The 57,671-nt window shown below is 42.1% G+C and carries 44 protein-coding genes (1 of these 44 running past the window's edge); 21 read left to right on the top strand and 23 right to left on the bottom strand.

Annotated elements, in window-relative coordinates:
- From DWX23_RS18830 to DWX23_RS18820, 3 genes are all read right to left on the bottom strand, one after another.
- Positions 1-221: the 5' portion of an HIT family protein gene (locus DWX23_RS18830; protein WP_122375583.1), read on the bottom strand. It extends 175 nt beyond the left edge of the window; only the first 221 of its 396 coding nucleotides appear in the window; its start codon is at positions 219-221; the stop codon falls past the left edge of the window.
- Between the two features lie 11 nt (positions 222-232).
- Positions 233-703 (bottom strand): transcription elongation factor GreA, encoded by a 471-nt coding sequence (gene greA, locus DWX23_RS18825; protein WP_122356045.1) that lies wholly within the window; start codon positions 701-703, stop codon positions 233-235.
- A 194-nt stretch (positions 704-897) separates the two neighbouring features.
- Complete coding sequence (locus tag DWX23_RS18820) at positions 898-2,055, bottom strand: TlpA disulfide reductase family protein (protein ID WP_122356122.1); 1,158 nt, start codon at positions 2,053-2,055, stop codon at positions 898-900.
- A gap of 204 nt (positions 2,056-2,259) precedes the next feature.
- Between DWX23_RS18820 and pnp the strand changes: the two genes are divergently transcribed.
- Positions 2,260-4,506, top strand: coding sequence for a polyribonucleotide nucleotidyltransferase (gene pnp, locus DWX23_RS18815; protein ID WP_122375582.1), 2,247 nt, complete (start codon positions 2,260-2,262; stop codon positions 4,504-4,506).
- A 97-nt stretch (positions 4,507-4,603) separates the two neighbouring features.
- Here pnp and DWX23_RS18810 read toward each other — a convergent pair whose 3' ends face one another.
- The 3 genes from DWX23_RS18810 to DWX23_RS18800 all read right to left on the bottom strand — a co-directional run bounded on the left by DWX23_RS18810 (position 4,604) and on the right by DWX23_RS18800 (position 10,770).
- Positions 4,604-6,157 (bottom strand): sulfatase, encoded by a 1,554-nt coding sequence (locus DWX23_RS18810; RefSeq protein ID WP_122375581.1) that lies wholly within the window; start codon positions 6,155-6,157, stop codon positions 4,604-4,606.
- Between the two features lie 63 nt (positions 6,158-6,220).
- Positions 6,221-7,714, bottom strand: coding sequence for a RagB/SusD family nutrient uptake outer membrane protein (locus DWX23_RS18805; RefSeq protein WP_122375580.1), 1,494 nt, complete (start codon positions 7,712-7,714; stop codon positions 6,221-6,223).
- A gap of 14 nt (positions 7,715-7,728) precedes the next feature.
- A complete protein-coding gene (locus DWX23_RS18800; RefSeq protein ID WP_122375579.1) occupies positions 7,729-10,770 on the bottom strand; it encodes a TonB-dependent receptor in 3,042 nt (1,013 codons plus the stop codon).
- Between the two features lie 177 nt (positions 10,771-10,947).
- On the opposite strand from DWX23_RS18800, the gene DWX23_RS18795 reads away from it, so the two are divergent.
- A complete protein-coding gene (locus DWX23_RS18795) occupies positions 10,948-15,048 on the top strand; it encodes a two-component regulator propeller domain-containing protein (protein ID WP_122375578.1) in 4,101 nt (1,366 codons plus the stop codon).
- A gap of 154 nt (positions 15,049-15,202) precedes the next feature.
- Here the strand turns inward: DWX23_RS18795 and DWX23_RS18790 are convergent, their stop codons facing one another.
- Positions 15,203-16,843: a fumarate hydratase gene (locus DWX23_RS18790; protein WP_122375577.1), complete on the bottom strand. Its 1,641-nt coding sequence runs from the start codon at positions 16,841-16,843 to the stop codon at positions 15,203-15,205.
- A gap of 162 nt (positions 16,844-17,005) precedes the next feature.
- Here DWX23_RS18790 and DWX23_RS18785 point away from each other — a divergent pair, with 162 nt between their 5' ends.
- From DWX23_RS18785 to DWX23_RS18715, 15 genes are all read left to right on the top strand, one after another.
- Positions 17,006-19,237 carry a trypsin-like peptidase domain-containing protein gene (locus tag DWX23_RS18785; RefSeq protein ID WP_122375576.1) on the top strand — a complete coding sequence of 744 codons (2,232 nt, stop codon included), beginning with the start codon at positions 17,006-17,008 and terminating at the stop codon, positions 19,235-19,237.
- A 304-nt stretch (positions 19,238-19,541) separates the two neighbouring features.
- Positions 19,542-21,233 carry a hypothetical protein gene (locus DWX23_RS18780; RefSeq protein WP_122356037.1) on the top strand — a complete coding sequence of 564 codons (1,692 nt, stop codon included), beginning with the start codon at positions 19,542-19,544 and terminating at the stop codon, positions 21,231-21,233.
- Between the two features lie 198 nt (positions 21,234-21,431).
- Positions 21,432-21,833 (top strand): hypothetical protein, encoded by a 402-nt coding sequence (locus DWX23_RS18775; protein ID WP_147382553.1) that lies wholly within the window; start codon positions 21,432-21,434, stop codon positions 21,831-21,833.
- A gap of 123 nt (positions 21,834-21,956) precedes the next feature.
- The gene (locus DWX23_RS18770) at positions 21,957-22,307 is read left to right on the top strand and encodes an NADH-quinone oxidoreductase subunit A (protein WP_122375574.1); all 351 of its coding nucleotides are present in this window, start codon (positions 21,957-21,959) and stop codon (positions 22,305-22,307) included.
- The gene (locus tag DWX23_RS18765) at positions 22,298-22,843 is read left to right on the top strand and encodes an NADH-quinone oxidoreductase subunit B (RefSeq protein WP_122375573.1); all 546 of its coding nucleotides are present in this window, start codon (positions 22,298-22,300) and stop codon (positions 22,841-22,843) included. The genes DWX23_RS18770 and DWX23_RS18765 overlap by 10 nt, the downstream gene beginning before the upstream one ends.
- Entirely contained in the window at positions 22,840-23,289 is a 450-nt protein-coding gene (locus DWX23_RS18760) for an NADH-quinone oxidoreductase subunit C (protein ID WP_122375572.1), read from the top strand. Before DWX23_RS18765 ends, DWX23_RS18760 begins: the two co-directional genes overlap by 4 nt.
- A gap of 26 nt (positions 23,290-23,315) precedes the next feature.
- The gene (locus tag DWX23_RS18755) at positions 23,316-24,437 is read left to right on the top strand and encodes an NADH-quinone oxidoreductase subunit D (RefSeq protein ID WP_122375571.1); all 1,122 of its coding nucleotides are present in this window, start codon (positions 23,316-23,318) and stop codon (positions 24,435-24,437) included.
- Positions 24,438-24,449: 12 nt separating this feature from the next.
- Entirely contained in the window at positions 24,450-25,538 is a 1,089-nt protein-coding gene (nuoH, locus tag DWX23_RS18750; protein ID WP_122375570.1) for an NADH-quinone oxidoreductase subunit NuoH, read from the top strand.
- A 20-nt stretch (positions 25,539-25,558) separates the two neighbouring features.
- Positions 25,559-26,047 carry a 4Fe-4S dicluster domain-containing protein gene (locus DWX23_RS18745; protein ID WP_075560243.1) on the top strand — a complete coding sequence of 163 codons (489 nt, stop codon included), beginning with the start codon at positions 25,559-25,561 and terminating at the stop codon, positions 26,045-26,047.
- Positions 26,044-26,556, top strand: coding sequence for an NADH-quinone oxidoreductase subunit J (locus DWX23_RS18740; protein WP_122375569.1), 513 nt, complete (start codon positions 26,044-26,046; stop codon positions 26,554-26,556). The genes DWX23_RS18745 and DWX23_RS18740 overlap by 4 nt, the downstream gene beginning before the upstream one ends.
- A 4-nt stretch (positions 26,557-26,560) precedes the next feature.
- The gene (nuoK, locus tag DWX23_RS18735) at positions 26,561-26,875 is read left to right on the top strand and encodes an NADH-quinone oxidoreductase subunit NuoK (protein WP_046150801.1); all 315 of its coding nucleotides are present in this window, start codon (positions 26,561-26,563) and stop codon (positions 26,873-26,875) included.
- Positions 26,876-26,880: 5 nt separating this feature from the next.
- Positions 26,881-28,809 carry an NADH-quinone oxidoreductase subunit L gene (gene nuoL, locus DWX23_RS18730; RefSeq protein WP_122375568.1) on the top strand — a complete coding sequence of 643 codons (1,929 nt, stop codon included), beginning with the start codon at positions 26,881-26,883 and terminating at the stop codon, positions 28,807-28,809.
- A 4-nt stretch (positions 28,810-28,813) separates the two neighbouring features.
- Positions 28,814-30,325: a NuoM family protein gene (locus DWX23_RS18725; protein ID WP_122375567.1), complete on the top strand. Its 1,512-nt coding sequence runs from the start codon at positions 28,814-28,816 to the stop codon at positions 30,323-30,325.
- 18 nt (positions 30,326-30,343) lie between these two features.
- Positions 30,344-31,759, top strand: a complete 1,416-nt coding sequence (locus DWX23_RS18720) for an NADH-quinone oxidoreductase subunit N (protein ID WP_122375566.1) — start codon at positions 30,344-30,346, stop codon at positions 31,757-31,759.
- Between the two features lie 157 nt (positions 31,760-31,916).
- Positions 31,917-32,564 carry a hypothetical protein gene (locus DWX23_RS18715; protein WP_122375565.1) on the top strand — a complete coding sequence of 216 codons (648 nt, stop codon included), beginning with the start codon at positions 31,917-31,919 and terminating at the stop codon, positions 32,562-32,564.
- A 66-nt stretch (positions 32,565-32,630) separates the two neighbouring features.
- On the opposite strand, the gene typA is transcribed toward DWX23_RS18715, so the two are convergent.
- Entirely contained in the window at positions 32,631-34,427 is a 1,797-nt protein-coding gene (typA, locus tag DWX23_RS18710) for a translational GTPase TypA (protein WP_122356033.1), read from the bottom strand.
- A 170-nt stretch (positions 34,428-34,597) separates the two neighbouring features.
- Here typA and rpsO point away from each other — a divergent pair, with 170 nt between their 5' ends.
- The 4 genes from rpsO (at position 34,598) to ahcY (ending at position 39,079) form a co-directional block, all read left to right on the top strand.
- Positions 34,598-34,867 (top strand): 30S ribosomal protein S15, encoded by a 270-nt coding sequence (gene rpsO, locus DWX23_RS18705; RefSeq protein WP_122356031.1) that lies wholly within the window; start codon positions 34,598-34,600, stop codon positions 34,865-34,867.
- A 149-nt stretch (positions 34,868-35,016) separates the two neighbouring features.
- The gene (locus DWX23_RS18700) at positions 35,017-35,601 is read left to right on the top strand and encodes a helix-turn-helix domain-containing protein (RefSeq protein ID WP_122356029.1); all 585 of its coding nucleotides are present in this window, start codon (positions 35,017-35,019) and stop codon (positions 35,599-35,601) included.
- A 13-nt stretch (positions 35,602-35,614) separates the two neighbouring features.
- Positions 35,615-37,270 (top strand): AMP-binding protein, encoded by a 1,656-nt coding sequence (locus tag DWX23_RS18695; protein WP_122356027.1) that lies wholly within the window; start codon positions 35,615-35,617, stop codon positions 37,268-37,270.
- Positions 37,271-37,660: 390 nt separating this feature from the next.
- Positions 37,661-39,079: an adenosylhomocysteinase gene (ahcY, locus tag DWX23_RS18690; protein ID WP_122356024.1), complete on the top strand. Its 1,419-nt coding sequence runs from the start codon at positions 37,661-37,663 to the stop codon at positions 39,077-39,079.
- Positions 39,080-39,145: 66 nt separating this feature from the next.
- On the opposite strand, the gene DWX23_RS18685 is transcribed toward ahcY, so the two are convergent.
- From DWX23_RS18685 to DWX23_RS18615, 15 genes are all read right to left on the bottom strand, one after another.
- Positions 39,146-40,147, bottom strand: a complete 1,002-nt coding sequence (locus DWX23_RS18685) for a glycosyltransferase (RefSeq protein ID WP_122375564.1) — start codon at positions 40,145-40,147, stop codon at positions 39,146-39,148.
- A 2-nt stretch (positions 40,148-40,149) separates the two neighbouring features.
- Positions 40,150-42,675, bottom strand: coding sequence for a YfhO family protein (locus DWX23_RS18680; protein ID WP_122375563.1), 2,526 nt, complete (start codon positions 42,673-42,675; stop codon positions 40,150-40,152).
- A gap of 16 nt (positions 42,676-42,691) precedes the next feature.
- Complete coding sequence (locus DWX23_RS18675; protein ID WP_122375562.1) at positions 42,692-45,208, bottom strand: YfhO family protein; 2,517 nt, start codon at positions 45,206-45,208, stop codon at positions 42,692-42,694.
- 28 nt (positions 45,209-45,236) lie between these two features.
- Entirely contained in the window at positions 45,237-45,995 is a 759-nt protein-coding gene (locus DWX23_RS18670; protein WP_122375561.1) for a glycosyltransferase family 2 protein, read from the bottom strand.
- A 38-nt stretch (positions 45,996-46,033) separates the two neighbouring features.
- Positions 46,034-46,972 carry a hypothetical protein gene (locus DWX23_RS18665; RefSeq protein WP_122375560.1) on the bottom strand — a complete coding sequence of 313 codons (939 nt, stop codon included), beginning with the start codon at positions 46,970-46,972 and terminating at the stop codon, positions 46,034-46,036.
- 5 nt (positions 46,973-46,977) lie between these two features.
- Positions 46,978-48,066 carry a DegT/DnrJ/EryC1/StrS aminotransferase family protein gene (locus DWX23_RS18660; protein ID WP_233587675.1) on the bottom strand — a complete coding sequence of 363 codons (1,089 nt, stop codon included), beginning with the start codon at positions 48,064-48,066 and terminating at the stop codon, positions 46,978-46,980.
- A complete protein-coding gene (locus DWX23_RS18655; protein ID WP_122375559.1) occupies positions 48,050-48,415 on the bottom strand; it encodes an FdtA/QdtA family cupin domain-containing protein in 366 nt (121 codons plus the stop codon). Before DWX23_RS18655 ends, DWX23_RS18660 begins: the two co-directional genes overlap by 17 nt.
- A 3-nt stretch (positions 48,416-48,418) precedes the next feature.
- Positions 48,419-49,339 carry a glycosyl transferase gene (locus DWX23_RS18650; protein ID WP_233587674.1) on the bottom strand — a complete coding sequence of 307 codons (921 nt, stop codon included), beginning with the start codon at positions 49,337-49,339 and terminating at the stop codon, positions 48,419-48,421.
- 46 nt (positions 49,340-49,385) lie between these two features.
- Positions 49,386-50,186 (bottom strand): methyltransferase, TIGR04325 family, encoded by an 801-nt coding sequence (locus tag DWX23_RS18645; RefSeq protein ID WP_122375557.1) that lies wholly within the window; start codon positions 50,184-50,186, stop codon positions 49,386-49,388.
- Complete coding sequence (locus DWX23_RS18640) at positions 50,183-51,070, bottom strand: glycosyltransferase (protein ID WP_122375556.1); 888 nt, start codon at positions 51,068-51,070, stop codon at positions 50,183-50,185. Before DWX23_RS18640 ends, DWX23_RS18645 begins: the two co-directional genes overlap by 4 nt.
- 1 nt (position 51,071) lies before the next feature.
- Entirely contained in the window at positions 51,072-52,085 is a 1,014-nt protein-coding gene (locus tag DWX23_RS18635; protein WP_122375555.1) for a glycosyltransferase family 1 protein, read from the bottom strand.
- A gap of 14 nt (positions 52,086-52,099) precedes the next feature.
- The gene (locus DWX23_RS18630; RefSeq protein WP_122375554.1) at positions 52,100-53,047 is read right to left on the bottom strand and encodes a glycosyltransferase; all 948 of its coding nucleotides are present in this window, start codon (positions 53,045-53,047) and stop codon (positions 52,100-52,102) included.
- A gap of 45 nt (positions 53,048-53,092) precedes the next feature.
- Positions 53,093-54,547 carry a lipopolysaccharide biosynthesis protein gene (locus DWX23_RS18625; protein WP_122375553.1) on the bottom strand — a complete coding sequence of 485 codons (1,455 nt, stop codon included), beginning with the start codon at positions 54,545-54,547 and terminating at the stop codon, positions 53,093-53,095.
- A gap of 565 nt (positions 54,548-55,112) precedes the next feature.
- Positions 55,113-56,426, bottom strand: coding sequence for a UDP-glucose/GDP-mannose dehydrogenase family protein (locus DWX23_RS18620; protein WP_122375552.1), 1,314 nt, complete (start codon positions 56,424-56,426; stop codon positions 55,113-55,115).
- Between the two features lie 22 nt (positions 56,427-56,448).
- The gene (locus tag DWX23_RS18615) at positions 56,449-57,378 is read right to left on the bottom strand and encodes a UDP-glucuronic acid decarboxylase family protein (RefSeq protein ID WP_122355992.1); all 930 of its coding nucleotides are present in this window, start codon (positions 57,376-57,378) and stop codon (positions 56,449-56,451) included.
- Positions 57,379-57,671 lie beyond the last annotated feature (293 nt).

The raw sequence follows: 57,671 nt of genomic DNA, 5'->3' as shown, positions 1-57,671 counted from the left end.
ACTGCTTCCTGAGCACGCGCCACACGTTTGGCAAAGACCATCATTCGCCCTAGCAATGGGTCTTCCAAGTCAAAAATATAGTCTGTTTCCTGCTTCGGAATAACCAATGTATGACCTTTTGCGACTGGATTTATATCCAAGAAGGCAAAGAATTCTTCGTCTTCCGCAACCTTATGGCAAGGTATTTCACCTGCCACTATTCTACTGAATATTGTTGCCATATCTTATTGTATTAAATTGAAATTTCCATAACTTCAAAGGTCATCAATCCGGATGGGACTTTGATTTCCACCACGTCACCGACCTTCTTTCCCATCAGCCCTTTGGCGATCGGAGTACTGACAGCGATCTTACCTTCTTTCAGGTTCGCTTCAGAGTCAGAAACCAATGTATATGTCATTACAGCATTATTTTTCGTATTCTTGATCTTTACCTTGTTCAGAATCTGAATTTCATTTGTCTGAACACGTGATTCATCAATCAGACGTGCATTAGAAATCAGACCTTTCAACTGGGCCAGCTTCGCTTCCATGATACCTTGAGCCTCCTTTGCTGCATCATATTCTGCATTTTCAGACAAGTCACCCTTATCTCTGGCTTCAGCAATCTGGGCAGAAATTTCGGGACGCTTCACGGTTTCCAAATAGTTGATTTCAGCTAAAATCTTGTTGTAGCCGTCTTCTGTCATATAACTAACAGCCATATTAATTCCTCCTAATTATTGATTTTTAAATTAATGTTTATTACTACATAATAAAAAAAGAATCCCGACCAGAACATGGCCGGAACTCCTCTTTCTCTTTATTTAAGACAATGCAAAGATAAGACATCTTTTCAAGATGCACAAACCAGCGCAAGTGCTTTACAACATATAAATCTGATTGTTAGCGTACTACACTAAAGTACTGCTTTTACATCCGCTTCCAGGTTTTTCACATCATCCACCCGTTTCACCAGATTACCTTTACGGTCAAGGATAAAGATAGCAGGTAATTGCTTTACATTATACAGCCCTGCGATCTGGGAATAAACCGACTGCGGATCCCGCACAGCCACCCAGGGAAGATTGGATGCGGCATTCTTCCAGAAATGGACATCAGAGTCAAGCGATACCTGATAGACATCCAATCCCTGACCATGATATTTCGTATATAATTCACCTAAGGCCATATTCAGTGCCGGAGACCACTCAGCCTGGTAAGCCGTAAAATTAATGATCACAGGTTTCCCTTCCGCTACAGAAGATAGTTTTACTACTTCCCCTTTCAGATTCGGCAATTCGATATCCAAGAAACTCACCTCGGTCGTTTTCACGTCATCCAAATTTACCGGACGTTGTGCACGAAGAACCTTCATAGACTGTAATGTCAGGTTATAAAGATGTTTCGAACGCGGACTTCCGGGATAAAAATGATCGTAGCTGGTAGCTACCGCTCCATAAGCCTTCACATCGTCTCTGTCGTACAGATCAAAGAACAGCAATCCGTCAATCTGCTGGAACAACGCATAATAAGCTGCTGTCGACATCGGAGCCGAATAGATGTACTTACGGGCCACATCCTTGTAAGCTTCAGCCGTTTCTATTAATCTTGCACGGTAAGTCGTATCTGCGATATGTTTATCTTCATATTCTTTGCGCAAACGTCCGATCGCCTGGTTAGCATCAAGCTGAGCCAGTGTAATCGCTTTGATCGCCTTGCAGTTCTCCGATCCTTCCACCGAATAAGAAGTGGCGAATGTTCCCGCATCGGCAGCAAAAGTGATCGTCTCGACCGAATCGATCGCAAAATTGATCTTCTGATTATTCAGTCGCAAACGATAGAAATCCGGAAAGTCCGGACGTTTATGAGTGAATTTGAACTTACCTGCAGCTGTGAGCTTGACAGAATCCAACAATTCAACATTCGATATACCGACATTTTCCAAATACATGGTCTGGCCGTCAGCGCCGGATACAACCCCTTTCACAGTAAAATCAGAAGTGTTGTTGCATGCCGTAAACAACAGCATACTTATTCCGAAAAGAACCAGTAGTCGTGCAGATATTTGTTTCATCCTAATTTCCTTTACAATGTTCGTAATTCCGATGCAAATATACATTATTTTACAATTGTGGCACTATTATTCGTAAAATCTTCCCTTTATTTTTATAAAAAAGGGCTTTTCTGATGTTTTTTATTTTCATTTTCATGTGTTTACAGGTAAACTTTCATTACATTTGCACCAATTTTTACAGATAGAAAAATAAGAAAGAAGATTATGCTTAATCCAATTAACAAGACGATCGAGTTGGCTGATGGAAGAACCATCACCATCGAGACCGGGAAATTGGCTAAACAGGCGGACGGTGCGGTTACCGTTCGTATGGGCAACACTGTGTTGCTGGCTACTGTTTGTGCCGCTAAAGATGCAAATCCCGGTGTTGACTTCATGCCGCTGCAAGTTGAATACAAAGAAAAGTACTCCGCATTTGGCCGTTTTCCCGGAGGTTTTACAAAAAGAGAAGGAAAGGCTTCAGATTATGAAATCCTGACATCGCGCCTCGTTGACCGCGCGTTGCGTCCGTTATTTCCGGACAATTACCACGCAGAAGTATATGTAAACGTTATATTATTCTCTGCTGACGGCGAAGATATGCCGGATGCTTTGGCTGGTTTAGCAGCATCAGCTGCTTTAGCTGTTTCCGATATACCTTTCAACGGACCGATCTCTGAAGTTCGCGTAGCACGTGTCGACGGTAAATTTATTATTAACCCGACATTCTCTGAATTGGAAAAAGCAGATATCGACATGATGGTTGCTGCGACGATCGACAATATCATGATGGTTGAAGGCGAAATGTCTGAAGTACAGGAAGCAGACATGCTGGAAGCAATCAAAGTCGCTCACGAAGCGATTAAAGCACAGTGCCAGGCTCAGCTCGAGCTGTCGGAAGCTTGCGGCAAACTCGTTAAACGTGAATATTGCCACGAAGAAAACGACGAAGAACTGCGCAAAGACGTACACGATAAATGTTTCGCAAAAGCATACGCTGTTGCCACATCAGGCACAGACAAACACCAGCGCTTCGATGCTTTCCAGGCAATCGTCGACGAATATAAAGCTAACTTCTCTGAAGAAGAGTTGGAAGCCAAAGCTGAAATGATCGGCCGTTACTACCACGATGTAGAAAAAGAAGCCATGCGCCGTGCTATCCTTGACGAAGGAAAGCGTCTGGACGGTCGTAAGACTACTGAAATCCGTCCGATCTGGATCGAAACGGATTATCTTCCGGGACCTCACGGATCTGCAGTCTTCACACGCGGCGAAACTCAGTCACTGACAACTGTTACACTCGGAACCAAAGCCGACGAAAAGATGGTTGACGACGTACTGAACCACAGCAAAGAACGTTTCCTATTACATTATAATTTTCCTCCGTTCTCTACAGGTGAAGCTAAAGCATCACGTGGCGTAGGACGTCGCGAAGTAGGTCATGGTAACCTGGCTCACCGCGCTTTGAAGCGCATGATCCCGGATAATTATCCTTATGTTATACGCGTGATCTCTGATATTCTGGAATCAAACGGTTCTTCTTCTATGGCTACTGTTTGTGCCGGTACACTGGCATTGAGAGATGCCGGCGTTCCGATGAAAAAACCGGTATCAGGTATCGCAATGGGTCTTATCTCTGAGAACAAAGGTCAGAACTATGCTATCCTGTCGGATATCTTAGGAGACGAAGACCACCTAGGAGATATGGACTTCAAGGTAACAGGTACAGCAGACGGTATCACTGCCACTCAGATGGATATCAAGGTAGACGGTTTATCATACGAAATCCTTGAAAACGCACTGGCTCAGGCAAGAGAAGGCCGTATGCATATCTTAGGAAAGATCATGGAAGCTCAGCCGGAAACACGTGCTGAACTGAAACCGCATGCTCCGCGTATCGAATCGATGACGATCGGTAAAGAGTTCATCGGTGCAGTGATCGGCCCGGGTGGAAAGATCATCCAGGGTATTCAGGAAAAGACTGGTGCTGTTATCACGATCGAAGAAGTTGACGGTGTAGGTAAGATCGAAATCTCCGGAACAAACAAAGATACGATTGATGCTGCTATCAGAGCGATCAAGGGTATCGTTGCCGTTCCTGAAATCGGCGAAGTATACGAAGGAAAGATATCTTCTATCATGCCTTACGGTGCATTCGTTGAATTTATGCCGGGCAAAGACGGTCTGTTGCACATCTCTGAAATCGACTGGGCTCGTCTGGAAACAGTAGAACAGGCAGGTTTGAAAGAAGGCGACACTATTCAGGTGAAACTGGTAGACATCGATGCAAAGACCGGTAAGTTCAAACTTTCTCGCAAAGTGTTACTACCGAAGCCGGAAGGTTACGAAGAACGTCCGCCGAGACCCGAAAGAGGTCCGAGACCGGAACGTGGTGATCGCGGAGACCGTGGTCCTCGTCAGGATCGTGGTGACCGTGGAGATCGCGGAGACCGTCGTAACGATCGTTATTAATAAACGACTTTCTTATACATTATATATAAAAAGGGTGTGCCAAATATGGCACACCCTTTTCAATTTTTATCAGACGACAGGTTGTTCCTAAAACACTTTATATTTCATCCGGCCATGGGCAGGGTTTGCCAGTATTTTTAAAAATCGGACGTTGTGCATCTGTGCTACGCAGGTAAGCACCTAGCTCTTTAGACAACCTTTTAACGATGTCAGGATATTGAACAGCAACATCGTTCTTCTCACCAATATCAGCCGGAACATTAAACAGTTCTTTTTCACCCGTTTCATAGTAATACACTAATTTCCAATCATCTTTGCGGATAGAACAGTCTAAGTTGATACCAGGACCGTCGTTGCCCCAGATATTAGGAAAATTCCAAACTAAAGCACGGTTTCGTGAGGGATCGCCTGTACCAGTGAGCAACGGCACAAAACTTATACCATCCAGCGGCTGTGTCGTCTTGTATTCCTTTACCTCCGCTATTTCAAGTAACGTGGGGTAAAAGTCTTCAATCATCAAGTATTTGTCACATTTACTTCCTTGCTTGACCACACCTGGCCAACTGATAATCATGGGTTCACGAATCCCTCCCTCATAAAGAGAACCCTTACCACTATTCAGTGGAAAGTTTTGTGTATGTAGTTCTCCATCGCGCCAGGCAGGTTCAGAGGCTAAACCTCCATTATCGCTCATAAAAATAACCACAGTGTTGTCTGCCTCGCCATTCTGCTCCAGCCAATCCATCAAGTCACCTAAACTTTTATCCATACCTTCGATCAATGAAGCATAAGCCGCTTCCTTGTCAGTCAGCCCTTTACGAACATATTTACCAAAAAAGCGGTCATCTTTGTCGACAGGAATATGGATGGCATAGTGAGACATATAGAGATAGAAAGGCTGATTATACTTTTTAGCTTTATCGAGAGCCTTGATGGCTTCGAGAGTAAGCGCTTCAGTGGCGAATATACCCGTTCCCCAATAATTCTCCAATCCGGGAATAGCCATTAGCGAGAAAGGCTTTCCGTCACGTGTGTGTCCATAATTCCGTTCGCTCAGATAGGTGGCAAGGCCACCGGCTGCATGTCCGGCAATGTTTACTTCAAATCCCCAATGCATCGGGTTTTCGCCCGGTGTATCGATGGCACCGAAGTGTGCTTTACCACAGTGGATGGTGTGGTAACCGTTTTGCCTCAACAATTCTACAAAAGAAGTGCCGACGAAAGTATTGTTAATGCCTTCCACCTGGCTTACTCCATTATAGTTCCAGTCCGGTAGTTCGAGGGTAGAGCTGGTGCGGTCGGTGGTTTTGTCGCGTTCGAGTGTCCAGTTGGTAACGCGGTGACGAGCGTTGTTCACACCAGTAATAAGGCTACAACGAGTTGCAGAACTGATATTGCAGGCATAAGCCTGGGTAAACATCATCCCCTTACGCGCCAGACGTTCCATGTTAGGAGTTTCATAAGCCTCATTGTAGCGGGTCTTCCGTGTCCAGAAAGGCAACGAAGTGTCTTGCCACCCCATATCGTCCACCATGAACAAAATGATATTCGGACGCTTTTCGGGTTGCCCGGCAGGAGTTTTCTTCTGCGCATATGTAGAAGTCCCGGTAATAGAAACCAGAACAAACGATAAGAATATGTTTTTGTACATAAATATCTATTTTAGAATTTCATAAACAGAACAAAATGTCATTGTTATACCAGTTTGGCCAGACTATTCAGCACCTTCATATCCTGGATTCTGCCCTAACTGATTATTAGATTCACGTTGTCGTAAGGGAATAGGGTAAAGAACATGATAAGGCTGTGCATTCTTTCCACGTGCCTGAGCATTGGTTATAAACTTACCGTGGCGAATGAGATCTTCCCTTCTCAATCCTTCAGAAAAGAATTCGCGACCACGTTCAGCCAGGATAAAATCGCGCAGAAGCTCCCTGGTTGGGTAATCCTTCAGCACTATCTCTTCCGTCTTTGCACGTTTTCTAATCTGGTTGACAAGGTCTACACTTTCCTGACTGGGACCTTGTTGTTCATTGAGCGCTTCAGCTTTACACAATAGTATATCTGCATAGCGGATGTAGACGATGTCATTACCGTTGTTTTCACCTATAGCGTTGGGGTCGGGCCAATATTTGAAACTTCGCACATTGTCAAGAGCCTGGCCATTCTCGTCTCGGCACAACTCTACTTCATTACCGCTCTCGTTGATATAATGTGCGACAAAAGATTCGAGACGAACGTCATTTCCCGCAAAGGTTTCATAAAAAGCGGTATAGGTACGAAACTGTGCACCGAAGTTTATCCAGTTGGACTGGATAGGATAATTAGGCGGGAAAGCATGTGCCATATAATTGTTCTGGAAACCGGACTGGGCGATACAAGGTGCGCGATAAATATATTCTTTATTGCCTTCCCCCTCTATGGAAAACATCTTTTTGTAGTCGCTGTATAACGAATAATAGTTCAGATCGATAATTTTCTGAGCAGTACTTGCGGCATTCACCCAGTCTTTTTCGTGCATGTAGAGCTTAGTCAAAACAGCCAAGGCACTCCCTTTGGAAGCTTTGCCGATAGGATTTTCTTCGATGGGCAGGTTCTCAATCGCAAAGGTAAGGTCTGCCACAAGATAGTTTACAAACTGTTCCCGGGAAGCACGCGGTGTAGATTTACCTATCTCTTCTATCTCGTCGGGCGACGCATTTTTAGGAAGTTCGATAATCGGCGTTGTTCCAAAAAGGTTGTATAAAAAGTAGTAGGAGACAGCTCGGATGAAACGCGCTTCGCCTTGAGTGCGTTTCAGATTTTCTTCGGGAACCCCCGTAAGCCCGTCAACAACATTGAGAACAGAGTTAGCACTGGCAATAGCTTCGTACATCTTTCCCCAAAAACTGTTGAGTATAGAATTATCCACCGCCCAGGTGAAATTAATAAAGGGAATGGCATCGCGTTCCAAACCACCGCCTGTTTCAAAAGCAATATCTGTAGGGAACTCATTCATCAGGAAAGTATAATTCCTGCTTGCGTATTCAATTATACGAGACCTTGCATAAGCACCTGCCAACAAGGCATCTACTCCGTCCTGGTCTTTCAGAAGTTCGGAGGGATCATATTCTGTATAGACTTTTTCTTCAAGAAAACCATTACAACTTGTTACGCCGGTTAGTATCAGTGCAAAGATTGCGGCATAGATATATCTGTTCATTTTCATAATGCAATATTTTTTTAAAATGTAATATTAACTCCAAATCTAACGGTACGAGCCAGCGGGTAGCTGTTGTAGTTCACCTTGGAAACCTTATCGGCTCCTGAGGCACTTGCATCGGGGTCAAAACCTTCGTAGCCGGTAAAAGTATAGAGGTTATCTACCGCTGCATAAACCGAGGCAGCCCGAATATACTTATTCCCTCTCAGCGGAACATCGTAACTCAGATTGATATTCTTAATACGGAGGAACGAAGCGTCTTTTACTGTAAGTGAATTGGTCATATACTGACCACCGTAATTAGACGAGTTCACGCCACTAGGATATTTATTGGTAGGATTATTTTCCGTCCATCTGTTCTGATAATATTTGGCTATGCGGTTACGGTATTCGTTGGTAGGATAAAATGTTTCGAGCACGTTTGCATCCAATGTCTGTATGCCGAATACTCCCTGCAGGAAGATACTAAGGTTGAAGTTCTTATACCGGATATTATTAGTAAAACCCAAAGTTACGTCAGGAAAGGGTTTACCTAAGACAACACGGTCGTCAGAAGTGATAGCATTGTCATCGTTCTGGTTTTTGAACTTTAAGTCACCGGGTTTGGCATTCGGCTGGGCCGAATTAGCAATGTCGTCACCTTTCTGGAAAATACCCTCCACTTCATAACCGTAATAAGAATAAATAGGGTCACCCACACGAGTTATTTCATAGTTTGAGATAAAGCTGGCCATCGATCCTGTAATCAGTTCCGGAATAAAATCAGGCAGCTCTTTGACACGGTTTTTCAGTAGGGAAAGATTGAGTGAAGTTTCCCATCCGAAGTCTCTTTTGTCGAAGTTGATACTATTTATCATAAAGTCTATACCGGAATTCCGTACCTTACCGGCATTCACCTTCACGTTAGCAAAACCGATAGACGAGGGCAGCGGTTTGTCAAACAATTGGTCTTTCGTATCGCGAATGTAGAAGTCCACACTACCTGTCAGGCGGTTGTTAAAGAAACCGAAGTCGATACCGAGGTTAGTCTCCGCCGTAGTTTCCCAACGTAAATTAGGATTTGGAAGCCGTGCCTGTACCAGTCCTTGCATCAACGAATTGCCAAAGACTGCAGATCCTGCCGCTTTCAGGGTCTGAAGTGTCTGGTAGTTACTAATACCCTGGTTGCCTAGTTGACCGTATCCAATACGGAGCTTTAGATCGCTCAGATTATCAAACGTCTTGAGGAACGGTTCTTCCGACATTCTCCAGGCAAATGCCACGGAAGGGAAGAAAGCATACTTATGATCAGAAGAAAAACGGGAAGTACCATCGTAACGGAATGATGCCGTAAGCAGGTAACGGTTCAGCAAGTCGTAATTGATTCTGCCCAAAAAACCGTTCAAACGATTGCGTTCTTTGCCGGAAAACACATCATCCCCATTCAGTTTGTCGCCACTCTGCAAGGAGTTAAAGCCCGTCACGTCAGAAAGAAAACCTTTCGCCTTGCCTTCCACATATTGTGAGGAGAATTGTTCAAAAGTCGTACCGCCAAGAATAGTAAATTTGTGAACATCGTTGAAATTCTTCTTGTAAGACAGCAGAAATTCTGCTAGCCACTGAGTCTTTTCTTCACTCTTCTTGGATGCTTCGCCCTTACTAGCCAAGCCGTTTAATGTTTCCCGGCTTCTATAGCTCGACTGAGTGTAAGTATCTATCGTAGCACCTAAACGGACAGTGGCAACGAGATCCTTAAGCGGTTCGATTTCCGTAGTAAAGGTTCCATAAACATTATTATCTTGCTTTTCAGGCGATACGCCATGTAAAAGTGCTTCGGGATTATCGAGGGCGATAAAACTGTTCTTACGGTAACGTCCTGTCTCGGGGTCAATACCGGGAGCCAGTGTCGGGTCGAACTGAAGCGCAGAATTGATGGGACCAGCCCCTTCATTGGCTCCGTCCATATTTTCGTACATCGACCGTCCGTCTCCACGGGTATAATTCAGATTAAACTTGAAGCGCAGAAACTCTTTGGGAGCCGCGTTCATGTTCACCCGGACATTATATTTCTTCAAGTTTGACAATTTCACTATACCTTGCTGGTCGAAGTAACTCATGCCTAGATAAAAATCATGCTTTTCGCCCCCCCCGGCAAGCGACAGTTCATAACGTTGTACCGGAGCACCATTACGAAATATCTCATCCTGCCAATTCGTTCCTTCACCCACAGCCGCAATCTGTTCTGCCGTGTAGATGACTCCATCCGGATTGTTTGACTCCAGACGCAAAGCATTCAGGGTCTCCATATATTCCCTGCCGTTAAGAACATCCACTTGTTTGGCAACCGACTGGAAGCCCACTTCCGCACCGAACTTCACGATTATATCTCCCTTTTTACCGCTTTTGGTCGTAATAAGCACTACACCGTTTGCTGCACGGGTTCCATATATCGCTGCTGACGAAGCATCTTTCAAGACTTCGATAGACTGGATGTCAGCCGGATTGATAGACGAAGGGTCCACACCCGGTAGTCCGTCCACAACAACCAGCGCCGAGTTACTGCTGTTAATAGAGCCGGCACCGCGTATCTGAATCTTGGACGCCGCTCCCGGGGCAGAACTGGTTTGGCTTATAGTTACACCGGCAGCCTTACCGTTAATCATCTGAAAAGCATTGGTATTTATACCTTCCGTAAACTTACCTTCACCCACGGAGACTACAGATCCGGTGATGTCCTGTTTCTTTTGAGTACCATACCCGATTACTACCACTTCTTCCAGTAATTCTGTATTTTCTTCCATTTCTATGGATAAGGTACCCTGATTCCCATTCAGCAAAATGTCTAGAGTAAGGTATCCGACATAAGAAACAACCAAAGTGTTTCCTTTTTTTGCATCCTTCAGGATAAATTTTCCATCAATATCAGTGATTGTTCCGTTAGCTGTTCCTTTAATAAGGACACTGGCACCGATAATAGGTTCATTAGACTTTTTGTCTACAATAGTACCTTTGACATCAAATTGTTGTGCATGAGTAACCATAACCGACAACAACAGCATAAATAGAATAATGATTTTTTTCATTGCATATAATTTAAGTTCTACAAAAGATCAACGTCACAAATGTATTATAGGAATAATTCTTTTAAGGTGCACGTTTCTCTCAGTTTATATGCATGTTTAATTCATAAAGCTTTTTATTTCTTTATTTTTTGGTTTATAAAGAAAATATGCTTCTTTTGTCGGAACAATCTAAATATTATGAAGCATTTTCTAATTAGCTCTCTTTTATTTTTATCCATCAGTTTTATATATTGTATAGATAGCCATGCTTTCCTAAACCGCGATGTTCATTTGTTAACCATGCAGGATGGATTAGGAGACAATAAGGTAAATTGCATTTATAAAGACAAGAATGGTTTTATGTGGTTCGGTACCGATAACGGATTGAGCTGCTACGACGGTTCGTCCGTCAAAAATTTTACCATGCAACTAACTTCCTATATGAATGTCTCTGCTATCGGCGAGCTTTCGGAGCATTGTCTCGGAGTGGTAGTCGACCAGACCCTCTATGCCTTCGACCGCTCTACCGAACGATTCATCTCTATAGAAGGAGGTCTGGAAAAAGGAAAATTGCTGCAGTTTATACCCGCCTATCCGAACCAATGCCGGATTATCAGTTCAACGCATCTCTATTTGTATAACGTAAAAGAGAGAACGGATAAGGCACGACATGTGACTGCGCTTGAGCTGACTATGGAAGAGAAAGTGGGAGGGCTGGTGAAGGACAGAGACGGCATTACCCGTTGCACCCTGTCGGAAGACAGTACGAAAGTTTACCTGACCAACAGCCGTTTAGAGCTTATTGTCTATGACTTGAAAAGTAAGACCGTAACTCAGCAGATTTCATTAGGCAGTCCCAAGGTTCTTTCTATCAGTTCTATCTTAGAAGCAGGCAACAGAATATGGATTGCTACCATTGACCACGGTATTATCTGTTATCATAAACACTCGGGGCACGTAGAACATATTTCCTATGAAGCAAAAGACGAGAAAAACCTATTGTCGCATCCAGATGTCTATGAAATCGTTCAGTTAAACAATAACAGGCTTCTAGCGGTTACCTGGAACGGATATACATTGCTGGATCCAGGCAAAGGTATCTCGGAAGAACTCACTACACATATATATAATAATGTATCCTTAGTGAATCAGAACCTCGAAACCCGTATGATTTGTGCTTTTTACGATTCGCAAGGAGTTTTATGGATAGGAACAAACGGAGGCGGAGTTATATATTCCGACTTAAGGTTGCAATACTTCAACCAGTATCACCAAGACAGGCATAATGAAATTTGTAGTATACAGGTCGACGATGATGGATATGTGTGGCTGGCAACTTTTCACAAAGGTATTATGAAGAGTACCCACCCTTTCCATTCGAGCTCCTCTTTCAAATTCGTAACTGCCGGTAGTGAGGAAGTCAGAAAGAAAGAGACTGTCTTATGTACGATGAAAGACGCAGAGGGGAATATCTGGTTCGGCAATAAAGACGGGACACTGACTGTCTATGATAAACATGGAACCTTTAAAGTGCACCCTTTAGACATGGAGGTTACCATCAATCGTTCATCCATCTGGGCACTTCATATAGACCGGCAAAACAATTTTTGGATAGGCACAGACAAAGGATTGTTGTTGTTTAACTCGTCGTCCGGAAAATGCCAACACATAGAAGTACGCAAACAATCCCAACCCGGTACTTTGACAGAATTGGAAATTCCTGTCCATGCCATTACAGAAACGAAAGATGGAACCGTGTGGGTTGGTACCGAGCAGCATGGCGTAGGTAAAATAGTTGACCATGTCGCAGGAAAGAAAACTATGGAAATGGAATATGGAACCTCATTCAAGTTGCATAATGCTTCCGTCAAGTCACTCCTGGCTTCTTCCGATGGACAGCTATATGTCGGCTATGAAACCGGATTCGCCATCATAAACCCCGAAAACGGCACGATCCATAACTTCTACACAACGAAAAACGGATTATGCAATAATCATACCGGGTGTATCACAGAAGATGCCAAAGGAGATATATGGATAGGCTCTAATTCGGGAATTTCCCGGTATAGCCGCCACCAACAGTTATTCTATCATTATTATATATCAGGGAGTAACCGTTCAGCGTTTCTGTATGGGAAGTACTTGTTTTGGGGAAACAATAAGAGCCTGACTTATTTCGATCCAGACAATATAAACGTATTTTCCTTTTCCGAAACAGCCGCTATTACGACTTTAGAAGTAAGCAACAAAACCGTGGCTATGGGAGAAAAGATAAACGGACAAGTCATCTTGAACAACAGCCTGTTTTATGCCAAAGAGATTGAACTGAACCACGACAACCGTGATTTCTCACTCACTTTCAGCAGCCTCTCTTTTTCAAAAGAACGGCAAAAATTACGTTACCGTCTCTATCCGTATCAAAAAGAATGGATGATAGCTAACGGAGGAGGGAAAGTTTCATACGCCAACTTACGGAAAGGAGACTATACTTTCGAGATACAAAGTCTCTATCCCAATGAGCATATCGGAAAGATGACCTCTCTCAAGGTGACTATCCTTCCTCACTGGAGCGAGACATTCTTATTCAAGTTGATTCTCCTGGTTCTTATAAGTTTGGCCATACTAAGGATCATTTACCGTATCAGGGTACGCCAGAAAAGACTGGAATATGAACTACAGTTACAACACGAAGTATTTACGGCTACTGTAGCACGCGACAAAGAGAAACAGATACGCATGGAGCGAGAGAATTTCTTCACCAACGCTGCCCACGAACTGCGTACTCCTTTAACCCTCATTCTATCCCCTTTACAAGAGTTGTTACAGAACCTCAAATCTTCGGATGCCATGTTTGAAAAACTGCAGATCATGTATCGTAACGGCTCCTCACTACACACACTGGTTGATCATTTGCTTTACGTGCAAAAAATCGAGGCAGGCATGGTAAAACTGAGTTTATCAAAAGCTAATATAGTTGAATTAGCCTCCCGGGAGGCTAATAGCTTCTGCCAGCTGGCAGAAGCCGAAGAGTCTAATTACACAATAGATTTACCATCCGAACCAGTGTGCCTGTGGATAGATATAGAGAAAATAACTTCGGCAATACGCAATTTACTATCCAATGCATTCAAGTATACTCCTCCAAAGGGCAACATTACATTACGTATAGACCAGACAAAAGTAGACGGTAAACTGTATTGCAGGGTAATAGTTTCAGATAGTGGCAAAGGTATTCCTTATGAGTTGCAAGAACGTATATTCGACTCTTTTATTACCGGTGAAAATACCCCCCTACTTTCCTCCAAAGTAGGCATCGGACTACGTATCGTCAAAAACACAATGGATTTGCATCATGGAACAGTGACATTGACAAGTACCCCAGGCAAAGGGAGTAAGTTTACGTTGCTTATTCCCGAAGGGAACACCCACTTCGCAGAAGACAAATATCAACTTGTTAATCCTCCCACTGTAGAAGAACCGCTAATTTCTTTACCGGTAGCACCTCTTGTCGTTCAGGAAGAAAAGAATATAAAAAAGAGAAACTTACTTGTAGTGGAAGATAATAAGGAAATCCGCACTTACATCTGCAGTCTTTTCCGCAAAGACTATGCTGTATATGAGGCCGCTGACGGCGAGGAAGGTATACAGGTTGCTACCCGCCTCCTCCCCGACCTTATCATAACCGACATCATGATGCCTGTGAAAGATGGCTTTACCTGCTGTCGGGAAATACGTGAGCAGCCTTGTACTGCCCATATTCCTCTACTAATGCTGACTGCCAAAGCTGAAGATGCGGATATCCTGCAAGGTACAAAGATGGGTGCAGACGATTACATGATGAAACCGTTCAACCCGGAAATATTGAAATCAAAGGTCGAAAACCTTATCTTACAACGGGAGCGACTGAAACGTATCTACACTAAGACTCTTATGTTAAAGCAAAAGCAAGCTGAGGAAGCAGGAGAAGAAGAGAAACCCGATGATTTTATGCAACAGGTTATCAATGTGATAGAAGTAAATCTTTCGAATGAAGATTTTAACGTGAAGATACTGGCAGACCGGCTAAATATGAGTCAGCCTACTTTATACAGAAAGATAAAACAGCATAGCGAACTGGCAGCTATCGAGATAATCCGCAGGGTGCGTATGAGTAAGGCGGCGGAGCTTATCATGGAGAAGAAATACTCTATTCAGGAGATAGCAGAAATGGTCGGTTATAGTGATACACGTACACTCCGGAAACATTTTGCCGGACAGTTTGGAGTGTCACCCTCTAAATACTTAGAGTCCGAAGACTAAATACAAAATAAAGTATCTGTGGAGAAGACAGACTCATACAAGAACAATACGTCTTCAGTTGATTTAAGAAATCGAATGGCAACAGCAATTCATCTGCATGGAAAAAGCTGCCCCACAGAATGGAGCAGCTTTCACCTCTTATAATGAATTAGTCTTATTTACTGCAAGAACAACGCGGCTTCAGTTGTTTGAAGAAATCGTTGCCTTTATCGTCAACCAGGATAAATGCAGGGAAGTCTTCCACTTCGATCTTCCAGATTGCCTCCATTCCCAACTCCGGATATTCCAGACATTCTACTTTCTTGATGCTTTCCTGTGCAAGGATAGCTGCCGGACCACCGATACTTCCCAGATAGAAACCACCATGCTTCTTACAAGCGTCTGTTACTTGCTGGCTACGATTACCCTTGGCAATCATGATCATGCTACCGCCATTATCCTGGAACAAGTCCACGTACGAGTCCATACGACCGGCAGTTGTCGGGCCGAAAGAACCGGAAGCCATTCCGGCAGGAGTCTTGGCAGGACCTGCATAATAAATAGGATGATCTTTGATGTATTGAGGCAGACCTTCACCCTTGTCGATACGCTCTTTCAATTTGGCATGAGCAATGTCACGACCTACAACGATCGTTCCGCTCAGAGAAAGACGAGTTGAAACCGGATATTTAGTCAGTTCTTTCAGGATATCGGCCATCGGCTGGTTCAGATTGATCTTTACAGCATTACCTTCACCTGCTTTACGTAATTCTTCAGGGATCAGGCGACCCGGATTTGAATCCATCTTTTCGATCCAGATACCGTCTTTATTAATCTTACATTTGATGTTACGGTCGGCAGAGCAGGAAACACCCATACCTACCGGGCAAGAAGCACCATGACGGGGCAAACGAACAATACGAACGTCGTGAGCATAATACTTACCACCGAACTGGGCTCCCAGACCGATGTTATGAGCAGCTTCTAATACTTCTTTTTCCAATTCGATATCACGGAAAGCCTGTCCGCCTTCGTTACCGCTTGTAGGCAGGTTATCGTAATAATGAGTAGAAGCCAGCTTCACTGTTAGCAGATTCTTTTCAGCAGAAGTACCGCCGATAACGAACGCAATATGATAAGGAGGGCAAGCAGCCGTACCTAATGTCTTCATTTTTTCTACCAGGAACGGAACCAGGGTCGTCGGATTCAGGATCGCTTTCGTTTCCTGGAACAGATAAGTCTTGTTGGCAGAACCACCGCCCTTAGCGACACAAAGGAATTTATATTCCATACCTTCGGTAGCTTCGATGTCGATCTGTGCAGGTAAGTTACATTTCGTATTTACCTCGTCGTACATATTTAAAGGAGCATTCTGTGAATAACGCAGGTTTTCCTCCGTATACGTTTTGTAAACACCTAGAGAAAGCGCTTCTTCATCGCAATATCCTGTCCATACATGTTGGCCTTTTTCACCGTGGATAATAGCCGTACCGGTATCCTGACAGAAAGGGAGCTGACCTTTTGCAGATACTTCCGCATTACGCAGAAAAGTCAGTGCCACGAACTTGTCGTTGTCGCTGGCTTCCGGATCGCTCAGGATCTTAGCCACCTGTTCGTTGTGCTCAGGACGAAGCATGAAAGCCACGTCACGGAAAGCAGCGTTAGCCATCGCTGTAAGTCCCTCTTTTGCAATTTTCAGCATCGGTTGTCCTTCAAACTCGGATACCGATACATACTCTTTTGTAAGCAGATAATACTCTGTCGTATCCGGTCCGAGTGGGAACGGTGCCTGATACTTAAAAGGAGGTGTTGCCATATCTTTATTATTTAATTATGTAATATTGGTTTTACAATTTCAGAATCATTCTTTTTCGCTTGGCAAACTTAGATAAAAATCACGAAATACGGGAGTGCTTTCACAAATTTGTTCACCGGAAACAATTAATTAGTTAAAAGAAAAACATATATTTGCACGTATATGAAAAAGCTAGTCACACTTTTCATCCTGTGTATATTGTCATCTAACCAATTGGCAGGGCAGGTCAGCCACGGAGGCAAACCTCTTCCGTTTGCGACACTCAGTACCCGTTCGGGAAGCCAGTTCAAAGAGATGCCTCCTTTCGACGTTGCTGAACAATTACGAATCGACTCACTGAATGAAAGCGACCTGCGTAGCGGATTCCATTTCGCTTACAAATTCATGACAGATTTTACCCCGGAGAATTCAGGAAACTGGTTCACGCAAGCTGACGGCACGCGGGTATGGCGGTTAGGCATACGGTCGGCAGGAGCCTACTCGATCAATGTCCTATTCTCCGAATACGAAATTCCGGAAGGCGCCCAGCTTTTCTTGTATAACCCGGACCAGACACATATATTAGGCGCTTTCAACCATCTGAACAACTCCGAGTTAGGCAGACTCCCCGTCTCACCGGTCCAGGGCGACGAACTGATCATCGAATATCAGGAACCTGCCAATGTTCCGTTTCACGGCAGATTGAAAGTAGGTGAGATAAATCATGATTACCGCAACCTCAGAGGACATGAACCTATCGGGCACAGCCCTATTTATCATTGGTGCATAAAACCATTGGCATGCTTCCAAAACAATACGGACAAATACAACGAAATAGGCCGTAGCTCCGTACTGATCATCGTCAATGGACAAAATGCCTGTTCGGGTACTTTAATTAATAACACATCGAATGACGGAAAACCCTATCTGTTAACGGCATCACATTGCCTGAACGATCAGTTCTCGATCAAAAATCCTGATTATGAAATGATAGCGGGTAATATCGTTACATTCTTTAATTACGAAAGTCCACTTTGCGATCCTGTTATGAGAGGCACAGAAGAAATGTCGATGGCTTCGACTCATTTCAGGGCGACCAACGAAAACACCGACATGGCCTTACTGGAACTGACGGAAATTCCGCCGGTTTATTATCAACCTTATTATGCCGGTTGGAATGCAAAAGATCAAGGTTCTGCCCCCTATGTCGGAATCCATCACCCGGATGGTTCTGTAAAACGGCTCAACACGACCGATCAAGTCGAGTTAACGACCTATCCATATACAGATAATTTTATAAAGAACGGGCACTGGCACATAAAAGAATGGACCGACGGCTGCACACGCCCGGGTTCCTCCGGCTCCGGCTTGTTTGATAACAACAACCAAATTATCGGGGGACTTTCAGGAGGTATATCCAGTTGTCCGTCACCTTATGACGATTTCTATTTCGCTTTAAGCCAAAGCTGGGACGTCTCGCCGGACGCAGATAAACAACTGAAAGCATGGCTCGACCAGGCAGGAACAAACACTGCACGAACCTGTAAAGGACTCGACCCTTACAGTGTCACCCCTTGCATCCGTCTGAGCAATGTCAAAGAAAGCGGAAAAGCGGAAAATGTAGAAGCGACGCCCCTCCCCTCTCCCGGAACGGGTCCGGCCTTCGGAAACAATTCGCTGAACATGAACGAGTTCGCTGAAGCTTACAAAATAACCGGAGAGGCGAAAATATACGGTACATATATCGTGAATCCGGCTATAAGCAAAGACAAAGAGATAGATGTAGAAATTACTGTTTACGGTGGCTCCGGCAAACCGGAAACATTGCTACATACCGAATCATTCAAACCGTCGTTCGTAACCACCAATAACAACATCGATTTTATCGATTCCATTAAGCCATTGAACCGTGATCAGGAGACGTTCATCACGTTTTCCGAACCGGTAGATGTATCCGGCGATTTCTTTATTGGATATAAGATCAAGACAGCAACTGCCGCCACCTCTTTCTCGGCATATAATCTCCCGAAAGGAGAAACAAGCAAAAACACTACGTGGATCAACTACAAAGGGCAATGGATAGAGGCATCCGCCCATCCGGCCTCTCCCATGAACACTTCCCTGTTCATCGATCCCGTCATCCAATACAATACGGCTTCTGCCAACACACCTATCGACAACAACAACCCAATTCGCATATTCACGGAAACGGCATCCGAAACAGTCCATATCCTGCTACCTGCCACAATCCGTGAAGCCCGATATTCCATCATATCCATGAACGGAAATACATTACAAAGCGGGATTGTCCGCAGCGGACAAAATACGATCCCGGTAGCAGGTGTCACATCAGGTATTTATCTGATACAAATCACCTACGGCGAGACGGGTTTTACGCAAAAGATATTATTTTAATCAAAAATACACAATAAGTGAACGACAGACGAAGCATGTCAAGATAGACAAAGAGAAATGAAACTTGAAATTTTAACTAAAATACAGTCGGACAAGCATCATTAGAACGTCCGTAAATCCTGCATTTTATATCCTTTTTAAGGAAAAAAGAGGCACGGATTCATTAATAAGTATTAATTAGAAAGATTTTATCGTATCTTTGCTATTCATAACAAAAAAATGCTTTAGTTTTGCACTTTGATGGCTAAGGGACAATTGAAAGTGAATATATAAACATAGTAACATTTTAAACTTACATCAAATTATGAACAAAAAGTTTTTATTGTCATTCTTTGTAATGGCAGCAATTTTAACCCTTTCTTCTTGTTCAAACAAGTTGAAACCGCTAGCTGAAGAGTACATCAAAGCTGAGCCGCAGCCGCTAGAGGCTATCGGAGGCAAAGTACCCGTGACTATCAACGCTACTTTCCCTGCAAAATGGTTCAACAAGAAAGCAACTGTAACAGTAACTCCGGTTCTTCGCTATGCCGGTGGTGAAGCATGGGGAACTTCTTACACTTATCAGGGTGAGAAAGTAAAAGGTAACAATCAGGTTATCCCGCAGAAAGAAGGTGCTAATGTAACCATGAAATCTGCTTTCACTTACAAACCTGAAATGAAGAAATCAGAATTGTATCTGACTTTCGATGCAAAGATCAAAAACAAAACAGTTAAATTGCCGGACGTAAAGATCGGTGAAGGTGTTATCGCAACTTCTGAACTGGCTGACGCTGCTACTGCAACTGCTGCTATCGCTGCTGACAAATTCCAGCGTATCATCAAAGAAGCTCACGATGCTAACATCATGTTCTTGATCCAGCAGGCTGAACTTCGTTCAAAAGAACTGAACTCTACTGCTATCGCAGACTGGAAAGACTTGGTTAAAAATGCAGACGAAGCTCCTAACCAGAACGTAGCAATCGAAATTTCTGCTTATGCATCTCCTGATGGTGGTGTTAAACTGAATACTGGTTTAGCTGAAAGACGTGAAGGTAATACTTCTAAATATCTGGCTAAAGAATTGAAGAAAATGAAAGTGGATGCTCCGGTTGACGCACGTTACACTGCTCAGGACTGGGAAGGCTTCAAAGAATTGGTATCTGCTTCTAACCTGCAGGATAAAGACCTCGTATTAAGAGTTATCTCTATGTACCAGGATCCTGAAACAAGAGAAAAAGAAATCAAAAACATCTCTGCTGTATATTCTGATCTGGCAGAAACTATCTTACCTCAGTTACGTCGTTCTCGTTTGACTGCTAACATCGAAATCATCGGTAAGTCTGACGACGAAATCAGCGCATTGGCTAAGAGTAATCCTTCTGAACTGAACATCGAAGAAATTCTGTATGCTGCTACTCTGACTAACAACGATGCTGAAAAGATGACAATCTATACTAAAGCTTCTGAACTGTATCCTAACTGCTACCGCACTTGGAACAACATCGGTATGATGGCATTCAAGGCTGGTGACCTGGCTAAGGCTGAACAGATGTTCAACAAATCTAACTCTGTTAAGGCTAACAACGAAGCTAACATGAACTTAGGTCTTATCGCTCTGACTAAGGGTGACCAGGCTAAAGCTCAGCAATTGTTCGGTAACGCAGCAGGCGTAGCTGAATTAGGCGAAGCTCTGGGTGTTCTTTACCTGGAACAAGGCGAATGGGCTAAGGCTGTTAACTCTTTCGGTTCTGTTAAGACTAACAACGCTGCATTGGCTCAGATCTTGGTAAAAGATTACAGCAAAGCATCTCAGACTCTGAACGCTGTTGCTAATCCTGACGCAATCACTTCTTATCTGAAAGCTGTTGTAGCTGCTCGTACAAACGACGCTAACGGCGTTGTAAGCAACCTAAAGGCTGCTATCGCTGCTGACAGAGCTTTGGCTAAAGAAGCTGCTATCGACCTGGAATTTGCAAAATATGCAACTAACAGCGAGTTCGCTAGCTTGGTTAAGTAATTAAGTTTACAACCTACATATAAAAAGGCTGCTTCCAATACGGAAGCAGCCTTTATTTTTTAAGACATAACAACCGTTTTGCAAAAACAAATGATACAAATATGGTTCTTATTATATAATTTAAGACAAAATGTTTTGTCATCTTGTCAACCTTTTACACCTTTGCGTGCCAATTTAAATAAACAGACGTTTTATCAGATGAAAGGATTATTATCTATACTTGTTTTTTTCAGCTTGATACTGATGGGTACTCAAGATGCGACAAGCATAGAAACATGTATCCGCCACGGAAACGTACAATTAAGCTCTGCCGAGAAAACGATTAAAGACAGAGCCTTACAACAGCAACATGAGCTAATATTCGACCTGGCAGAGAACTGTAACTATATACACATTCTATCCAAGCTGTCACGCGAAAGAAGCAACTCCAATAATTCACTCCGGCTGGAAAACAAATCGTATTCGGATCGGTTTCTGAAAGAGTTCAATCTACGCCAGCGTACCAGTGAGTTAATATCGACATTACAGATTATCGACGCATCGTCCCTTCATTACCGCTTCGCACATTTTATCTACGAACTGCGAAGGATTATCATTTAAATCTATTCTTACTGATATCTTATAAGCTATTCCTGTAGACAGGAAAGGCACAAATTGCTATTGCCGGAAGTGACATCTTCATCCGGCAAAGGTTATCTACCTTTTAATTAATTCATAACAGATATGGGAGCTATATCAATTTTACTAATGCTGTTCGCCGGCATTGGCTTTGCCGGTCTGGCGATAGGTATGGGCAAACTGGTGTCAACGAAACGCAGAAACCCGGTCAAAGGAGAGGCATACGAGTGCGGACTTCCCACGGAAGGAACATCCTGGGGGCAGTTTAACGTAGGTTATTACCTCTTTTCATTATCCTTCCTCATCTTCGATGTGGAAATGGTATTCCTTTATCCCTGGGCCGTCACACTGAAAGAAGTAGGTGTCCCGGCACTGGTCGAGATTATCTTTTTTATGCTGTTCCTCTTCATGGGATTGCTTTACGCATTTAAAAAGAAGGCATTGCAATGGAAATGAAAAAAGAGTTTTTACCCGAGATACCGGAAGAGTTCCGCGAAAACCTGGGACGGAATGTCCTGGTTACGACCATAGACAAAATTGCCGGATGGGCCCGTAGTAATTCACTCTGGCCGTTGACTTTTGGAACCAGCTGTTGCGCTATTGAAATGATGAGTGCAGCATCCGCCAAATACGACTGGTCGCGTTTCGGTTTTGAAGTGGCGCGTGCCACCCCACGACAGGCCGACCTGATCATTGTAGCCGGTACAATCACGAGCAAGATGGCTCCGGTACTACGCCGTTTGTACGACCAGATACCGGAACCCAAATACGTGATCGCTATGGGAGCCTGTACGATTACCGGCGGCCCATTTGCCAAAGATAGCTACACAGTCGTACGGGGCGTAGACAAGATTGTCCCGGTAGATGTCTATATTCCGGGCTGCCCGCCCCGGCCGGAAGCCTTGTTACAGGGGATGATGGCGTTACAGCAAAAAATCAAATTGCAGAAAGCGTATGTAATAGAGAAACCTAAAGACGAACCAGAGTTATGAATAAAGAAAAACTGACAACATTACTCTCCAACCGTTTCCAGGGGAAAGATATAGGAGAAAGTTTCGGGCTTCCAGCTCTGATAATCGCTAAAGAGGAGCTTATGGATACCGCCCATCTGCTGAAAGAGGACCAGACATTTGGTTTTAATCAGCTGGTTTGCGAAACGGTAACAGACCGTAGCGAATATTTTGAACTGGTCTGTCACCTGCGTGCAGTAGGCAAAGGACATGAAATGATCCTGAAAACACATGTGGAGCGGGAAGAGACTCCTCTCCTTCCCTCACTCTATGAGTTATGGCAGGCTGCAGAATTATTCGAAGACGAGATATACGACCTGTTCGGTATCCGTTTCGATAATCATCCGCATCTACGCAGGTTATTCCTGGATGAAGAGTTCGAAGGATATCCATTACGTAAAGATTTTGTGAACACGCTCGATTTGTAAGCTACACGACTTAATAGGTATTAATCATGGAAAAATATATGGAAATAACACCTGACGAATCGGATGGTTTCATCATAAACATTGGCCCGCAACACCCGTCCACACACGGAGTACTTCACTTGCGTACCCAACTGGATGGTGAAACGATCCTAAATATGGACCCGCATCCGGGTTATATTCACAGGGGCATCGAAAAGATGTGCGAGTCGTTGGGATACAAGCAATTTATCTATCTGACGAGTCGAATGGACTATCTCTCAGCCCACATGAACAATCAGGCATGCGCTCTCTGTATCGAGAAAGGAGCCGGCCTTGAAGTTCCCGAGCGTGCGCAGGTGATCAGGGTTATCATGGCGGAATTACAACGTCTCGCCTCGCATTTGCTCTGGTGGGGCTGCATGGGATTGGATATGGGAGCCGTTTCTCCCTTTTTCTACGCATTCCGCGAACGGGAAATGATACTCGAAATCTTTGAGGAGACAGGGGGCAACCGGTTGACGATGAATTATATTACTCCGGGCGGTGTTATGCAGGATTTACATCCGGATTTCGTACGCAAGGTAAAAGAGGTACTCGCCTCCCTGAAAAAACATGAACATGAATACGGCGAATTGCTTACGGGCAATATCATCTTCCGTAAACGCCTGGAAGGTGTCGGTATACTGACTCCGGAACTTGCCGTTTCACTGGGTTGCACAGGCCCGGTTGCAAGAGGCTCCGGTATTTCATGCGATGTCCGCAAACAGGCACCTTATGATGTTTACGATCAGGTAGAGTTCAAAGAGATCCTTTTCTCCGGGGGAGATTGCATGAACCGGTACATGGTCCGGATGGAAGAGATGAAAGAGTCTATCTCCATTATCGAACAGCTGATCGACCGTATCCCCGAAGGTTCTTTCCGCAATAAACCCAAAGGAATATTGAAGCTTCTCGAAGGAGAATACTACCACCGGGTAGAGACTGCACGCGGTGAATTGGGTGTATATATTGTTGCCGACGGCTCAGCCAAACCCTGGCGTGTAAAATTCCGGACACCGAATTTTAGCAATCTGACGGCACTCAAACCTTTGTCGATCGGTTCGAAAGTAGGAGATCTTGTGGCGATCATGTCGACACTCGACCTGATAATACCTGATATTGACAGATAAAAACAAAAAGAAATGACAAGTTTACAAATAGATTTTACAGGTCTTACCCAATGGATCGGGCAAACATTGTCCGACTATCTGTCGCCGGGTTGGGCCTTGACTGTCGAGTTAATCCTTGCAGCCGTCTCCCTTATCGTAATGATCGTTGTCCTGGTTATTCTGATGATCTACGCCGAACGAAAAATTGCCGGTTTCATGCAGCTGCGCCTCGGACCGATGCGTGTGGGTTGGTGCGGTTCCGTACAGGCAATCGCAGACGTGTTGAAGTTACTTCTGAAAGAATGCGTCACCCCGTTCAAAGCGGATAAATTCCTCTTTGCCTTGGCGCCCTTCATCGTACTGACCACCAGCTTTCTGGCACTGGTTCCCTTTTCCTATTCGCCGGGATTACAACTGTGGGATATCAATATCGGGGTACTTTATGTCACCGCCGTTTCATCGATCAGTGTGATCGGAGTGATGATGGCAGGATGGGCCAGCAACAATAAATATTCACTGTTGGGGGCTATGCGTAGCGGTGCACAGATCGTGAGTTACGAGCTCTCTGTCGGTATGTCACTGATTGCCGTTATTGCCATGAGCGGTTCACTGTCCATCCTCGAGATCATCAATTCGCAGGCTGACGGATGGTGGATTTACAAAGGACATATTCCGGCAATCATCTCTTTCATGATATTTATTATCGCCTCAACAGCTGAGCTGAACCGTGCCCCCTTTGACCTGGCAGAAGCCGAACAGGAACTGACAGCCGGATTTCATACCGAATATTCGGGTATGCAGTTTGCCATGTTCTTTCTTTCGGAATATACCAATATGCTGATCGCCTCTATGATGGCTGCAACGGTATTCTTCGGAGGCTGGCAACCGCTCTACCTTCCCGGACTCGACGGCTTCAATGCAATAATGGATTATATTCCGGGATTTATCTGGTTCTTCGGCAAAGTATTCTTTGTGGTGTTCCTGATCATGTGGTTCCGTTGGACCTTTCCACGTATCCGTATCGACCAGTTGCTTCGCCTGGAATGGAAATACCTGCTGCCCATCAGCATTGTCAATGTACTTATTGCTGCTACCGTTGCAGTATTTGAATGGTATTTATAATGGAAAAAGGAGTATTGAAAATGAATAAATGCATTAATTATATCTATTCCATCGGTGCGGCTATGGGGTCGCTCGGTAAAGGAATGTTCCGTACATTCAGCAGTATGGTGCATCCTGCCCGGATACTGACACAGCAGTATCCCGAAAACCGGGAAACGACGCTCTATATCCCGGAACGTTTCGAAGCGGAGCTTCATCTGATAGAGGATGAGAACGGCGAACTGAAATGTACTGCCTGTACCCTTTGCCAAACCGCCTGTCCCAACGATACGATCCAAATCAAAGTGGAGAAAGTGACTACACCGGAAGGGAAAAGCAAACGCGTTCTCAGCGAATATATCTACGACCTGGGACGTTGTACTTTCTGCGGCCAGTGCGTAGACTCCTGTAACTTCGGGGCACTTGAGATGACCAATCATTTTGAAAACAGTGAATATGACAAGCGGAAACTGGTGAAGCTCCTCAACGAACGTCATCTGCCCGCCAATAGAAAGGAGGAACAAATATGAATGCCGAAGCAATTCTATTTTACGTACTTTCAGCAGGGATACTCACACTGGGTGCCCTCTGTGTATTCAGCCGGAGCATTTTCCGGTCGGCAGTCTTCCTGCTTCTCTGCCTGATAGGGATTGCGGGATTGTACATAATGATGGAGATGAATTTTGTGGCAGCCCTTCAGATCATGATCTATGTGGGAGGAATTGTGGTGCTTATCATCTTCTCCATCTTCCTTACCCACAATACAGGAGCGAAATTACCGCTACCCATTCCCCGGCGGCTGTTCTGGGCACTGTTTCTGCCCTTCATCGGTTTTATGCTGGTGTTATGGGTGTTGCTGCATCATCCGTTCCGGTCGGAGACGATCTCTTCGAAGGTGCTGGATATCCATGAGATCGGACATCAGTTGTTCAACCTGAATGAATACGGGTACATCTATCCGTTCGAGATAATCAGCGTCTTATTGCTGGCTGCCCTGATCGGTAGTATTGTAATTGCACAAAGTAATAAAAAGAAATAAGATTATGGAACAAATACCTCTTTCACATATACTGATACTGAGTTCGGCACTCTTTTTCCTGGGAGCTTACGGTTTCTTTGCCCGCCGGAACCTGATCACCGTACTGATGTCGACTGAATTGATCCTGAACAGTGTGAACATAAACTTCGTGGCATTCAACAAATATCTTTATCCCGAACAACTGGAAGGCGTATTCTTCACGCTTTTCATTATTATAGTTGCCGCCGCAGAGGTATCGCTTTCAATAGCGATCATTATCAATCTCTACCGGAAGTTCAAGACCATAGATATCGATGATACAACGACAATGAAATACTGACCGATATGAATAATTATGAACTATATACAGGATTAATCCTTTTACTGCCTCTGGCCGGGTTTATCACCTTGTCGCTGATCGGTAAACGGTTCACTCCACGTGGGGCCGGCATACTGGCTACCCTGTTACTGGTACTGACCGCGTTATTGTCGTGGGTAGTGGCTTATGGCTATTTCTTCGAGTTCGGCAAACAGGCAGGTATTTACCAACCTTGCCGCCTGATAGATTTCGAATGGCTGCCTTTCACCGATACGCTTTCGATCAATGTGGGCATAACCCTGACACCGATCATTGCAATGATGCTGATTGTTATCTCGACCGTGTCGCTGCTTGTCCACCTTTACAGTACCGGCTACATGAAGGGAGAAGAAAGATTAGGGAGTTATTTTGCTTACCTGCAACTGTTCACCTTCTCCATGCTGGGATTGGTGATGGCATTCAACATCTTCCAGATTTACTTTTTCTGGGAATTGGTCGGTGTTTCTTCCTTTCTGTTGATTGGATTTTATTTCAAACTGCCTGCCGCTATTGCAGCTGCGAAGAAGGCTTTTATCGTCACCCGTTTTGCCGACCTTGGATTTCTGATCGGCATCCTGATGCTGGGTACGGGAGCCGGTTCGTTCGATATTGAACAGATTATCAGTCGGCTCACCGATCCGGGATCATCTTACCTGGCAGCTTTTACAGACAGTTCCTTTCTTGGCTTTTCTACATTGACATGGGCGCTGCTGCTTGTCTTTGCCGGAGGTGCGGGTAAATCGGCAATCTTCCCATTGCATGTATGGCTACCGGATGCCATGGAGGGTCCTACCCCTGTCAGTGCCCTGATCCATGCAGCTACGATGGTCGTTGCCGGTGTCTTCCTGGTGGCACGGTTGTTCCCGGTTTATGCCATTTCGGCTCCGGCAGCACTGGAAGTGATAGCCATACTCAGTGCTTTTACAGCTTTGTTTGCCGCAATAATAGCCTGTACACAGACCGAATTAAAGAAAGTGCTGGCCTATTCTACGATCTCACAGATTGCCTACATGTTACTGGCGCTGGGGGTTGCCGGATGGAGCAAAGAGGCAGCCGAAGGATATACGGCTTCGATGTTCCATTTATTTACGCATGCATTCTTCAAAGCTGCTCTTTTCCTCTGCGCCGGAGTTATTATCCACATCGTACATTCGGGAAAACTGGAAGATATGGGAGGATTGCGAAGGAGCCTGCCCATTACACATATCGCTTTTCTACTGGCGGCTTTGTCTATCTCCGGATGTCCGTTCCTGTCCGGTTTCTTCAGTAAAGAAGCTATTCTGGCAGCGACATGGACAAGTCATCCGGTATTATATGTTGTCGCTCTGCTCACCAGCGGACTGACTGCTTTCTATATGTTTCGCATCTATTTCCTTGTCTTCTTCAATAAGAAAGCAACGGATGAAAAAGCACATGAACCCTGGCAAATGGCTTTACCACTGATCGTACTGACCATCGGCACTGTATTTGCAGGATATATTCCTTTCGGAGAATTGGTTAGTGCCGACGGAATGCCATATAAATTACATGTAAGCGTTCTATCGAGTCTTTTACCCGTATCTGCTGCGCTGATCGGGATTCTGACAGCAGCCTCATTCTATGCCGTACGCAATGACAGACCGACAATGTTTGCAAAGAGTCTGGGAGGCTTTTATCAATGGGCTTACCATAAGTTTTATATAGATACCGTGTACTTGTTCTTCGCCAAACAAGTGATGGATAAAGGATTCGGAGGCCTGTTCTCTTTTATAGACACTCATATCATACAGGGAACTCTTAACGGACTGGCGGAAGGAAGCTACTCTTTCAGTGTGCTGATTAAACGGATGCAATCCGGCCGTATTCAGACATACGCCTTCTTCTTTCTTGGAGGGGTTCTCTTAATGGCCATATTACTAATCATTCAATATATTTGATAAGATGGACTTACTAACGATACTTTTACTTATACCCGGTATTACGCTCGTCCTGTTATTCCTCGCCAGAGGGCAACAGACAGTCCGAAAGATAGCTATGGCCGGTGGAGCCATACAGTTACTCTATACAATCTTTCTGGCCTATTGCTTCATACAGGAGAAAATGACGGCAGGCAATATAAGCGGGTTACTCTTTACCGACTCGTTCAACTGGTTCGAACCGCTGAACATCAACTTCAGCTACGGGATCGACGGGATCTCGTTGTTGATGATATTACTTACTGCATTGGTAGTGTTCAGCGGCATTCTGGTCTCCGGAAACATCCGGGAACAATCCAAAGAGTTTTATGTCTTACTTACGCTGCTGGGCTTCGGAGCTTATGGCTTCTTTATAGCAACAGACTTGTTCATGCTTTTCTTCTTCCTGGAGATCGCTGTTATCCCGAAATACCTGCTCATCGGTATCTGGGGATCAGGTGCACACGAAAAGAATGCCATGAAACTGGCACTGATGCTGATGGGAGGTTCGGCACTGGTCTTTATCGGCATTGTCATGCTCTACTTCTTCAACGGGGATGTCTCAGACCATTTCACCTGGAATTTACAAGAGTTGGCTCAGACGCATCTTCCTGTATATTACCAACGGCCGTTGTACCTATTGACCTTTATTGGCTTCGGTGTATTCACAGCTCTCTTTCCTTTCCATTCCTGGGCTCCGGACGGTCACTCGTCGGCACCAACTGCCGCCTCTATGTTTCTGGCCGGTGTTTCTATGAAGTTGGGAGGATACGGATGTCTGCGGGTAGCCACCTTCCTGTTTCCCGAAGCAGCCGACGAATTATCATGGATATTTATCATTCTCGCTTCAACCGCTATCCTATACGGGGCTATCGTTACCTTAAAACAAAAAGACCTGAAGTATATGAATGCTTTCTCGTCTGTCAGCCACTGCGGATTTGTCATCTTAGGTATTGCAATGCTTACCCGCACAGCTATCACGGGAGCAGTGATGCAAATGGTTTCACATGGAGTAATGACAGCCCTCTTCTTCGGTGTGATCGGTATGATCTACCAACGTACACATACCCGGCAGATCAGCGAATTGGGAGGAGTACTTTATCAAGCTCCGTTCATCGGTTCCGCCTTCCTGATCGCCGGACTCTGCTCACTGGGGTTGCCGGGGATGAGTGGTTTCGTTTCCGAGATGACGATCTTTGTCGGTTCCTGGGAACGGGCTGGGATTTTCTACCGGATTGCAACTTTAATAGCCTGCTCATCTATCGTGATTACGGCCGTATATATTCTGCGGGCAGTAGGCTCGGTTATCTGGGGAGAAGTACGCAATAAGGCAGTCAAAAGCATGACAGATGCAACCCCCTCAGAGAGACTCGCATCAGTCTTGTTGATAGCTGCTATCTTCCTGATCGGAACATGTCCTTTTTGGGTGATTCGTTTGATCGACAGCGACAGTCTTGTTATTGCTCAGCGATTACTGACACAGGCTTTTCAATATTAACTTATAAAACAAAAGATTATGAGTACCGAACTCTTCACCATATTACGATTTGAACTGATAGTATGTGTCCTGATCTTTCTTCTGTTGGTCATGAAACTGATGGATGCGGATAAATCGTGCAAACAACTGCTTTGGACGGTCAATATTCTACTGTTCATTAATTTTGCAGCAAGCTTCCTGCATATCCCGACAGCGACATTGTTTAATGGGTTCTTCCGGACCAACGACCTGATCGAATTAGAAAAAACGATCCTTAACCTGGGTGTTCTACTGATCCCTTTGCTGGCCTCACGCTGGCTTTACAAACATGCAGAGATCAGTATCGAGTTTTATATCCTGATGCTTAGCAGCTTGTTAGGAGGCTTTATTACATTGTCGAGCGGCCACGTACTGATGCTGTATCTGGGAATAGAGATTTCAACCATTCCTATCGCTGCCCTGGCAAATTTCAATAAGCATGAACGGCGTTCGTCGGAAGCAGGTATTAAGTTCATTCTTTCTTCCGCCTTCTCTACAGGAATGCTTTTGTTCGGTATATCCTTGCTGTATGGAGCTTACGGAAACCTTAGTTTCGACTATTTACAGGCGAACCTGACTCCCGATCTGCTGACGCTGCTGGCTTTTGCCTTTATGATGGGCGGCTTCTTCTTCAAGATGTCGGCAGTCCCTTTCCATTTATGGGCAGCCGATGTGTACGAAGGTGCGCCGATGGCTGTAACCAGTTATCTATCAGTCGTATCCAAGTGTTCCATCGTTTTTGTTTTCGTATCCATCCTGATGACGGTATTTCAGCATTTGTCCGGTGAATGGCTTGAGATCATATCGGTCGTAGCCATCCTGAGTATGACAGTCGGTAACTTGTTCGCCATGCGCCAGCAAAACCTGAAGCGTTTGCTGGGGTTCTCCTCCATCTCACAGATCGGATTCGTATTGGTGGGTATTACGGGTAACAGTATCCTGGGGCTCGATTCCACCCTCTACTTCATGCTGATCTATGTACTGAGTAACATATGTTTCTTCGGTGTACTCGGAGCCGTTGCCGATGCGACAGGCAAAGAAGATTTGAATTCATTCAAAGGCTTCTACCGCACAAATCCGTTCCTGGCTTTGATGATGGGTGTCAGTTTGCTTTCGCTGGCAGGTGTACCTCCCACTTCCGGGTTCTTCGGGAAACTGTTCCTGCTGGCCTCCGCCATGGGTGACCGGATGTATATCCTGATTATTTTTGCAGGAATCAACCTGGTACTTTCGCTTTACAACTATCTGCGTATTATCAAATACATCTTTATCGATACACCTGAAGAACAGTTATGTGTCGGCAGGACAAAGGTAATGACAGCCACACTGATGTTTTGCTGTATTGCCATTCTTTGTATCGGATTCATCTCTTCCGTTTACCAGTATATCGACTGGGCCGGAAGGCAGACATTCTAATGAACTAAAAAAAGAAAAGACTGATAAGGATATGAACAAACTCCTTATCAGCCTCTTTTATGCCTAAAAATATACCACTTTTCATACGAGTAAATCATAAATAGTTTATATTTACAGCAGGAAACAAATGTATCAGCAACCACCTAATAGACTATTTATGAAACGGATTCTACTATTTTGCCTGATCTGTATCATGCCATCCGGCATTGTCGCTCAGATCGATAGCACACAATTCCTGTTGCAGCATTTCGAAAACGGGCATGTGTACTACAAAGACGGGCGGGTATTCAATGTTCCGCTAAATTACAGTCTCTTGATCAAGAAATTTTTATTCCGGGATAAATACGACAAAAATAACATCAAAGAGTTCTCTGAGCCGGACATGGTTGCAACGATTAAAATCGGGGAAAGAATATTCCTCCCGACTAAAGACGGGGCAACTGAGGTGTTACAGAAAGATCCGCCTATTTTCGTACAGTACAGAGGTTCATTAAAATGGGAAGGGAAACAAGTTGGCTACGGCGGCCGTTCGGAAACATCGGCTGTCGACAGTTATTCGTCGTTCCAGTCAGGCAGCACCATGCATAAACTGGAAACGGAAAAATTGATCCTGACCCGCATCGACAAGATCTTCCGGATAGAACGTAAAGGAAAACAATATCGCTTCATCAACGAAAAGCAATTCCTCAAAGCCTTTCCGAGCCATAAAAATGAACTAAAGAAATATGCCGATGACAATAAGATCGATTTTAACGACATCGATAACGTCTTACAAATCTACAACTACGCATCTGCACTAAAATAAAGTAGATACCAAATAAAAAGCCGGATACACGATGTGCACCCGGCTTTTCTATATTATAGATGTAAATTATCTACCCTGACGTTTACGTTCTGTTTCATCCAGGATGATCTTACGCATACGCATATTGTTCGGAGTGATTTCTACATATTCGTCTCCCTTGATATACTCCAGGGCATCTTCCAGACTGAATACAATAGGAGGAGCCAGAGATACTTTATCGTCTGAACCGGAAGCACGCATATTCGTCAGTTTCTTCGACTTTGTTACGTTAACTACCAGATCACCTTCCTTCGTATGCTCTCCCACTACTTGTCCGGCGTAAACTTCTTCCTGCGGAGCAATAAAGAAACGGCCACGTGACTGAAGATTGTTCAAAGCATAGGCAAACGCTGTTCCGGTCTCCATCGCAATGATAGAGCCATTGTTACGACGTTCGATATCTCCCTTCCACGGCTGATATTCCAGGAAGCGGTGAGCCATGATCGCTTCACCGGCAGAAGCTGTCAGAACAGCATTGTTCAAACCGATAATACCACGTGAAGGTATATTGAACTCAAGATGCATACGGTCGTTCTTGCTTTCCATCATCGTCATCTCACCTTTACGTTTTGTCACCATATCGATAATACGGCTGGATGATTCTTCCGGAAGATTGATTGTCAGCTGTTCTACCGGTTCGCATTTTACACCGTCTATTTCTTTGATGATAACCTGCGGCTGACCTACCTGCAATTCGTATCCTTCACGACGCATCGTTTCGATCAATACAGACAAGTGAAGCACACCACGACCATATACCAACCACGAATCGGCTGAATCGGTCGGAACCACACGCAATGCAAGGTTCTTATCCAACTCTTTCTGCAAACGTTCAAATATATGACGTGAAGTCACAAATTTACCGTCTTTACCGAAGAACGGAGAGTTATTGATCGTAAAGAGCATAGACATGGTCGGTTCGTCGATAGCGATTGTCGGCAATGCTTCCGGTTCATTCACATCGGCAATCGTTTCACCGATCTCAAAACCTTCGATCCCGATCACAGCACAAATATCACCTGATTGAACAGAAGATACTTTTGTACGGCCTAAACCTTCAAATACATCGACTTCCTTGATCTTTGATTTCACCATCGAACCGTCACGTTTACACAACATAACTTCCTGGCCTTCTTTCAGCTCTCCGCGATGAACACGTCCAACTGCGATACGTCCGACATATTTTGAAAAGTCCAGCGAAGTGATCAGCATCTGAGGAGTTCCCTCCAGCACTTTCGGTTCCGGTATATATTCAATAATAGCATCCAACAATGCCAGAATATCTTCTTTCGGTTCTTTCCAGTCGGTCGACATCCATCCCTGTTTTGCAGAACCATAGATTGTCGGGAAATCCAACTGCTCTTCCGTTGCGTCCAGGCTGAACATCAATTCGAAAACCATTTCCTGAACTTCCGACGGACGACAGTTCGGTTTGTCTACCTTATTAATAACCACAATCGGTTTCAATCCCAACTGGATTGCTTTTTGTAATACAAAACGAGTCTGAGGCATCGGCCCTTCAAACGCGTCGACCAACAACAAACAACCATCGGCCATGTTTAATACACGCTCTACCTCTCCTCCGAAATCGGCGTGACCCGGAGTATCAATAATATTGATTTTGTAATCTTTATAATTAATAGAGACATTCTTGGCCAAAATCGTAATTCCTCGTTCACGTTCCAAATCATTGTTGTCCATGAACTGATCCGGTTCTGCCTGTCCTTCACGGAAAAGCTTACCGGCTAATAACATCTTATCCACAAGCGTCGTTTTGCCGTGGTCTACGTGCGCGATAATCGCGATGTTTCTGAGTTTTTGCATCGAAGACTAATTTATTGGCTGCAAAAATACGACATTTTTACGATATATATATGTCATTCATGTCTCAAAATACAAAAAATAAGATGAAAAGTCTTGTATATCTCAAAGGAATGCCTACCTTTGCATCCGCTTAGATAATATAGTATCAATTTATTAAAGTACAAAGAATCATGTTTTTAGATTCAGAAAAGAAAAAAGAATTATTCGAAAAGTATGGCAAATCTGCAACTGACACAGGTTCAGCAGAAAGCCAGATCGCTTTGTTCACAGTTCGTATTGCACACTTGACAGAGCACCTGAAAAGTAATCACAAAGATTACAGCACTGAAAGAGCGCTGAAAATGTTGGTTGGTAAACGTCGTCGTTTATTGGACTATCTGATTAAAGTTGATATCAACAGATATCGTGCTATCATTAAAGAGCTTGGTATCAGAAAATAAGAAACTACTTCTCCGGAAGTTACAAAAGGGCAACTCATACAAGGGTTGCCCTTTTTTTCTTTCAGCAAATTACATGGTAAAATAAAATATTAATGTAAATTTGCGGCGTTTAGTTACAAATTAAAAGAAAATCTAAAATAAACATACTTATGGGAAACAACAAAATCATCGGAGCCAAAATTAAAAGTATCCGTGAATCAAAACAACTTTCCGTTGAAGAAGTAGCCGAACGCTCCGGCCTGAGTATCGAACAGATCGAACGCATAGAAGGTAATGTAGACTTTCCTTCACTGGCGCCACTTATCAAAATAGCACGGGTACTCGGTGTCCGTCTGGGAACATTCCTCGACGACCAGTCAGAACTGGGTCCGGTTATCTGCCGCAAAAAAGACAGCAACGATTCCAATAGCATCGGTTTCACCAACAATTCGATGGAAAACCGCAAACACATGGAATATCACTCCCTGTCACAGGATAAGTCCGGGCGGCATATGGAACCGTTCCTGATCGATGTTTCCCCATCAGAAGAAGGTGTTGATTTCGTTCTTTCCACACACGAAGGCGAAGAATTTATTTATGTACTGGCCGGCGTAGTTGAAATAAACTATGGGAAAAATACGTATTTACTGGAAGAAGGTGACAGTATTTACTACGATTCTATCGTTGCCCATCATGTTCACGCTGCAGCCGACAGCACAGCTAAAATACTTGGAGTTGTTTATACCCCGTACTAATTGACCGAAGGATATGGAAATACAATTACAGGACAAGACTTTAGGTCAATGGCTGGAACATTGGGCCACTTTGACGCCGGACAAGGAATACGTGGTTTATTCCGATCGTGACCTGCGTTTCACATGGAAAAAGTTTAACGAACGTGTCGACCGGATGGCGAAAGGTATGCTGTCTATCGGTGTCGAACACGGCACGCATGTTGGTATCTGGGCAACCAATGTACCTGACTGGCTGACATTCCTTTATGCAGCTGCCAAGATCGGGGCCGTTGCCGTTACGGTAAATACGAACTATAAGCAAAACGAACTGGAATTTCTGGTTGAAAATGCCGATATACATACCATGTGCATCACCGATGGTGTATTCGACGGAAGTTATATCGATATGATGTATTCCATGCTCCCCGAGTTAAAGGAATCACAACGCGGTTACCTGAAAAGCAAGCGTTTTCCACGACTGAAGAACGTGGTTTACATCGGTCAGGAGAAATACCGCGGCATGTACAATACACCGGAGTTGTTACTGCTGGGTGAAAACATCAGCGACGACAAACTGGAAGAAGCCAAAAAGCTCGTCAATTGCCACGATGTTGTCAATATGCAATATACCTCCGGTACGACAGGTTTCCCGAAAGGGGTTATGCTGACGCACTATAACATTGCCAACAACGGTTTGCTGACCGGCGAGCACATGAAATTTACTGCCGACGACAAACTATGTTGCTGCGTTCCCCTCTTCCACTGCTTCGGCGTGGTATTGGCATCCATGAACGTACTGACACACGGATGTACACAGGTGATGGTTGAGAAATTCGACCCGCTGGTCGTGCTGGCATCTATCCATAAAGAACGTTGTACGGCTCTTTACGGCGTACCGACCATGTTCATCGCCGAACTGAACCACCCGATGTTCCCGATGTTCGACCTTACCTCACTCCGCACCGGTATTATGGCCGGTTCACTCTGCCCGGTCGAACTGATGCGCCAGGTGGAAGAGAAAATGTATATGAAAGTAACCAGTGTATACGGCTTGACGGAGACATCTCCGGGTATGACGCACTCACGCATCGACGATCCGATGGAAGCACGTCATAACACGGTAGGACGCGACTTTGAATTTACGGAAGTGCGCGTTATCGACCCGGAAACCGGCGAAGAATGCCCGGTCGGTGTACAAGGAGAGATGTGTAACCGCGGTTACAATAACATGAAAGGTTATTACAACAACCCTGCCGCTACAGCCGAAGTCATCGATAAAGACGGTTTCCTTCATAGTGGCGACCTCGGTATAAAAGATGAAAACGGATATTATCGCATCACCGGCCGCATCAAGGATATGATTATCCGTGGCGGAGAAAATGTATATCCGCGTGAGATAGAAGAATTCTTGTATCACCTGGAAGGTGTGAAAGACGTGCAGGTGGCAGCCGTTCCGTCCAAGAAATACGGAGAGGAAGTAGGCGCTTTCATCATCCTGCATGAAGGTGTAACGATGACAGACGATGTGGTAAAAGATTTCTGCCGCGGCAAGATCGCCCGCCACAAGATACCGAAATACATCTTCTTCGTCGATACCTTCCCGATGACCGGCAGCGGAAAGATACAGAAGTTTAAACTGAAAGACCTCAGCCTCAAGTTGCTTGCCGAACAAGGCATTACTCCAGTATAAGTCCGGAATTTTATTACCGGTGCGCAGATGACGCTGATTAAGCAGATAACCGCAGATTTATCGTTTTAAATATAAATGAAATCTGTGTGAATCTGCTTAATCAGCGTTATTTGTATACTCTTTTATCGCCTTTTGCAGAATATCACCCATAATACTATTACACAACCGATTACAATTTCTTCGTAATTCCAAGCTCAGGAAACTCCGGTTTCCTGCCTGGGGAACTGTAATTTCCTGCCGAGGGAACTAGCGTTTCCTGCCTTGGAAACCAGAGTTTCCCAAGCGGGAAATTTTGAAGACACCAGGGGATGATTATGTTTGTCCCCAGGAATTATCTGAACAACCTAATAATTTCTTATCTTTGCCACACATTCAAAATAAGTATTATTTATGTCACAATTATTTCCAACTAATCTGCCTTATAAAGTGGCAGATATGAGTTTGGCAGACTTCGGTCGTAAAGAGATCGAGATCGCCGAACACGAAATGCCGGGACTGATGGCTCTGCGCCAGAAATATGCCGATCAGAAACCACTGAAAGGTGCCCGTATCACCGGCTCACTGCACATGACTATCCAGACTGCAGTGTTAATCGAAACATTAGTTGCGTTGGGAGCAGATGTACGCTGGGCAAGCTGTAACATCTTCTCTACACAGGACCATGCCGCTGCGGCTATCGCTGCCGATGGCGTTCCCGTTTTTGCCTGGAAAGGTGAAACGCTGGAAGAATACTGGTGGTGTACCGACATGGCACTTCGTTTCCCCGACGGGAAAGGCCCTCACATGATTGTTGACGATGGCGGAGATGCCTCTTTATTGGTTCACATGGGATACCGTGCCGAAGATAACGCAGAAACGATCAACCGTAAAGGCGGAAACCATGAGGAACAGGTAATTCTGGATACTTTACATCGCATCCTGGAAGAAGATAACGGACGCTGGCACCGTACAATTGCAGAAATGAAAGGTGTTTCGGAAGAGACAACCACCGGTGTACACCGCCTGTATCAGATGATGGAAAAAGGCGAACTGCTGGTTCCGGCTATCAATGTAAACGACTCCGTAACGAAGTCCAAATTCGATAACCTGTATGGTTGCCGCGAATCGTTGGCCGACGGTATCAAACGCGCTACCGACGTGATGATTGCCGGTAAAGTCGTTGTCGTTGCCGGATATGGCGATGTCGGTAAAGGTTGCGCCCATTCCATGCGTTCCTACGGGGCTCGTGTACTGGTTACGGAAATCGACCCGATCTGTGCTTTGCAGGCCGCTATGGAAGGCTTCGAAGTAACAACGATGGAAGATGCTGTGAAAGAAGGTAACATCTTCGTTACGACGACCGGTAACTGCGATATCATTACAATCGGTCATATGTCTCAGATGAAAGACCAGGCTATCGTATGTAATATCGGTCACTTCGACAATGAAATTCAGGTAGACAACCTGATCAACTACCCAAATATCCAGCACACCAATATCAAACCACAGGTAGACAAATATACTTTCCCGACAGGAAATTCTATCTTCCTGCTGGCAGAAGGCCGTCTGGTTAACTTAGGTTGTGCAACCGGTCACCCGTCATTCGTGATGAGTAACTCGTTCACCAACCAGGTGCTCGCACAGATGGATTTGTGGCAGATGGCTTATGAAGTAGGTGTTTACCGCCTGCCGAAACGTCTGGACGAAGAAGTAGCCCGCCTACATCTCGAACGGATCGGTGTGAAACTGTCTAAATTGAGTCCTAAGCAAGCTGAGTATATCGGAGTTCCGGTAGAAGGCCCATATAAGGCGGATCATTACAGATATTGAAACAAAGAGGACCTGACAGATGTATTGAAATACCCTGCCAGGTCCTTTTCTTTATTATACGTATCTTCAGGCTTTCTTCTTGTAATGTTTTTTTAGCTCTGCCTCCACATCCACTTGCTGTTTAAGAATCACTTTGCGGATAAATGCACCGATAAAGCCTATGCCATATCCTCCCAACTGAATAAAACTGGTAACAATCGAAAGCAATGCGATCGGCAAACTCTTATTGACCCAAAGGGATTCCAGAAAAAGAGCCAGTATATAAATTCCCAAAGGGAGTAAAGCCCAGGGACAAACCAAGGACGATAACAGTAAAAAGACCACTCCCAGAACAAAACAAGCAGGTAGCAGATGAACTAATTTCAAAGAGTCCGGATGCATCTGATATAAATCGACACGAGCCATCCCAAACACATATACCTGCCTGTAAAATGATTTAAGACTCACTCTGCGCTTATGATAAACATAAGCATCCGGGAACAGTTCCACTGTAAATCCAGCCTTACGGATACGTGTACTCAAGTCGATGTCTTCTCCAAACATATCCTTGAACCCACCCACTTTTTGATAAACCTCACGGGAGAATCCCATATTGAACGTACGGGGCACAAACTTTTCCAATCCTTTCTTACTTCCCCGGATACCACCGGTAGTCAGAAAAGAGGTCATCGAATAACTGATCGCTTTCTGCATCAGGGAAAAAGAAGAATGTGCCCTATCCGGACCACCGAAACAATCAGCCTTCGTTTCCTTCAGATAGTTTGTTACTTTCTCAAAATAATCTTCCGGAATAATACAGTCGGAATCAAAAAACAGTTGGTATTTCCCTTCGGCCCGTTCCATTCCATAATTCCGGGTCAGGCTCCGACCGGAATTGGGTTTAAAGAAATAACGGATATTCAATCTATCCTCATATTCCTTAACGACCTCATCACAAGGGACGGCAGAGCCGTCTTCCACAATCAGGACTTCAAAATCCTTACAGGTCTGATTGACCAGACTCTCCAACAATTCACGCACCTCAGCCGGGCGGTTATATACGGGTATTATGATTGAATAAGAAATCATCGTTATTTTATTTCTGTAGTAGCAGAACGTTGCTGACGCCAGTATTTCCAGCCGGACCAGCCCACTGCAACGATTAGCAATAATAAAATCAGGAAGGAACTATAAGAAGATATATTGGCAGCTATCACATAATTCTCCGGGTAAAAATCAAAAACGACCGTATGCTCCCCGGCCGGAATCAACATAGCACGCAATATCCAGTCGGCACGGAAATGGGTTGCCTCTTTCCCGTCTATTGTCACTTTCCAACCCGGATAATAGATCTCAGAGAAGACAGCCAGTTGTTCTGACGAAGCTTTTGTCTTATAGGTTAAACGGTTTGGACGGTATTTCTCCAATACGATCGTTGCTGTAGTATCTTTCTCCGGAATAAAACCTTCCAGATCTTTCGCAAACCGTTTATCCACCACTGCCGTTTCCTGGGGATCAATCGTGTTCAAGGCTTCAATTTCTTCATCTGCGTTCGCTACGATATTCACCTTATCCACAAACCATGCATTCCCATAAGCAAACGGATTACGGATCGGAGCCTGATCCGGATTATAAATGATGTAGCGTGCGTTCAGCATATTCAAAGAAGGAGAAGATGCCAGGGCAGGTAATATATCTCTTATCGTCTGTGCCTTTTGTAAAGCCTCGATTATATTCCGGTACTCTCCATTCAGACGATGTTCGATCAGTTCCTGATAACGCCGTAATTTAACAGCATGATATCCGCCCAAAGAGTGATGGAAATAGGAAACGGTCGTCTCCTCCCAGGGATTATTCAACCCCAATACACGATAGGACTGGTCGGTATCTTTCAGTATCTCCTCGTCTGCAAGCCGTTTTTTATAAGATTCCTGCGGACTCTCTTTTACATAATTGCCGTCGTTCAGATAACGCCGGTCGACCGTCCAAAGGTCTGCAAGCATCAAAACTGCAATTCCTGCACTCACCCAAACGGCCGTTTTCTTTTTATCTTTCGCTTTCCAATACCAGAACAATAAAGCTGCCCCCAGAAGAATAAAGATAAGAGAACGTAGTGCATCGGCAGAAGTCAATGATGCTCTATCTCTCAACAAAGCAGTATAATACCAGTCCGGAAACTGATTTTGTATATTTACATCCATAGGAGACTGGAAAGTCAGAAGTAGAGACGGCATCAGCCACAGGATAAGACAAATTCCTCCGGTAAGTCCCAATGCCCACAAAAAGCCTTTCTTCAGGACTGATTCCCCTACATTTCCTGCAAATAACTCCCGTAATCCCCAGATAGCAACGACCGGGAATATTAACCCCGGAATAACCAAAGCCATCTCTACCGTCCTGAATTTATTATACAAAGGCAAATGATGAAACACAACATCATTAAAAAGGTCGAAATAACGACCTAACGCCAAAAATACAAAAAAGACAGAAGCAGCAAACAACCACCACTTCATCGGATTACGGATCACAAACATTCCCAGAACAAACAGGAAACAGACCAAAGCTCCGAAATACACAGGTCCGGATGTGCTCATTTTATCTCCCCAATAGGTATAAGTCTCTATTTCTTTTCCCACCTGGGCTCCATTGGCTTTCATCTCCTTATAAAGTTCGGAATCGCTGCCTAATATACCGATACTGGCCCCCCCATAGGCATTCGGAACTAATAAAGTGAGGAGTTCCATCCTTCCATAACTCCAGTGAAATGCATAATCTTTATCAAGTCCGGTCGAGATCTTCTCCCCGGCAGGAGTTGTTGTTGTCAGCTCCGTCGGCCCACGAGTGGAATGCTGGCTCAAATCCCAGTTAGAATAGAGGTGTTGTGTATTGGGTAATACCGCCAGTATGACACATCCGACCATAATCGCCGATACTTTGCCCAACTCCCCTATAGACTTTTCCCTGATCAGCCGGATCGCATATCCCAGATAAATAAAAAAACAGAGTAAAGCCAGATAGTAAGTAATCTGAACATGCCCGTTAGCGATAGAAAATGCGACTCCCAATAAAAAGATCACAGCGCCCCAAAGATACCGGCGCCTGAATAACAGGATCATTCCTGCCAAAGTAACAGGCATATAGGCAATAACATACGCCTTTACAATATGTCCTGCTACTATTATTATAATATTATAAGATGCGAACGCAAAAGCAATGGCTCCAGCTATTGCCAGCCACCAGTTCACTCCCATTATGCACATCAGCAAATAGAAACAGACTAAACCGACGAAAACCATTGCCGCATGTGTATAACCGACTTTCTTCAGCCAACCGTCGATTATACTGTAAGACGGAAGTTCCGGAGCTGGATTTCCATATCCCGGTCCATAAGGCATTCCGGAGAACATCGCATCAGACCAGACACTAAATTCTCCCTCTTCAGCAGTTTTGGCATATTCATCGACCTGGCTGCCTCCCATCCCGGCTGCCTTGATATTATCACTTTGGCTGATGACCTTTCCCTCAAACACTCCCGGAGAGAAATAAGCCATTACCAATGCCAGGAACAGAAGAACTGCTACAACATGCTTACCGACTTTATCTAACAGAATACGCATCTTCTATACAAATCGATTAATCACGTTTTTTCTGCCATATCTGCCAGCCGGACCAGCCCACTGCCACAATCAATAACAGCAGGATCAGGAAAGAGCTATATGCCGAGACATTAGCTGCCAGAACATAAGTATCCGGATGAAAATCAAAAACAATCGTATGTTCTCCTGCCGGAACCAACATACCACGCAAGATCCAATCGGCACGGAAATGAGTTGCGTCTTTTCCATCTATCGTTACTTTCCAGCCCGGATAGTAGATTTCAGAAAATACAGCTAATTGTTCCGAAGAAGTCTTCGTTTTATATGTCAACCGATTAGGACGGTATTTCTCCAATACAATCGTTGCTGTAGAATCTTTATGAGGGGTGAAGCCTTCCAGGTCTTTTGCAAAACTCTTATCCACAACAGCCGTTTCCAGAGGATTGATCGTATTTAAGGCCTCAATCTCCGCATCTGCATTCTCCACAATATCGATCTTATCTACAAACCAGGCATTCCCATAAGCAAACGGATTACGGATCGGAGCCTGATCCGGATTATAAATAATATAACGGGTATTCAGCATATTCAGGGAAGGAGAAGCTGCCAGGACAGGCATTATATCCTGTATTGTTTGTGCCTTCTGCAAAGCTCCGATTATATTACGATATTCGCCATCGAGGCGGTGATCGATCAATTCCTGATAGCGGCGCAATTTAACGGCATGATATCCTCCGATAGAATGGTGAAAGTAAGATACGTTGGTGTCCTGCCAGGGATTAGTCAGGCCAAACACACGGTAAGATTCATCCGTATCCTTAAATATCTCTTTATCGGCAACGCTTTCCTTATAACTTTCTTCAGCTTTTTCTTTTACATAATTACCATCATTCAGGTAACGGCGGTCGACAGACCACAAATCAACCAGTATCAACACTGCTATACCGGCACTCACGATCAAGGAAGCCGTCTTTTTATTTTTAGCTTTCCAGTACCAGAGCAATAAAGCTGCTCCCAATAATATAAAGATCAAAGAGCGTAGCGCATCGGCCGAAGCCAAAGAAGCACGGTCCATCAACAAGGCTGTATAATACCATTCCGGTACCTGATTCTGGAACTGTGCATCATATACAGAATGGAAATTCAACAATAACGAAGGTATCAAGAAGATAATCAGACAAATACCTCCCGTTATACCCACAGACCACAAAAAGCCATTCTTCATTGTTTTATCATCGACATTTCCTCTGAATATCTCCCGTAATCCCCAAATACCAACAATAGGGAATACAAATCCGGGAATAACCAGAGCCATCTCCACAGTTCTGAACTTATTATACAAAGGCAGATAATGGAACATAATATCATTAAACGCATCGAAATTACGTCCCAATGCCAGGAATGTCAGGAAAATAGAACCTGCAAACAACCACCATTTCATCGGATTACGCACCACAAACATTCCAAGTACAAACAAGAAACACACCAATGCCCCAAAGTAAACAGGACCCGACGTAAACGGTTTATCTCCCCAATAGGTATAAGTCTGTACCTCTTTCCCTACTTGTGCCCCATTTTTCTTCAATTCTTTATATAATTCGGAAGAGCTATCCAACGTACCTCCTGAACTACCACCATATACATCCGGGATCATAACAGTCAACAGTTCCTTCCAACCGTAACTCCACTGAAATGCATAATCTTTATCCAACCCGGAAGATGCTTTTTCCACCTTTCCCGTTTCATCCGGTTTCGGAGTCAGTTCCGACGCCCCACGAATCGAGTGTTGGCCAAGGTCCCAGTTAGCATACATATGTTTTGCATTCGGAAGAACTGCCAATACGACACAAGCAAGCATAATCAAAGAAGTCTTTAACCAATCTGCTGTTAATTTTTCTCTGATCATCTTTATAGAATATCCCAAATAAACGAATAAACACAACAAAACCAAATAATAAGTAATCTGGATATGCCCATTTAATAAAGAGAAAGCCACTCCTAAGAGAAACAAGACTGCTCCCCAAAGCCATTTTCGTTTAAATAAAAGAAACATCCCCGCCAATGTAATAGGCATATATCCTATTACATAAGCTTTTACAATATGCCCAGCCTCTATAATAATTATATTATAGGAAGCAAAGGCAAAAGCAATAGCCCCTGCAATTGCCAACCACCAGTTTACCCCCATTATGCACATCAATAGGTAAAAACATACCAATCCGGTAAAAACCATCGCAGCATGAGTATATCCAGGTTGTTTCAACCAATTATCAACAATGCTGTAGGATGGTAACTCGGGTGCAGGATTTCCATATCCAGGTCCATAAGGCATCCCTGAGAACATAGCGTCCGACCAGACACTAAACTCCCCAGGTTCAGCCGTCTTGGCATATTTATCTACCTGACTACCACCCATACCTGCCGCTTTCACATTATCACCTTGTCTAATGACTTTTCCGTCAAATACAGCCGGAGAGAAATAAGCCATTACCAACCCTAAAAATAAAATCAGGGCAGCAACATGCTTACCCACATTTTTCATAATACTATGCATAATATGTATCTTCTATATATTGTTTCGTTTATACTCTTCCTTTCACCCACTTTGCAAAATAAAAGCGAATGGCAAACCACACATGAAGCAGGGATGTCGATACAGTCCCGTAATACCGGCACATTATATCATATCTTTCTTTCAATGAGGCTTTACGCTGAGTCGTACTGACTCCGCCATCCAGAAAATTAGACAGGGTCATCCGTGTATTATATATTCTCTTCGCCTGTTTCATACACCGGATACACCAATCAAAATCAGCAGAATAACGATATGTTAAATCATATAACGGAGCAATTGTCCGTTTTGTTATAAATGACTGATGACAAACCAACATTCCCATCCGAAATTTCTTCCATGTTAGTTTATCCGGAGCTTTCAACCTCCGTTTCCCCAGCGATTTTCCTTCTTCATCAATAAGAATAGTTTCCCCGTAAATAATATCAGGCAGCACTTTCTTTTTTTGAATTAAGGAAGCAACACCTTGTACGGTGTCAGAAGTATATAAAGAATCACCGGCATTAACAAACCACACATAATCTCCCGTAGCCTTTTGAAGCCCTTTATTCATTGCATCGTATATACCTTTATCCGGTTCACTAACCCAATAAGAAACTCCGGAAGCGTATTGTTTGATAATATCTACAGTCCCATCGGTCGACCCTCCGTCAATAATAATATATTCGATATTCGGATACGACTGGCTCAACACATTCAAAATGGTCGACTCCACCCAGCGGGAAGCGTTATATGTTATTGTAATGATCGAGAAAACAGGTTGTTGCATTTATGTAGCTATTCTATAATTATATTTAGAATCATCATTTATTTCAATTTTGCCTTCACAAAATTAACTATCATTTGTGGATTATGAATTGCTTTTTTTATCCCTTTCAACCTGGCCCCCAATATCTCTTTTGACAAGGACCATTTTAAATTATACCAAAAACCGGAATGATGAACTTTATGCTCATCCACTATATACTTATACATTGAATACTTCGAACGTCCCTGAAAATGCAGACAATAAAATCGAACCAGGGATTGATCATTCATTAATTTTCCATATGGAAGATTATCTATCCAATAAACCTTCTTTTTACCGTCTTCCATTTCGAAACCCTGCCCCCATGTAATACATCCGTCAAAACATGTACCGTTCGTTGGAATAGCAATGTCTATCACATTGCATTTTATATTATCCTGAAACCAGACAAATGCAGTCATATCACATATACCACCTAAGCGTTTATTATCAATAAATCCTTGATACATAGATTTCATCTTGTTTAAAAGAAATTCTTCTGTATACATAGACATCATATATCCACAAAAATTAGATATAGAAGATATATTGAATAAAGCGCAGCCAGGCCCTTGTTTATTACATGTAGTAAAGTCATAAGTTATATATTGTTGCATGACTTCATCAATATTACAATACAGCAATACATCAGAATCCATACAAAGAAAATTCTCTATTTTCTGAGTTTTTACAAAATCCCGAATGCAAAACCATCTCTGAAAACATATCAATTCATAATCATAGGGATTAGATGACATATGTATATAAGCCATCTTAAAAGCATCAGCTCCTTTCGAATAATCATCAATATTGTAATGCTCTACAAAACAATATTTATCAGTAGAAGCATCACTGATCAAACAAATTCTAGTATGAGGATTAAATAAACGGATTTGTTCTAAAACAAGCTTCAGATAAAATGTATCTCCCCTATGTACTATGATTATCGGTATATTCATTGTTATTAAAACTTATTTAAGACTTCTATTACTTTAGAAACATCATCTAAAGTATGCCCATATGATATAGGAAGACTTAATGTTGTCTTATGTATTTCTTCTGATAATGGATATTCACCCTCAAAAAGACCTTCCATCGCTTTTTGTTTATGAGGGGGAATCGGATAATGAATATCTGTTTTAATTCCATTTTTAAGAAGATATTCCTTCAAATCATCTCTTTTAGGATGACGTATATTAAAAATATGATATACGTCAAAATAATCAGGAGAAACTACCGGTTTTATAAAATCCTCTTTTAGTTCCTTCAAATAAATATCAGCCAATTCTCTTTTATGTGAATTAATCCGATCCAAATATTTAAGTTTTACATTCAACAATGATGCTTGAATTTCATCCAAACGCGAATTATAACCTATATAATCATTCTGATATTTAATCTTTGAACCATAATTTCTCAAAGCTTTAAATAGTTCTTTTTTATCAGAATCATTTGTTGTAATTGCACCAGCATCACCTAAAGCTCCTAAATTTTTAGTTGGATAAAAAGAGAAAGCTCCTATACCAAATGTTCCGACCTTCTGTCCTTTAAACATCGCACCATGAGCCTGTGCACAATCTTCGATGACAGGTAAAGCATATTTATCAGCAATCCCCATGATACTCCCCATATCACAAGCTTTTCCATATAAATGGACAACCATGATAGCACATGTATTTTTCGTTATTTTCTCCTCTATGTTTAAAGGATCAATATTATAAGTATGAACATCAGGTTCTACTAAAACAGGTTTAAGATCACATTGAAGAATAGACAAAATTGTTGCTATATAAGTATTTGACGGGACAAGTACTTCACTACCTTTCGGGAAATCATAACTACGCAAGGCCAACATTAGAGCATCCAGTCCAGAAGCGACTCCTATACAATGTTTTACCCCACAGTATTGTGCAAAAGCATCTTCAAAAGAAGCAACTTGTTTACCAAGAATATACCAACCACTATTCAGTAATTCCCTAAAGCACTGCATGTATTCATCTTCGAAAGATTTATTCAATCTTCCTAAACTCTCATATTCAATCATAAGGCTCATAAATATAATCGTTCGAATCAAAAAATTCAGAAGCCAATACCATTAAAATAGCATCTTTGCTAAAATGGTGCATAATATGCCAATCCGTAGGTTTCAGGATCAGGCATTTGTGCGGAGAATCCAATACAAATTCTTGTTTTTCCTCTCCTGTATTATTGGATATCGTACAATGTCCTTGCAAACAAATAGCTGCCTGTACTGTTTTATGATGGCGATGTCCTCCTCTTACAGAATCATCAACGCCATATATATAAAATATTCGTTTTATATCAAACGGTAATACCTTTTCTACCACAGTCAGATTTCCACGCTTATCTGTAAATGTTTTTAAATCTATTATATGAGCCATATTTTAATTTTCATGTAACAACTTAATATAATGTTTTTCTCTTAATCCGCGACGAACCAAAAGTTCAAGCAGATATTTATAATATTTCAACCCATGCAAATATAACTCAGAGGTTTGTATTACAGGATATTTACTTCTTATTTGTTTTATTTCTTTCACATATGGTTTAAAGAGCAATAAAATTGATGAATCATTTCTTTCATAATAAGGGCGTGGAGAAAAAAAGTCTGGAGATACAAAGACAAAAGAGTGAAAATGGAAAAAGATAACTGAAAATTTTTTATTTGTATTCAGTTCAGTACCTATTACCTTATCATCTTCCTGTTCAAACTTATATTGTTGCATATTCCAGGGAGCAACCCCACCTCCTAAATTTTGAGAGACAAAGACTCCTTCAAAACGATTAGGCCAATCATCCAGATATTTCTGATCTCCAAAACGTCCGTCTTCAAACCGAGCATAACACCATTCAAGACAGGCATTACGCCACCATTCTAAAACAGTTCGTCCTTGCCTATTATTTTTAAAGGTAACGAACTGTACACAATATATCCCTGTCTTCACACTTTGGTCATATTGCCGGGTATATCGATGAGGAGTTATCAGCACTGAGTTTTCTCCCATTTCGTCCAGCAAGACTTGAGGTGATGAAAAAAAGTACAAATCTGAATCCAGATACGTACAATGATCTACATTATAACGATCTAATACATATAATATGGTTGAAGAAGAACAGGTCCAGCAATACTCCGCCCGTGTACGAGTTGGTTTCACCTTCAGTAACTCTTCATCTTCGAACTCTAATAAAGAAATCACTGTAGTATTTGCGAGCTGCAACGAATTCAAAATCGAATAGCACTTATCATTAAAAGCAAATATATATAAGTGGAAATCTTTACAATGTTGGTTCAGCGAATTATACATAGCTAAACCTCTTGAAAGATAGACAGAGTCAAAAAGAGTACAAAAATTAAGCATTTTCTTTATATTTAAAAACAAAACCTTTATATTCTGAAGGAATATTAACCTTATCTAATGCATCAAAGTCATACATTAGTTCATATCCATTATCTTCAAAAAACTTTACAAAAGATGTTCTTGCGAAAAAGCGACAAGGATATGAAGCCTTATAAATAGAGCTTGGAACCTTCTGGACAGTAATTCGCTCTTTATCGTCCAATGTAAATCCTGTCCTATCTACAATTATAAACTTAATCTTATGATTAAATACCTCTTCCAATATATTATAAGGGGTTTCTAAATAAGGAAGAACACTTGAAAATAATACAGCACTTATTTTTCCCTTAGTATTAAATATACATTCCTCTATAGAATTATAAAACTTCAACGTTTCATTTTCAAAATACAATTTTCCTTCTTTTACAAAGTTGGGTTGTTCAACTACATTCCATTTCAAAGAATGTAAACCATTTAAAAAAAAACGATTCTGATAATAAGTACTTCCTAATGATCCTCCAAAATCTATTATATTCAAAGAATTATCATGAAAACTTGCTATAAATAATAATGACGAAACCAGTTCCCAAGAATATTCAGCTTCATTAAAAAGTACAGAGTCCCTTTCATAAGCAGCTTCTCCTTTTACTACTTTAAGTAAAGAGTCCTTTACTTGGTCTACTATATTATCGCATTCATAACCGGTTGTCAACTTTTTAGCTGTATCCCAGGTTGCAAAGTTACCATACCAACCATAGCCTTTAAGTAGAATAAACAATTTAGCCGGTATTTTTTGGATCAGAATTTCTTTCATTTAATCATTCTTTTTATAAACGAGCGAAGTTTTGTTATCTTCATCGTATATCTGAAATAATAAGTAAAAACCTTTCTTGCAGGTAAAGTCTGCTCAATAGGGATCTCTAATATTTTTATAGGTCTATCAATTAATTGAACATCAAATATTGAATTAGTGTCACAATGGGTTCCACTTCCATCCATTCCTATTTGAGCTACTAACGAAGTCCCTGGATACAAAGTAAGTTTATTATTCAAAAATGCAGATGCATACCAACGGATAGCCCAAGAGTCATTCTTTCCTTTCACTTGTTGTTCAAGCATTTTATAATATGGATAAGAGTTTTCAAAATCAAATTCTCCCCTCATATTACGTTTATTTATCTCATCAAGCAAAAGCTTTCCATCCGGACAAAACAAATCCCATCCACGCTTCCAAGTAGCCCATCCCCAACAATCAGCACCCTTTATAAAAAAGGTTTCAGGCAATTTTTGTTTTACCGGATATACATAACCATGAATACAAACAACTTGTTCTTTTTTCTCATAAAAGTCAAGTGCTTCATTCATATACTTAAGAAAATAAGGAGATACAACCAAGTCATCTTCCAAAACAATGACCTTCCCATATTGATTAATTACTGAAGTTACACCATCAATAATATTTCTTGCCAATCCCCAATTTTTCGACCTCTCAATTATTACTATAGATCTAAATCCGACAATAGATTTTATATAATTACGTGTTTCCAATATTTTATCATTGAAAGGATCAACAGATGCATCCGAATAAATAATTAAGTCTGTTTCAGACGCAATCTCACTCATTAATAAGGCTTCAATAGTCTTACGAGTATGATATGGACGATTATATACAAATAAAAGAACAGGAGCTAGAGACATACTATTTATTTTCACTAATCAAACAAAGCATTTTTTTCATGAAAGAAGGCCATGAGTACTCATTTAAAAACTGTAAATAAGCTGATACATCAATAGAATCTGGATATCTATGAATTATATCTTCTATATCATCATAATTATTAAAAACATAGACTTCCAATTGTGAATTTTGGGAATAATCCTTAAAAGATCCCACATTTGGACCTATTATTTTTGCTCCTAAGGATAAAGAATCCATTAATATACCAGAACTAAGAAGTGATTTTGGAATATAAGGTATTAAAACAAAACGAGCATCAGATATACAAACTGCCAACTGTTCAAATGTCAACGCCCTATTTTCTACTTGAATATTATCACTTTTTGAAGATAATAATTGTGAATAATACTCCTTAGACTCACATTTTCCAATAATCAAAACTTTCAAATGAGATTGTTTTTTTGTCAAATACTGAACAAATTCTGCAATTCCTTTATATTTTGAAATTGCTCCCCAAATTAACAAATCATATGAAGGATTATCTTTTTTACTAAATAAAGAGAGTCTGTCCTTCGTTGGGTGATCCAGAAAATGAACTTTATCAATACAATCTGGATAATAATCATTTATCAATTTTACTCCATCGGTAGCATGAGTAACAATTAAATTTGAGAAATGAACTAAAATCTTCATCAAAAAAATCCCTAAAGAAAAAGAGGTTTTTTCATGTGGTTCCTTATTGTGTAAAAACCACACAATCTTTTTCTTCCTCAATTTTAGAATCAAAATATACATAAATGCCAATACAAACTGAAGATAACCATATTTATATAAAGGAACATTTTCTATCCAATGAAGAAAACAAACATCCATGGACATATTTTGTTTCAGAAACAAACTAACCAAAGGATTTTTATGAGGGGCATTTATTACCTGTACACCTTGTGATTCCAAGTTTTCAATAAAATCTTGAATGTAAGGATTTACTCCTATACAATTTTTCGTTAATAAATTAGGATAAACTACCGCACGCATAAGACTTACTCAAATTACTTTCTTATAATAAAACAACTTGAATCCCTAATAAAATATAATGGTATCAGAAATGTTTTGAGAGAAGAAGAAAATCTTTTCTCTTGAGGATAAAGTTCTTTTTGATATTTAAGACACACACAACAAGCTTTAAAAATATCCAATAAAGAACCTGTTTTCATATATTTTACAATACAAATAGAAGAAGGTTGTTTTAAAGGAACTGTAGATACTAATCTGAAATAGTCTTTAGTTTTCTTTCTCTTTTCAATATCTTTTAAAGACTTACATGCTAATATAAAACCTTGCAATTTGCCTATTCTCTGAGGATGATTGATATAAGATACAGCTTTTGGATGTCGTCTCCAGTATATTAAACCTACATCCCGATACACTATATCACCCAAAGCTTTACTCACTAAACAGATTAAGGAGTCATATGATAAATTAGGCTCTACCCTAAAAAGCCGTTTTAGTTCCGAAAGAATTTTATTACTAAAAAAGCATTGATGTCCAGGAATATAAGGTTTCAATAACAAATAAGTTTCATGCAAATTTTGGTTTGGCGAATTCCTCATACCTAAAGGTTGAGTTATATCAGTAGTAAACAATATCGAGTCATGGAATATTAACATATTATTCCCTATGTTATTAATTAACTCTTCTATTTTATTCACTTTCCAAATATCATCTTGATCAGAACAAGCAATATAATCACCTGTTGTTTTCAATATTGCTGATAAGAAATTTGCATTAAACCCTAAAGCTTTTGTATTTATATATATTTTTACCTTAGGATTAGATCTATATTGAGACAAAATATTTATAGTACTGTCATTTGATGCATCGTCTTGTATAACTAACTCATGAATAGGATAAGATTGATTCAGTATTGAATCAATCTGTTCTTTTATATACTTTTCTCCATTACATGTACAGAGAACCACTGAAACAAGAGACTTCATACAACAAAATTGTTTTTCATACTATATTTATTCAATTACAGACCATCACTTTCTAAAAAAGAATTTATCTAATTTAAGATAAGTCATACATTCTCTAAATATAACAGAATTACTACTCCACATTATTAGTATATAAATTATAGCTGCAATAATTATTTTTGAAACAAATAGTACATAAAGGTTATCTATCTTAAACGTAATAACCCAAGTTAAAATGAAAGTTCCTAAAGTTATTAATAAATAAGGCATTATATCCTTCATTACCATAAAGAATCCAAGTCCTATAATTTTTTTTACATAATAATGCCAAAATAACAAACCAATAAAATAAGAAAAAATATATATAATGACCATAGGAAAAATACCATAAGGGAACATTAAACCTACCGTCACCAATTGCAATAAACCAACTAAAAGCATCCCACCCAAATATATATTAGATTTTCCATGTGTTATCAAAATACTTACATACAAATGCCACATATAATAAATAGCTCCCCATATACTAAACAATTGCAAGAACGATACACTAGGAAGCCATTTATCTCCACCTGCAATCAATAAAAATTCTTTACCTACAAAAGCTAACCCCAACATCAAAGGGAAAGATACAAATGCCCCAAAACGTAACATCTTGCGAAAAGCATTTCGTTGTCTTTCTATATCATCACTCATCTGTGTCAAAACAGGTTGTGCAATACTATTAATCATTCCAACAATCACAGTACTACCCATCACCGTCCACTTATTCCCTTGCGAATAGTATCCGACCTGTTTAGGATTATAAAATTTCCCTAAAAGGACAGAAAAGATATTAGTATTAATTTGCCAAAATATATTAGTTAGAAACAATTTAATACTGAATGAAAACATATCATTTAAGGGAGACAAATTGATATGCATTGATGGTTTCCAAGGAGAATAATGCCATCTTAAAAAGGTACTTACCCCTACATAAGTAACAGATTGAACAGCTAATCCCCAATAAGCAAAACCATTTAAAGCTAATATAACTCCTATAATTCCCGAAGCCAACAATGCTATAACATCAACTTTTGCTTTCTCTTTCACCATAAGTTTTTTAGACAGTGCAGCATTATGAGCAATCCCCATCCCCCCAAAAAGAATCCCCACAAAAAGGAAACGAGACAAATTTGTCAATTCTGGTTTTTCATAAAACCAAGAAATCAATGGAGCAACAAAAAAAAGGATAATATATATAATAATTCCTGCTATCAAACTAAACCAAAAGACAGCATTATAATCTTCATGTTTAAATTCTTTTATGTTTATTAAAGCAGCAGAAAAACCACTTTCTTGTATAGTTGAAGCTATTCCCATAAAAATAGCTAACATTCCAACCATACCGTAATCCTCTGCATCAAGTACTCGTAGTAGAATAATACCAAATACTAAATTTAATATCTGTTGTAATCCATTACTAACGCCTCCCCAAAAAAGCCCTTTAGCCGTCTTATCTTTTAATGTTTCTTCCGCCATGATTATGAAATCATATACGACCTATTGAAAAATACAATTTCATCATAAAAATTTGTGCAACAACTATCATACTATCATAAACCATCTTATTGGATATAAAATTCAACTAATACAGAGCATGACAGTTTCAATGATAGTGACTAATCCATCTATCATACTATCATAAAAACAGTTATCTTTTCTCCCTCAGTATATTGTTTATTTTCAGATATATAACTATAAAAATCCATTGAGACCCGGATCTCAATCACCTCCACACCCGGGTCTCAGTATCGATCAGATGGGGGTGTAAAAGAGGTGAAAATGGGTATCTCTGCTAAGTTTCCCTACTACTTTCTCTTAAAAAGGTAACTACTTCTGCGAATAAAATACGATGTATATGCAAAAGTGAGACTCTTTTTAAAGCCTTTGAGAGACCTGTTTTTCGACAAAACAGCTAAGAATGATAGTTGAATGAGGGTTTATGATAGATAAATGATAGATAAAACGAACGACTATCATACCCAAAGAGCTTGTAGATTAAAGCCTTCAGGTAAAAAATGATAGTATGATAGTTGTTTTTCGATTATCTTCCTATACAATGATAAACAAACCCGTTCTCCTCCATTTCCTTGATATCGTAAATATTACGGCCGTCAAGAACGAGTGGGGTAGCCATTAGTTTCTTTACTGCAGACCATGATGGCATACGGAATTCTTTCCACTCCGTTACAAGCATCAGGGCATCGGCATCTACAACTGCATCATAAATGTCTTTTGCATAATGGATCGCATCGCCAATACGACGTTTTGCTTCTTCTACTGCAACCGGATCATAAGCATACACTTCACAACCCGCAGCCAGTAACTTTTCAATCAGGACTAAAGATGGGGCCTCACGCATATCGTCTGTTTCGGGTTTAAAAGCTAATCCCCAAATAGCAACACGTTTCCCTTTCAGGTCACCATTGAAATGCTTTTCAAGCTTACGGAATAAAAGAGACTTCTGTTCATCATTTACTTCCTCTACAGCCTGGAGGATACGCATCGGATATTTATTCTGTTTAGCCGTATTGATCAATGCTTTCACATCTTTAGGAAAGCAGGAACCACCATATCCAATGCCGGCATACAGGAAACGATTACCGATACGGTTATCCGAACCGATGCCTTTGCGAACCATGTTTACATCTGCACCGATGATCTCACATAAATTGGCTATATCGTTCATAAAACTGATACGGGTAGCCAGCATCGCATTCGCTGCGTATTTGGTCATCTCTGCCGATGGAACATCCATAAAAATTACACGGAAATTGTTTAAAAGGAAAGGACGGTACAGACGAGTCATCAACTCTTCCGCACGCTCAGATTCGACACCTACAACCACACGATCCGGACTCATAAAGTCCTTGATTGCCGCACCTTCTTTCAGGAATTCAGGATTTGATGCAACATCAAATTCAACCTGCACACCCCGTTTATCCAGCTCTTCCTGAATAGCCTGGCGCACTTTTTTAGCAGTTCCCACAGGAACCGTACTCTTCGTTACGACCAGAATATGTTTCTTGATATGACGACCGACAGTACGGGCTACTTCCAGTACATACTTCAGGTCAGCACTACCATCTTCGTCAGGAGGTGTACCAACGGCACTGAACAAAACCTCTACGTCGTCCAGGCATTCGGTAAGATCGGTTGTAAATTGTAATCGCCCGGCTTGCTGGTTACGATGAACCATTTCTTCCAGACCAGGCTCATAGATAGGAATTATACCTTGTTTAAGGTTCTCTATTTTTTCAGTATTTACATCTACACAAAAAACTTCGGTTCCCATTTCTGCAAAACAGGTCCCCGTAACCAGGCCTACATAGCCCGTTCCTACTATCGCTATTTTCATAATTTATAATCAAAATGCAAAATTAAAGGCTCTTGAAATATTTAATAGTCTCTATCAGACCTTCTTCCAAACGAACTTTCGGTTCCCAGCCATTCAGCTTCTCTTTGGCTAAAGTAATATTCGGTTTGCGTTGTTTCGGATCATCGGAAGGAAGAGGTGTAAATATAATTTTCGACTTCGAGTTCGTCATCTTCAATATGATCTCTGCCAGTTCGATCATGGTGAATTCACCCGGATTTCCCAAATTGACAGGGCCTGTGAAATTTTCAGATGCCATCATACGCACCATTCCTTCAATCAGGTCGTCCACATACTGAAAGCTACGTGTCTGCATACCATCCCCATAAATAGTGATATCTTCCCCTTTCAATGCCTGCATGATAAAGTTCGATACAACCCGGCCATCATCCGGACGCATCCGCGGACCATATGTATTAAAAATACGGATAATCTTAATGTCTACCTTATTCTGACGGTGATAGTCCATAAACAATGTTTCCGCACAACGCTTTCCTTCATCGTAACAACTACGCAAGCCGATAGGATTCACATTCCCCCAATAACTTTCTTCCTGGGGATGAACAACCGGATCTCCATAAACTTCACTGGTAGACGCTTGAAGAATACGTGCTTTCGTACGTTTTGCCAATCCAAGCATATTGATTGCACCGATAACAGATGTTTTAGTAGTACTCACCGGATCGAACTGATAATGTATCGGGGATGCCGGACATGCCAGATTATAAATCTCATCCACCTCCACATAATACGGAAACGTCACGTCGTGGCGCACCATCTCAAAATAAGGGTTGTCCAACAAATGAACAACATTTTGCTTACGACCTGTAAAATAATTATCCATACAAATCACATTGTTTCCGTCTTTCAACAGGCGTTCACAAAGATGAGAACCAATAAATCCGGCTCCTCCGGTAACTAAAATCTGTTTCATGCTATTTGTTCAATTGGTGTTTTCCTATATATCTCAGTTATTTTCATAAACAGAGAGCACAACAATGTTGGTCAGTCCCAGACCGGAAATGACAAAACTTGCACAAAGATAGGAATTTGAAAGGATTCTTTCCCTTCAAAAGTCGTTATTTATACGAAAGGGAATTTAGCAATCTCCATTTCTTATTCATATCGGATATTCAATATAAATATTCCTCCCTATTACTTGCTTGTTCATGTCCTGTCCTGAAATAAGTTGACAGTCTTGAAAAAAAATAAGTTTCAAAAAGGACT

Origin of the sequence: Parabacteroides sp. AF18-52 (assembly GCF_003479145.1) — a bacterium.
In the GTDB taxonomy this organism is placed as follows: Bacteria; Bacteroidota; Bacteroidia; order Bacteroidales; family Tannerellaceae; genus Parabacteroides; species Parabacteroides faecis.
The sequence above is the reverse complement of the archived record's forward strand: the minus strand, read 5'-3'. Positions and strand labels throughout refer to the sequence as shown.

Bases quoted from the DNA above. Each gene is read 5' to 3' on its own strand.
- DWX23_RS18770 (WP_122375574.1), top strand. From the start codon at position 21,957: ATGGGAGCTATATCAATTTTACTAATGCTGTTCGCCGGCATTGGCTTT.
- DWX23_RS18640 (WP_122375556.1), bottom strand. From the start codon at position 51,070: ATGTCTCTAGCTCCTGTTCTTTTATTTGTATATAATCGTCCATATCAT.
- DWX23_RS18715 (WP_122375565.1), top strand. From the start codon at position 31,917: ATGAAACGGATTCTACTATTTTGCCTGATCTGTATCATGCCATCCGGC.
- nuoL (WP_122375568.1), top strand. From the start codon at position 26,881: ATGAATAATTATGAACTATATACAGGATTAATCCTTTTACTGCCTCTG.
- DWX23_RS18635 (WP_122375555.1), bottom strand. From the start codon at position 52,085: ATGCGTGCGGTAGTTTATCCTAATTTATTAACGAAAAATTGTATAGGA.
- DWX23_RS18695 (WP_122356027.1), top strand. From the start codon at position 35,615: ATGGAAATACAATTACAGGACAAGACTTTAGGTCAATGGCTGGAACAT.
- DWX23_RS18755 (WP_122375571.1), top strand. From the start codon at position 23,316: ATGGAAAAATATATGGAAATAACACCTGACGAATCGGATGGTTTCATC.
- DWX23_RS18790 (WP_122375577.1), bottom strand. From the start codon at position 16,843: ATGGCAACACCTCCTTTTAAGTATCAGGCACCGTTCCCACTCGGACCG.
- DWX23_RS18630 (WP_122375554.1), bottom strand. From the start codon at position 53,047: ATGAAGTCTCTTGTTTCAGTGGTTCTCTGTACATGTAATGGAGAAAAG.
- ahcY (WP_122356024.1), top strand. From the start codon at position 37,661: ATGTCACAATTATTTCCAACTAATCTGCCTTATAAAGTGGCAGATATG.
- DWX23_RS18685 (WP_122375564.1), bottom strand. From the start codon at position 40,147: ATGATTTCTTATTCAATCATAATACCCGTATATAACCGCCCGGCTGAG.
- DWX23_RS18665 (WP_122375560.1), bottom strand. From the start codon at position 46,972: ATGAATATACCGATAATCATAGTACATAGGGGAGATACATTTTATCTG.
- DWX23_RS18820 (WP_122356122.1), bottom strand. From the start codon at position 2,055: ATGAAACAAATATCTGCACGACTACTGGTTCTTTTCGGAATAAGTATG.
- DWX23_RS18795 (WP_122375578.1), top strand. From the start codon at position 10,948: ATGAAGCATTTTCTAATTAGCTCTCTTTTATTTTTATCCATCAGTTTT.
- DWX23_RS18660 (WP_233587675.1), bottom strand. From the start codon at position 48,066: ATGAGCCTTATGATTGAATATGAGAGTTTAGGAAGATTGAATAAATCT.
- nuoK (WP_046150801.1), top strand. From the start codon at position 26,561: ATGGAACAAATACCTCTTTCACATATACTGATACTGAGTTCGGCACTC.
- DWX23_RS18745 (WP_075560243.1), top strand. From the start codon at position 25,559: ATGAATAAATGCATTAATTATATCTATTCCATCGGTGCGGCTATGGGG.
- DWX23_RS18680 (WP_122375563.1), bottom strand. From the start codon at position 42,675: ATGCGTATTCTGTTAGATAAAGTCGGTAAGCATGTTGTAGCAGTTCTT.
- DWX23_RS18765 (WP_122375573.1), top strand. From the start codon at position 22,298: ATGGAAATGAAAAAAGAGTTTTTACCCGAGATACCGGAAGAGTTCCGC.
- DWX23_RS18785 (WP_122375576.1), top strand. From the start codon at position 17,006: ATGAAAAAGCTAGTCACACTTTTCATCCTGTGTATATTGTCATCTAAC.
- DWX23_RS18655 (WP_122375559.1), bottom strand. From the start codon at position 48,415: ATGGCTCATATAATAGATTTAAAAACATTTACAGATAAGCGTGGAAAT.
- typA (WP_122356033.1), bottom strand. From the start codon at position 34,427: ATGCAAAAACTCAGAAACATCGCGATTATCGCGCACGTAGACCACGGC.
- DWX23_RS18725 (WP_122375567.1), top strand. From the start codon at position 28,814: ATGGACTTACTAACGATACTTTTACTTATACCCGGTATTACGCTCGTC.
- greA (WP_122356045.1), bottom strand. From the start codon at position 703: ATGGCTGTTAGTTATATGACAGAAGACGGCTACAACAAGATTTTAGCT.
- DWX23_RS18740 (WP_122375569.1), top strand. From the start codon at position 26,044: ATGAATGCCGAAGCAATTCTATTTTACGTACTTTCAGCAGGGATACTC.
- nuoH (WP_122375570.1), top strand. From the start codon at position 24,450: ATGACAAGTTTACAAATAGATTTTACAGGTCTTACCCAATGGATCGGG.
- DWX23_RS18810 (WP_122375581.1), bottom strand. From the start codon at position 6,157: ATGTACAAAAACATATTCTTATCGTTTGTTCTGGTTTCTATTACCGGG.
- DWX23_RS18670 (WP_122375561.1), bottom strand. From the start codon at position 45,995: ATGCAACAACCTGTTTTCTCGATCATTACAATAACATATAACGCTTCC.
- DWX23_RS18625 (WP_122375553.1), bottom strand. From the start codon at position 54,547: ATGGCGGAAGAAACATTAAAAGATAAGACGGCTAAAGGGCTTTTTTGG.
- DWX23_RS18720 (WP_122375566.1), top strand. From the start codon at position 30,344: ATGAGTACCGAACTCTTCACCATATTACGATTTGAACTGATAGTATGT.
- DWX23_RS18645 (WP_122375557.1), bottom strand. From the start codon at position 50,186: ATGAAAGAAATTCTGATCCAAAAAATACCGGCTAAATTGTTTATTCTA.
- DWX23_RS18800 (WP_122375579.1), bottom strand. From the start codon at position 10,770: ATGAAAAAAATCATTATTCTATTTATGCTGTTGTTGTCGGTTATGGTT.
- rpsO (WP_122356031.1), top strand. From the start codon at position 34,598: ATGTTTTTAGATTCAGAAAAGAAAAAAGAATTATTCGAAAAGTATGGC.
- DWX23_RS18780 (WP_122356037.1), top strand. From the start codon at position 19,542: ATGAACAAAAAGTTTTTATTGTCATTCTTTGTAATGGCAGCAATTTTA.
- DWX23_RS18805 (WP_122375580.1), bottom strand. From the start codon at position 7,714: ATGAAAATGAACAGATATATCTATGCCGCAATCTTTGCACTGATACTA.
- DWX23_RS18650 (WP_233587674.1), bottom strand. From the start codon at position 49,339: ATGTATAATTCGCTGAACCAACATTGTAAAGATTTCCACTTATATATA.
- DWX23_RS18615 (WP_122355992.1), bottom strand. From the start codon at position 57,378: ATGAAACAGATTTTAGTTACCGGAGGAGCCGGATTTATTGGTTCTCAT.
- DWX23_RS18760 (WP_122375572.1), top strand. From the start codon at position 22,840: ATGAATAAAGAAAAACTGACAACATTACTCTCCAACCGTTTCCAGGGG.
- DWX23_RS18775 (WP_147382553.1), top strand. From the start codon at position 21,432: ATGAAAGGATTATTATCTATACTTGTTTTTTTCAGCTTGATACTGATG.
- DWX23_RS18620 (WP_122375552.1), bottom strand. From the start codon at position 56,426: ATGAAAATAGCGATAGTAGGAACGGGCTATGTAGGCCTGGTTACGGGG.
- pnp (WP_122375582.1), top strand. From the start codon at position 2,260: ATGCTTAATCCAATTAACAAGACGATCGAGTTGGCTGATGGAAGAACC.
- DWX23_RS18700 (WP_122356029.1), top strand. From the start codon at position 35,017: ATGGGAAACAACAAAATCATCGGAGCCAAAATTAAAAGTATCCGTGAA.
- DWX23_RS18675 (WP_122375562.1), bottom strand. From the start codon at position 45,208: ATGCATAGTATTATGAAAAATGTGGGTAAGCATGTTGCTGCCCTGATT.